This window comes from Pseudomonas marginalis, assembly GCF_001645105.1.
GTDB classification, from domain to species: domain Bacteria; phylum Pseudomonadota; class Gammaproteobacteria; order Pseudomonadales; family Pseudomonadaceae; genus Aquipseudomonas; species Aquipseudomonas petroselini.
In genome coordinates this window covers 74,693-131,781 of sequence record NZ_LKEG01000035.1, presented here as the reverse complement: position 1 = coordinate 131,781, position 57,089 = coordinate 74,693, and the positions used below count along the sequence as shown (strand labels likewise).

General features: G+C 59.3%; 52 protein-coding genes, 1 tRNA gene and 5 pseudogenes (2 of these 58 running past the window's edge). 20 read left to right on the top strand and 38 right to left on the bottom strand.

What is annotated here, in order from left to right; genetic code table 11:
- The 8 genes from AO064_RS11625 to AO064_RS11590 form a co-directional block, all read right to left on the bottom strand.
- Positions 1–385 carry the 5' portion of a hypothetical protein gene (locus AO064_RS11625; RefSeq protein WP_064053363.1) on the bottom strand. 341 nt of this gene lie to the left of the window's left edge, so 385 of the gene's 726 nt are visible here — the first part of the coding sequence; the start codon lies at positions 383–385; the stop codon falls past the left edge of the window.
- Positions 382–1,011, bottom strand: a complete 630-nt coding sequence (locus AO064_RS11620; protein ID WP_064053362.1) for a prepilin-type N-terminal cleavage/methylation domain-containing protein — start codon at positions 1,009–1,011, stop codon at positions 382–384. The genes AO064_RS11625 and AO064_RS11620 overlap by 4 nt, the downstream gene beginning before the upstream one ends.
- Positions 1,008–1,370: a prepilin-type N-terminal cleavage/methylation domain-containing protein gene (locus AO064_RS11615; RefSeq protein WP_015884868.1), complete on the bottom strand. Its 363-nt coding sequence runs from the start codon at positions 1,368–1,370 to the stop codon at positions 1,008–1,010. The genes AO064_RS11620 and AO064_RS11615 overlap by 4 nt, the downstream gene beginning before the upstream one ends.
- Complete coding sequence (locus AO064_RS11610; RefSeq protein WP_015884869.1) at positions 1,367–1,798, bottom strand: type II secretion system protein; 432 nt, start codon at positions 1,796–1,798, stop codon at positions 1,367–1,369. The genes AO064_RS11615 and AO064_RS11610 overlap by 4 nt, the downstream gene beginning before the upstream one ends.
- A gap of 9 nt (positions 1,799–1,807) precedes the next feature.
- The gene (gene gspG / locus AO064_RS11605) at positions 1,808–2,233 is read right to left on the bottom strand and encodes a type II secretion system major pseudopilin GspG (protein ID WP_015884870.1); all 426 of its coding nucleotides are present in this window, start codon (positions 2,231–2,233) and stop codon (positions 1,808–1,810) included.
- 20 nt (positions 2,234–2,253) lie between these two features.
- Positions 2,254–3,456, bottom strand: coding sequence for a type II secretion system inner membrane protein GspF (gene gspF / locus AO064_RS11600; RefSeq protein WP_064053361.1), 1,203 nt, complete (start codon positions 3,454–3,456; stop codon positions 2,254–2,256).
- Complete coding sequence (gene gspE / locus AO064_RS11595; RefSeq protein ID WP_015884872.1) at positions 3,453–5,183, bottom strand: type II secretion system ATPase GspE; 1,731 nt, start codon at positions 5,181–5,183, stop codon at positions 3,453–3,455. The genes gspF and gspE overlap by 4 nt, the downstream gene beginning before the upstream one ends.
- A 155-nt stretch (positions 5,184–5,338) precedes the next feature.
- Entirely contained in the window at positions 5,339–5,563 is a 225-nt protein-coding gene (locus AO064_RS11590) for a hypothetical protein (protein WP_046035367.1), read from the bottom strand.
- A 507-nt stretch (positions 5,564–6,070) separates the two neighbouring features.
- On the opposite strand from AO064_RS11590, the gene AO064_RS11585 reads away from it, so the two are divergent.
- Complete coding sequence (locus AO064_RS11585; RefSeq protein WP_064053360.1) at positions 6,071–8,821, top strand: beta-glucosidase; 2,751 nt, start codon at positions 6,071–6,073, stop codon at positions 8,819–8,821.
- A 71-nt stretch (positions 8,822–8,892) separates the two neighbouring features.
- Here the strand turns inward: AO064_RS11585 and AO064_RS11580 are convergent, their stop codons facing one another.
- A complete protein-coding gene (locus AO064_RS11580; RefSeq protein WP_064053359.1) occupies positions 8,893–9,513 on the bottom strand; it encodes a TetR/AcrR family transcriptional regulator in 621 nt (206 codons plus the stop codon).
- A 62-nt stretch (positions 9,514–9,575) separates the two neighbouring features.
- On the bottom strand, positions 9,576–10,616 hold the full coding sequence (locus AO064_RS11575) for a LacI family DNA-binding transcriptional regulator (RefSeq protein WP_064053358.1): 1,041 nt from the start codon (positions 10,614–10,616) through the stop codon (positions 9,576–9,578).
- 210 nt (positions 10,617–10,826) lie between these two features.
- Here AO064_RS11575 and AO064_RS11570 point away from each other — a divergent pair, with 210 nt between their 5' ends.
- From AO064_RS11570 to AO064_RS11560, 3 genes are read left to right on the top strand one after another with little or no spacing between them, the layout of a single operon-like run.
- A complete protein-coding gene (locus tag AO064_RS11570) occupies positions 10,827–13,019 on the top strand; it encodes a TonB-dependent receptor (protein WP_064053357.1) in 2,193 nt (730 codons plus the stop codon).
- A gap of 2 nt (positions 13,020–13,021) precedes the next feature.
- Positions 13,022–14,353 (top strand): LLM class flavin-dependent oxidoreductase, encoded by a 1,332-nt coding sequence (locus AO064_RS11565; protein ID WP_064053356.1) that lies wholly within the window; start codon positions 13,022–13,024, stop codon positions 14,351–14,353.
- A complete protein-coding gene (locus AO064_RS11560) occupies positions 14,350–15,282 on the top strand; it encodes a sulfonate ABC transporter substrate-binding protein (RefSeq protein WP_064053355.1) in 933 nt (310 codons plus the stop codon). Before AO064_RS11565 ends, AO064_RS11560 begins: the two co-directional genes overlap by 4 nt.
- Positions 15,283–15,393: 111 nt before the next feature.
- On the opposite strand, the gene fecE is transcribed toward AO064_RS11560, so the two are convergent.
- From fecE to AO064_RS11530, 6 genes are all read right to left on the bottom strand, one after another.
- Entirely contained in the window at positions 15,394–16,185 is a 792-nt protein-coding gene (gene fecE / locus AO064_RS11555) for a Fe(3+) dicitrate ABC transporter ATP-binding protein FecE (protein WP_064053354.1), read from the bottom strand.
- A gap of 4 nt (positions 16,186–16,189) precedes the next feature.
- Entirely contained in the window at positions 16,190–17,158 is a 969-nt protein-coding gene (locus AO064_RS11550; RefSeq protein WP_015884881.1) for an iron chelate uptake ABC transporter family permease subunit, read from the bottom strand.
- Entirely contained in the window at positions 17,155–18,144 is a 990-nt protein-coding gene (gene fecC / locus AO064_RS11545; RefSeq protein ID WP_064053353.1) for an iron-dicitrate ABC transporter permease FecC, read from the bottom strand. The genes AO064_RS11550 and fecC overlap by 4 nt, the downstream gene beginning before the upstream one ends.
- Before the next feature lie 2 nt (positions 18,145–18,146).
- Positions 18,147–19,067: a Fe(3+) dicitrate ABC transporter substrate-binding protein FecB gene (locus AO064_RS11540; protein WP_064053352.1), complete on the bottom strand. Its 921-nt coding sequence runs from the start codon at positions 19,065–19,067 to the stop codon at positions 18,147–18,149.
- A 452-nt stretch (positions 19,068–19,519) separates the two neighbouring features.
- The gene (locus AO064_RS11535) at positions 19,520–21,925 is read right to left on the bottom strand and encodes a TonB-dependent receptor (RefSeq protein ID WP_064053351.1); all 2,406 of its coding nucleotides are present in this window, start codon (positions 21,923–21,925) and stop codon (positions 19,520–19,522) included.
- Positions 21,926–22,016: 91 nt separating this feature from the next.
- Positions 22,017–22,499 carry an Lrp/AsnC family transcriptional regulator gene (locus AO064_RS11530; protein ID WP_064053350.1) on the bottom strand — a complete coding sequence of 161 codons (483 nt, stop codon included), beginning with the start codon at positions 22,497–22,499 and terminating at the stop codon, positions 22,017–22,019.
- A 121-nt stretch (positions 22,500–22,620) separates the two neighbouring features.
- Between AO064_RS11530 and AO064_RS11525 the strand changes: the two genes are divergently transcribed.
- Positions 22,621–24,021 carry an L-lactate permease gene (locus tag AO064_RS11525; protein WP_064053349.1) on the top strand — a complete coding sequence of 467 codons (1,401 nt, stop codon included), beginning with the start codon at positions 22,621–22,623 and terminating at the stop codon, positions 24,019–24,021.
- A 6-nt stretch (positions 24,022–24,027) separates the two neighbouring features.
- Here the strand turns inward: AO064_RS11525 and AO064_RS11520 are convergent.
- Positions 24,028–24,252 (bottom strand): annotated as a pseudogene (locus AO064_RS11520) (gamma-glutamyltransferase); the annotation flags it as partial.
- On the opposite strand from AO064_RS11520, the pseudogene AO064_RS30215 reads away from it, so the two are divergent.
- Positions 24,184–24,486, top strand: a pseudogene (locus AO064_RS30215) (BamA/TamA family outer membrane protein); the annotation flags it as partial. The pseudogenes AO064_RS11520 and AO064_RS30215 sit on opposite strands and share 69 nt — an antisense overlap.
- Positions 24,487–24,488: 2 nt before the next feature.
- Here AO064_RS30215 and AO064_RS11515 read toward each other — a convergent pair.
- Entirely contained in the window at positions 24,489–24,971 is a 483-nt protein-coding gene (locus AO064_RS11515) for an Lrp/AsnC family transcriptional regulator (protein WP_064053347.1), read from the bottom strand.
- 185 nt (positions 24,972–25,156) lie between these two features.
- On the opposite strand from AO064_RS11515, the gene AO064_RS11510 reads away from it, so the two are divergent.
- Positions 25,157–26,197, top strand: coding sequence for a zinc-dependent alcohol dehydrogenase family protein (locus AO064_RS11510; RefSeq protein WP_064053346.1), 1,041 nt, complete (start codon positions 25,157–25,159; stop codon positions 26,195–26,197).
- Positions 26,198–26,459: 262 nt separating this feature from the next.
- Complete coding sequence (locus AO064_RS11505) at positions 26,460–27,995, top strand: sensor domain-containing diguanylate cyclase (protein WP_064053345.1); 1,536 nt, start codon at positions 26,460–26,462, stop codon at positions 27,993–27,995.
- Between the two features lie 209 nt (positions 27,996–28,204).
- Here the strand turns inward: AO064_RS11505 and AO064_RS11500 are convergent.
- Positions 28,205–28,552, bottom strand: a pseudogene (locus tag AO064_RS11500) (TolC family protein); the annotation flags it as partial.
- Here AO064_RS11500 and AO064_RS11495 point away from each other — a divergent pair.
- Positions 28,549–28,767 (top strand): annotated as a pseudogene (locus AO064_RS11495) (winged helix-turn-helix domain-containing protein); the annotation flags it as partial. The pseudogenes AO064_RS11500 and AO064_RS11495 overlap by 4 nt on opposite strands.
- A gap of 782 nt (positions 28,768–29,549) precedes the next feature.
- Here AO064_RS11495 and AO064_RS11485 read toward each other — a convergent pair.
- Positions 29,550–29,753, bottom strand: a complete 204-nt coding sequence (locus tag AO064_RS11485) for a hypothetical protein (RefSeq protein WP_064053342.1) — start codon at positions 29,751–29,753, stop codon at positions 29,550–29,552.
- 599 nt (positions 29,754–30,352) lie between these two features.
- On the opposite strand from AO064_RS11485, the gene AO064_RS11480 reads away from it, so the two are divergent.
- Positions 30,353–31,978 carry a methyl-accepting chemotaxis protein gene (locus AO064_RS11480; RefSeq protein WP_064053370.1) on the top strand — a complete coding sequence of 542 codons (1,626 nt, stop codon included), beginning with the start codon at positions 30,353–30,355 and terminating at the stop codon, positions 31,976–31,978.
- A gap of 88 nt (positions 31,979–32,066) precedes the next feature.
- Positions 32,067–32,567, top strand: a complete 501-nt coding sequence (locus AO064_RS11475; RefSeq protein WP_064053341.1) for a GAF domain-containing protein — start codon at positions 32,067–32,069, stop codon at positions 32,565–32,567.
- 332 nt (positions 32,568–32,899) lie between these two features.
- Here the strand turns inward: AO064_RS11475 and AO064_RS11470 are convergent.
- The 9 genes from AO064_RS11470 to thrS all read right to left on the bottom strand — a co-directional run bounded on the left by AO064_RS11470 (position 32,900) and on the right by thrS (position 40,356).
- Positions 32,900–32,976 (bottom strand) — tRNA-Pro (locus AO064_RS11470).
- A gap of 90 nt (positions 32,977–33,066) precedes the next feature.
- A complete protein-coding gene (locus AO064_RS11465; protein WP_003174972.1) occupies positions 33,067–33,423 on the bottom strand; it encodes a MerR family transcriptional regulator in 357 nt (118 codons plus the stop codon).
- A complete protein-coding gene (ihfA, locus tag AO064_RS11460) occupies positions 33,404–33,706 on the bottom strand; it encodes an integration host factor subunit alpha (protein ID WP_002553164.1) in 303 nt (100 codons plus the stop codon). The genes AO064_RS11465 and ihfA overlap by 20 nt, the downstream gene beginning before the upstream one ends.
- 3 nt (positions 33,707–33,709) lie before the next feature.
- Positions 33,710–36,088, bottom strand: coding sequence for a phenylalanine--tRNA ligase subunit beta (pheT, locus tag AO064_RS11455; RefSeq protein ID WP_064053340.1), 2,379 nt, complete (start codon positions 36,086–36,088; stop codon positions 33,710–33,712).
- 26 nt (positions 36,089–36,114) lie between these two features.
- Positions 36,115–37,131 carry a phenylalanine--tRNA ligase subunit alpha gene (gene pheS / locus AO064_RS11450; protein ID WP_003192486.1) on the bottom strand — a complete coding sequence of 339 codons (1,017 nt, stop codon included), beginning with the start codon at positions 37,129–37,131 and terminating at the stop codon, positions 36,115–36,117.
- 109 nt (positions 37,132–37,240) lie between these two features.
- Positions 37,241–37,597 (bottom strand): 50S ribosomal protein L20, encoded by a 357-nt coding sequence (gene rplT, locus AO064_RS11445; protein WP_003174975.1) that lies wholly within the window; start codon positions 37,595–37,597, stop codon positions 37,241–37,243.
- Positions 37,598–37,627: 30 nt separating this feature from the next.
- A complete protein-coding gene (rpmI, locus tag AO064_RS11440) occupies positions 37,628–37,822 on the bottom strand; it encodes a 50S ribosomal protein L35 (protein WP_002553160.1) in 195 nt (64 codons plus the stop codon).
- Between the two features lie 60 nt (positions 37,823–37,882).
- Complete coding sequence (gene infC, locus AO064_RS11435; RefSeq protein ID WP_015884933.1) at positions 37,883–38,434, bottom strand: translation initiation factor IF-3; 552 nt, start codon at positions 38,432–38,434, stop codon at positions 37,883–37,885.
- On the bottom strand, positions 38,434–40,356 hold the full coding sequence (gene thrS, locus AO064_RS11430; protein ID WP_024076468.1) for a threonine--tRNA ligase: 1,923 nt from the start codon (positions 40,354–40,356) through the stop codon (positions 38,434–38,436). Before thrS ends, infC begins: the two co-directional genes overlap by 1 nt.
- 367 nt (positions 40,357–40,723) lie before the next feature.
- Here thrS and AO064_RS11425 point away from each other — a divergent pair, with 367 nt between their 5' ends.
- Both AO064_RS11425 and AO064_RS11420 read left to right on the top strand, forming a co-directional pair.
- Positions 40,724–41,038 (top strand): hypothetical protein, encoded by a 315-nt coding sequence (locus tag AO064_RS11425; protein WP_015884935.1) that lies wholly within the window; start codon positions 40,724–40,726, stop codon positions 41,036–41,038.
- A gap of 289 nt (positions 41,039–41,327) precedes the next feature.
- The gene (locus tag AO064_RS11420) at positions 41,328–41,540 is read left to right on the top strand and encodes a cold-shock protein (protein ID WP_003234260.1); all 213 of its coding nucleotides are present in this window, start codon (positions 41,328–41,330) and stop codon (positions 41,538–41,540) included.
- Between the two features lie 73 nt (positions 41,541–41,613).
- Here the strand turns inward: AO064_RS11420 and AO064_RS11415 are convergent, their stop codons facing one another.
- Both AO064_RS11415 and AO064_RS11410 read right to left on the bottom strand, forming a co-directional pair.
- The gene (locus AO064_RS11415; RefSeq protein ID WP_015884936.1) at positions 41,614–41,934 is read right to left on the bottom strand and encodes an I78 family peptidase inhibitor; all 321 of its coding nucleotides are present in this window, start codon (positions 41,932–41,934) and stop codon (positions 41,614–41,616) included.
- A gap of 144 nt (positions 41,935–42,078) precedes the next feature.
- Entirely contained in the window at positions 42,079–42,387 is a 309-nt protein-coding gene (locus AO064_RS11410; RefSeq protein ID WP_064053339.1) for a hypothetical protein, read from the bottom strand.
- Between the two features lie 171 nt (positions 42,388–42,558).
- On the opposite strand from AO064_RS11410, the gene AO064_RS11405 reads away from it, so the two are divergent.
- Complete coding sequence (locus tag AO064_RS11405; protein WP_015884938.1) at positions 42,559–42,771, top strand: hypothetical protein; 213 nt, start codon at positions 42,559–42,561, stop codon at positions 42,769–42,771.
- Positions 42,772–42,804: 33 nt separating this feature from the next.
- Here the strand turns inward: AO064_RS11405 and AO064_RS11400 are convergent, their stop codons facing one another.
- From AO064_RS11400 to AO064_RS11370, 7 genes are read right to left on the bottom strand one after another with little or no spacing between them, the layout of a single operon-like run.
- Positions 42,805–43,833, bottom strand: a complete 1,029-nt coding sequence (locus AO064_RS11400; protein WP_046035337.1) for a nucleoside hydrolase — start codon at positions 43,831–43,833, stop codon at positions 42,805–42,807.
- A gap of 25 nt (positions 43,834–43,858) precedes the next feature.
- Entirely contained in the window at positions 43,859–44,263 is a 405-nt protein-coding gene (gene rbsD / locus AO064_RS11395) for a D-ribose pyranase (protein ID WP_064053338.1), read from the bottom strand.
- A complete protein-coding gene (gene rbsK, locus AO064_RS11390) occupies positions 44,260–45,177 on the bottom strand; it encodes a ribokinase (RefSeq protein ID WP_064053337.1) in 918 nt (305 codons plus the stop codon). The genes rbsD and rbsK overlap by 4 nt, the downstream gene beginning before the upstream one ends.
- A 23-nt stretch (positions 45,178–45,200) precedes the next feature.
- Positions 45,201–46,223 carry a LacI family DNA-binding transcriptional regulator gene (locus AO064_RS11385; RefSeq protein ID WP_064053336.1) on the bottom strand — a complete coding sequence of 341 codons (1,023 nt, stop codon included), beginning with the start codon at positions 46,221–46,223 and terminating at the stop codon, positions 45,201–45,203.
- 3 nt (positions 46,224–46,226) lie between these two features.
- Positions 46,227–47,204: an ABC transporter permease gene (locus AO064_RS11380; protein WP_015884943.1), complete on the bottom strand. Its 978-nt coding sequence runs from the start codon at positions 47,202–47,204 to the stop codon at positions 46,227–46,229.
- Positions 47,201–48,754 (bottom strand): sugar ABC transporter ATP-binding protein, encoded by a 1,554-nt coding sequence (locus AO064_RS11375; RefSeq protein ID WP_064053335.1) that lies wholly within the window; start codon positions 48,752–48,754, stop codon positions 47,201–47,203. Before AO064_RS11375 ends, AO064_RS11380 begins: the two co-directional genes overlap by 4 nt.
- Before the next feature lie 57 nt (positions 48,755–48,811).
- Positions 48,812–49,771 (bottom strand): sugar ABC transporter substrate-binding protein, encoded by a 960-nt coding sequence (locus AO064_RS11370; RefSeq protein ID WP_015884945.1) that lies wholly within the window; start codon positions 49,769–49,771, stop codon positions 48,812–48,814.
- Positions 49,772–50,332: 561 nt separating this feature from the next.
- Here AO064_RS11370 and AO064_RS11365 point away from each other — a divergent pair.
- From AO064_RS11365 to AO064_RS11335, 6 genes and pseudogenes are all read left to right on the top strand, one after another.
- Complete coding sequence (locus AO064_RS11365; RefSeq protein ID WP_015884946.1) at positions 50,333–51,421, top strand: asparaginase; 1,089 nt, start codon at positions 50,333–50,335, stop codon at positions 51,419–51,421.
- Positions 51,422–51,612: 191 nt separating this feature from the next.
- Positions 51,613–51,864 carry a DUF1654 domain-containing protein gene (locus tag AO064_RS11360; protein WP_080943279.1) on the top strand — a complete coding sequence of 84 codons (252 nt, stop codon included), beginning with the start codon at positions 51,613–51,615 and terminating at the stop codon, positions 51,862–51,864.
- A gap of 4 nt (positions 51,865–51,868) precedes the next feature.
- Positions 51,869–52,258, top strand: a pseudogene (locus AO064_RS11355) (endonuclease); the annotation flags it as partial.
- 107 nt (positions 52,259–52,365) lie between these two features.
- A complete protein-coding gene (locus AO064_RS11350) occupies positions 52,366–53,517 on the top strand; it encodes a tyrosine-type recombinase/integrase (protein WP_167355321.1) in 1,152 nt (383 codons plus the stop codon).
- On the top strand, positions 53,501–55,672 hold the full coding sequence (locus AO064_RS30670) for a hypothetical protein (protein ID WP_147469623.1): 2,172 nt from the start codon (positions 53,501–53,503) through the stop codon (positions 55,670–55,672). Before AO064_RS11350 ends, AO064_RS30670 begins: the two co-directional genes overlap by 17 nt.
- A 6-nt stretch (positions 55,673–55,678) precedes the next feature.
- Positions 55,679–57,089: the 5' portion of a site-specific integrase gene (locus AO064_RS11335; RefSeq protein WP_064053331.1), read on the top strand. The gene runs 560 nt beyond the window's last position; 1,411 of the gene's 1,971 nt are visible here — the first part of the coding sequence; it begins with the start codon at positions 55,679–55,681; the stop codon falls past the right edge of the window.

The following is a 57,089-nucleotide window of genomic DNA, read 5'->3' as shown; positions in this document are numbered from 1 at the left end:
GGGCTTTGGCGAGCTGGTTGGCCTGGCGTTGAGTCGCACCGCAGGCCAAGGCCAGGCGGGCGAAATCGCCAACCTCGGCGCTGTTCAAATACAACTTGCCGCGCTCGCTGCGCAGGCTGACGTGCAGTTGCGCGTCATCAAATACCCGCGAAATTTCACGCCCGTCGGCTATCCATTGCTTGCGCTGCAAGGGGTCGAGCAGACCTTGCATCGCCAGCGCCACGCCCGCCTCGGCAGCCAACACCGCCTGGGTGTGCTGGCGGTGCCAGGCGGCCTGGCGCGTTTCCAGTTGCACCCAACCGGCCAGACCGCCCAGCAACAGGCTGAGCAAAGCCAGCACCCACAGCACCAGCAACAGGGCAACACCACGTTGATGCTTGATCATTCGGGCGCCCCGCCCGACAAGTTCAGGCGCAGGGCAACCACCTGGGTCACCCAGGGCACCGGCCCATTCACTCGCGCGTCGATCCGCACCGCATAAGGCAGGCGCTTGGTCCACGGCCATTCGCTGATCCAGCCGGTGAGTTGGCCTTTGGGCGACAGGCCGCGATAGCTGAATTGCACATCCTCAACGTCTTTCAACAACACCTGCGGCTCACTGCGCGACGCCGGCACGCTCACTTGCGCCTGGGACTCAAACCGTGCGAACGCGACTTGCAGTTCACGCTGCGATTCCGGCCCCACCAATTGCAGCGTAAAGCGCTGAATCCCGCCACCGAGCACGCCGGGCAAGGTCGCGACAAACTGCATGCGCTGCGGGCTGCCGGCGAAAAAACCGTCGACCTGGCTGTCGTCCTCGGTCACATCCAGCGGCAGCGCCTCGCTGATGGCGGTGCGCAAAAACTGCTGCGCGGCGCGCATTTCATCCAGGCTGACCGTATAGCGCTGGGCCTTGAGCACCGCCCGATTGGCCCCCAGCAACGCGCCACCGACCAAGGTCAGCAGCACGCCGAGCAGGCTCAGCACGATCATCACCTCGAGCAAGGTGAAGCCCTGCTGATGCCGCTTCACAAACCAGCCCCGGCAGCGCGCAGTTTCAACGTGCTGAAGTGCGCCTGGCGCGGGCCTTCGCTGACGCTGAGATCAAGACGAAACAGCTGCGGCTGACCGATACGGGTGGGCTGCTGGGCGATGCGCAGCTGCCAGTCGATGCCGTCCAGTTCGCCCTGGCGCACGCCGTTGGCCAAGGGCCCCGCGCCTTCCTGGTCCATCACGCTGACGGCGGCATGGGTGAGCCGGTCGCTATGGGCGACTTGCAACAACGAGCGCGCGCTCTGGCCGAAGGCGACCAGCAACACGCTGCTGCAGATCGCCATAAGCACCAGCGCCGCGAGCATTTCCAGCAGGGTGAAACCGCCTTGATGCTTCATGGCAGCGCCTTGGACTGCACACTGCCGGTGAGCCAGCCGATGTCGATGCGCCAACGCCGGCTGCCATTTGCCAGCAGCAGGTTGCCACCGGTGGAGCTGCCATCGGCGTAGAACGCCACCGCCGAGCCGGCCTGTTCTGCGGTGTGCAGGGTCACGTGCAGGTCGGCCGGCCAGTGTTTCAACGGGCGGCCCGGAGCCTGGAAGCTTTGCTGACGCAAGTCGAACACGGTGCTTTGGGCGGTGCCGCTGACAATCGCCCGCGCGCGCGTGCTGCGCAGCGCCTCGACTATCTGCCCGACAGCCTGGCGCTCTTTCGCGGCACGCAGGCCTTGTTGCAGGCCAAACCCCACCAACCCGGCCGCGATGCTGATCAAGACGATCACCACCAGCATTTCCAGCAGGGTAAAGCCGCGTTGGAGGTTGGGCATGGTCGCGGGTTATTCCCAGTTGCCCAGGTCGGCGCTGTAGCCTTCGCCGCCGGGTTGGCCGTCCTGACCGTAGAAGATCAGGTCGAACGCACCGTGCTCACCGGGGAAGCGGTAGCCGAAGGCATGGCCGAACGGGTCCTTGAGGTCTGAGGGTTTGGCGTACGGCCCGGCCCAGCCGGCGCTGTTGCCGGGCTTTTCGACCAGTTGCTGCAGGGTCTTGGGCGGCGAGCCGACGTCCAGGCCATAGCTTTCGATCTTCATGCTCAGGCTCGCCAGTTGCGCTTTGCCCGCACCGTACTTGCCCTTGTCCACATTGCCGCCGACCTGGCGTACCACGATGGTCGCGACGATGCCCAGCAGCACGATCACGGCGAGCATTTCCAGCAGGGTAAAACCGCCCTGGCGGCGGGCAGGCTTGAATCGGGTAGGACGCATCAGCTTGTTTCCTTAAGGGTTCATATATTGCTGGTCAGGCTCATCAGCGGCAGCATGATCGCCAGCATGATCACCGCCACCAGCACCGCCATGACCACGGTCAGGGACGGCACCAGCGCGGCGAGCAGGCGGTCGATGCCGCGTTTGGCCTCGACGTCGAACACGTCGGCGACCTTGAGCAGCATGCTGTCGAGTTCGCCGGCCTGTTCGCCGACTTCAATCATTTGCAACGCCAGGTCCGGCAGCAGGGGTTCGCTGCCGAAGGCGCTGGCCAACGTGCCGCCGCCTTTGACGGATTCGGCGGCCTGGGCGACTTGCGCCTGCAGCGCCCGGTTGGTGCACACCTGCCGGGCGATCACCAGCGCTTGCAGCAGCGCCACACCGTTGCTGAGCAAGGTGCCAAGGGTGCGCGCCAGGCGTGCGGCTTCGACCCGTTGCAGCAGCGGCCCAAGAATGCGGATGCCCAATACGCGGCGGTCATAGCGCTCACGGCGCTGGGGATCACGCAGGCGTGCGACCAAGGTCCATGCGCCGACAATCAACCCGCCCAACACCGCCAGGCCGTAGGCACCGAGGAATTGGCCGAGGCCCAGAATCACTTCGGTGATCAGCGGAATTGGCACGCCCAGATCCTTGAAGATCGGCACGAACTGCGGCACCACGTAGGCCAGCAACAGCGCGAGCGAACCGAGCACGCCCACCACCAGAAACGCGGGGTAGATCAGCGCATTGATCACTTCACCCCGGAGCAACTGGCTGCGCTCCAGGTAATCGCTGAGCTGGCGCAGCGTGTCTTCCAGGGCACCGCCCGCCTCGCCGGCGCGGACCATGCTCAAGTACAGCGGGGAGAACTGGCCGCCCTCCTCCTCCAGCGCCTTGGATAACGGCTGGCCGGCCTTGACCTGTTCGCGGATGCGCTCGATCAACGCGCGGGTCTGCGGCTGGCCGGGCTGCTTGAGCAGGATGCCCAGGGAGCGTTCCAGCGGTTGACCGGCGCCCAATAGCGTGGCCAGTTGCTGAGTGAAACTGACCAGCGCCGCGCCGTTCAGTTGGCCACGGCCGAAGGCCTTGCGCAGGCCCTGGGCGCCCGCCACCTCGATCTGCAACAGCAGCAGGCCGCGTTTGTGCAGCGCGGCGACGGCAGCGTCCTGGTCCTTGGCTTCCAGGGTGCCGTTTTGCGCTTGGCCCTGGCTGTCGAGGGCGCGGTATTTGAACAGGCTCACGCGCCCTCTCCACGGGTGACGCGCAGCACTTCTTCAAGGGAGGTAACACCCGCCACGGCCTGGCGCAGGCCCTCTTCATGCAAGGTGCGCAGGCCACCTCGGCGGGCGGCCTGTTCGAGGGTGGCGGCGTCGGCCTGGCGCATCAGCAGGCTGCGCAGTTCGTCGTTCATCACCAGCAGTTCGGTGATCGCGCTGCGGCCATGATAGCCACCACCCGGCGCATCGGCGCGCGGGCGATAAAGCAGGATCGGGCGCTGCTCGGTAAACCGATCCAGGCCATGTTCGGCGATCAACTCGGCGGGGGCTTCGAAGGCTTCGCGGGTGGCCGGGTCGAGGCGCCGCACCAGGCGTTGGGCGAGGATGCCATTGACGGTCGAGGCGATCAGGTAGCTTTCCACGCCCATGTCCAGCAGACGGGTGATACTCGCCGCCGCGCTGTTGGTGTGCAGGGTCGAGAGCACCAGGTGGCCGGTGAGGGAAGACTGGATGGCGATACGGCAGGTTTCCAGGTCGCGGATTTCACCGATCATGATCACGTCCGGGTCCTGGCGCACGATGGAGCGCAGCGCGCCGGCAAAGTCCAGGCCGATGGCCGGCTTGACCTGGATCTGGTTGATGCCTTCGAGCTGGTATTCCACCGGGTCTTCGACGGTGATGATCTTGCGCTCGGCGGTGTTGAGCCGCGACAGCGCCGTGTAGAGCGTGGTGGTCTTGCCCGAGCCGGTGGGCCCGGTGACGAGCAGGATGCCGTGGGGCCGTTCAAGCACTTCCAGGAAAGTTTCCAGGCGCTGGCCGTCGAACCCCAGGCTCTGGAAATCGAACTGCACGGTCTGGCGGTCGAGCAAACGCATGACCACCGACTCGCCAAAACTGGTGGGCACCGTAGACACCCGCAAGTCCAGCTCCTTGCCCTGGATGCGCAGCATGATGCGCCCGTCCTGGGGCAGGCGCCGCTCGGCGATGTCCAGGCGCGCCATGATCTTCACTCGCGAAATCACCGCCGCCGACGAACTGGACGGCGGCGCTTCGGCCTCGTGCAGCACGCCGTCGATGCGGTAGCGCACCTTGAGCTGGTTTTCGAACGGTTCGATATGAATGTCCGAGGCGCGATGTTCCACCGCACGCTGCAGGATCAGGTTGACCAAGCGAATCACCGGCGCTTCGGAGGCCATGTCCTTGAGGTGTTCGATGTCTTCCAGCGCACCGCCCTGCTCGTCGAGGTTTTCGATCAGCGTGCCCATGGCCGAACGGCCCTGGCCGTAGTAGCGCTCGATCAGGGTTTCGACTTCATTGCGCGGGCCCACGGCCAGCCACACCGGCACGCCGCAGGCATAGGCCAGGGCCTGGAACGGGTACACCAGCGATGGGTTGGCGGCCAGCACCCGCAGACCGCCCTGGCTCCAGCCCACGGGCACCACTTGGTAGTGACGCATGAAGCGCTCGGTCAGCGAGGGCAAGGGGTCCAGCAAGGGTGGCGCGGCATCGGCCAGCAGCAGCGGCGCGCCAAGCAGGTCGGCCCAGGCGCGGGCCAGTTCCACTTCGGAGACCAGTCCCAGGCGGGTCAGCAGGCCGAGCAGTTCGGGGTCATCCGACTCTTGGGACAGGCGTCGGGCGCGCTCCAGGTCAACGGTTTTCAAGCCAGCATGCTGCATCAGCCACGCGCAGACCTGTTCGGTGTGCGGGATGTGCAGTTGGCAGGCATCGAGGGGCGTTGAGGCGCTGGGCATGGGTAAAAATCTGAGGGGCGATGTTCTAAAGGGCTATGGGAAACCCTTGTGGGAGGGGGCTTGCTCCCGATAGCGGTGGACCAGCTGCCGCATGCGCCGGCTGATACACCGCTATCGGGAGCAAGCCCCCTCCCACAGGGGACCGCGTTTCCCCGTTAGTTCGAGGTCTTCGGCGCGGCCTGGCTGCTGTTCAGCGGCCGCCCGCCTTTGGTGGTTTCGGTCTTCTGCTTCTTGGCAGCCTTGGCATCGTGGCTCTGGGTCAGCACGGTGGAATCAGCGGCGCCTGACTTGGCATCCGCGTCGGTGGCATCAGCCGCCATCGCCGCGCCACTTAGCGCAACGCCCAGTACAACACCGGCACCCAACAGGGAAATCTTCATCAACTTTCTCCAGATCAAAAACAGCAGATAGCCCAAGTGGCGCCTTGAACTCAATCAAGACCCTACACCAAAGCGTTGTGTATGACAGCTTGTGTAAACATGGCACTTTAGAACTACCGAGCAATGCCACTAGTTCGCCATGCACGATGATTTTTCTTAAACCAATCGACTGGTAGGTTTAGCCTTAGTTCCTGAACGTAAGAAATTATTTCTTATTTCACGCAAAAATTAGCTTTCGTTTGACTTATAACCGCAAGAATTGCCTTAATTATGCCGTTTTCGCGGTTCAAAATGCCATCTCGTGATATCGCTTAGACACTACTTACAATAACAACTCATATAATTATTACACTTATAAAACTGCGAATTTCGCCAAATAGTTGCAATTAGCCATCGGTTAAAAATTGCGCTCACGGGCAACTATTGCCCAGAAAAAAGTGACGAGCGTGCATTGCAACACGCACTTCTCGGCGCGCCATGTTTACTGAACAGTTGTCGGAGAGACCCATGAATAAACGCAAAATGATCGGTGCGCAGTCGGCATTCGCCCTGCTGGCACTGGCCGTGTCCCAGGTGCACGCGGCCACGAGCCCGGCCCTGGATGAAGGCCGGGTAAGCCGTGCAGAAAAGGCCGCGGATAAGACCCTGGCGAAGATGACCATGGAAGAAAAACTCGCCTACATCGGCGGCACCGGTGGCTGGGACGTCAAGCCACTGACTCAGTACGGCATCCCGCAGATTCACGGCGCCGATGGCGGGGTGGGCGTGCGTTACACCAGCGAGGGCAACGCGCAGGGCGTGGTGTACCCGTCCGGGCCGAACCTGGCCGCCAGTTGGAACCCGCGCCGCGCCATCGACCTCGGCCGTGCCCTGGGCTATGACACCGCCAGCGGTGGTTATCAGTTCGTCACCGGGCCAGGCGTGAACCTGTACCGCATGCCGTACAGCGGCCGTGCGTTCGAGTATTTGTCCGGCGAAGACCCGTTCCTCGGCGCCAGCCTCGGGCCGGCGGTAATCAACGGCATTCAATCGCGCGGTGTGTGGGCCAACGCCAAGCATTTCGCCGCCAACGACCAGGAAAGCAACCGCTTCCATCTCGATGAAATCATCAGCGAACGCGTCCTGCGCGAGATGACCCTGCCGCCGTTCGAGTCCGCGTCGAAGAACAGCAAAGTCGCGATGATGATGTGCGCGTTCCAGAAGGTGAACGGCGAGTTCGCCTGCCAGAACAAACACCTCATGCGCGACATCCTCAAGACCGAATGGGGCTACCCAGGCTTCGTGCAGAGCGACTACAACGCGGTGGTCAACGGGTTGCCGGCGGCGCAGGCCGGTACCGACCTGGACATGATGGGCTACCAGATGAACAGCACCATCCTCAAGCCTTACCTGGACAGCGGCGAGCTGAGCAGCGCGACCATCGATGACAAGGTGCGGCGCATCCTCAAGCAGATCTACCTGTACAAATTCGACAGCAAGGCGCCGTTGACCAGCCATAACATGAACAGCGCCACCAGCAACCGTGTGGCCCTGAACGCCGCCCGTGAAGGCATCGTGCTGCTGAAGAACCAGAACAGCCTGCTGCCGCTGGACGCGAAGAAGGTCAAGCGCATCGCCGTGGTCGGCACCCTGGCCAAGTACGCGCCGCCTACCGGTTTCGGTAGCGCCAACGTGATGGCCGCCAACTACATCAGTGAGCTGAGCGGTCTGCAGCAACTGGCGCCGGGCGCCAAGGTTGAGTTTATCGACGGGCTGTCCCTGGACCCGGCCACTTCGACCTGGACCCATGCCGACAGCAATGGCAACAGCGCCAAAGGCTTGAAGACCGAGTTCTTCAACAACACCAACTGGTCCGGTGACCCGGCGGCCAGCCGTACCGACACACATGTCGACCTCGACTGGTCCACCGACAGCCTGCCGGTGAACGGCGATACCGCCGCCACCTCGATCCGCTACAGCGGCCAGATCACCCCGACCGTCAGCGGCGAGCAGGTGTTCAAGATCCGCGCCGACGGCGCCGTGCGTCTCTACGTCAACGGTAAGAAAGTCCTCGACAACGGCGACGGCAAACCGCTGCCGAACAACAGCATTCCGCCGACCATCCCGGTGTTTGCCAAGGTCAACCTGGAAGCCGGCAAACCCGTCGATATCAAGCTGGAATACTCGCGTCGTAACGGCTACCTCTCGACCATGGGCGGCCTGGTCGGCGTGCAGATGAGCTGGGCTTCGCTGGTGGCACCGCAAGACCTGGCGCAGTACGACGCGGTCCTGGTGGCAGCCGGTAACAGCAATGAATACGAAGGCGAAGGTTTCGACCACAGCTTCGACCTGCCGGAATACCAGAACCTGCTGATCCAGAGCATCGCCAAGGTCAACCCGAACACCGTGGTCACGCTGCACGGCGGTACCGGGCTGAAGATGAGCGACTGGATCGACCAGGTACCGGCCGCGCTGCATGCGTTCTACCCTGGGCAAAACGGCGGCCAGGCCCTGGCGGAGATCCTGCTGGGCAAGGTCAACCCGTCGGCCAAGCTGCCGATCAGTATCGAACGCAACATCGAAGACAACCCGATCTACGCGACCTTCCCGAAATTCGACAACCAGGAAACCCTGGCCGAGATGAGCTACAAGGACGACCTGTTCCTGGGCTATCGCGGCTACGAGAAGAAAGGCATCAAGCCGCTCTATCCGTTCGGTTATGGCTTGTCGTACACCACCTTCGGCTACAGCAACATCAGCGTGACCCCTGGGGTGGCGGTGGCGGGTGCGCCGATCAAGGTGTCGTTCGACCTGTCCAACACCGGCAAGGTCGCGGGCGCCGAAGTGGCCGAGTTGTACGTGGGCCAGAACAACCCGAAAGTCGAGCGCGCCATCAAGGAGCTCAAGGGCTACAAGAAGGTGTTCCTGAAGCCGGGCGAAAGCAAGCGCGTGACCATCGAACTCAACGATCGCTCGCTGGCCTACTACGACGTGGCGAGCAAGCAGTGGGTGGTGGATGCGGACAGCTTCAACCTGTCGGTGGGCGCGTCGTCCCAGGATATTCGCCTGAACGCCAAGCTGGTCAACCCGTTCCGCCAGGAACTGTCGACCACCACCAGCAACCCGCTGCCGCGCTCGGCGCTCAACTCGACGCTGCGTGAATCGACGGTGAAGACTGGCGGCGTGCTGCATCAAAATGAAGGGGATAGCGGCACCAGCGACGGTGATGGCTATGACATGAGCGATGACAGCGGCCAGGGCAGTGCTGCCGGCAACTGATCCCGACTCAGTCTAGTGTGGGAGGGGCGGTGCGACGATTCGACTGGCTCCCTCCCACATTTTGGGCCGCGTTATTTTTGGATTCTGATGGCCGTTTCGACCCGTGCGATGTAGCTGTCGAACCGCGCCACCAGGTCCACTTGCGCGGGAAAGCGCAACCACTGGATCTGCAGGCCATCCATCATGGCCAGGATTTCTTCCACCAGCCCGGCGATGTCCACATCGCTGCGCACCTCCCCCGCCGCCACCAGGTCGGCAAACTGCCCCTGCAAGCGCCGCTGGATGCCCGCGTAACGTTCCTGGAACCACGCCCAGGCCGGCTGGGTGTCGAGCAGACTTTCGGCATTCAAGATGGTAAACGCCCGTACCACCCCAGGCGCGGTCGCGTTCGAACGGTTGATCGCACGCAGGCTTCCCAGCAACCCGGTCAGGGTTTTTTCAGCGCGCACTTCATCGGCAATCCGTTGATTGACCTCGTCGCGGCGTTGCAGCACGCCCATCAATAATGAAATTTTGCTGGGGAAGTGGTGCAGCACACCGGCAACGGAAATACCGACGATGGCCGCCACTTTTGCCACCGAGGCGCCGCTGTAGCCCTCCAGGGAAAACACCTGCAAGGCTGCATCCAGCAGCTCTTCACGGCGCTTTTCACCTTTTGGGGCGCGACGGGTCTTGGGGACGGGTTCGGTCATAGGAACATCCTTGTGGGCAGGCTTTCACCGTATCCAAATTGCCCCCGAGCCGCAAATAAAGCTCAGGCGCTTTCCCGTTCGATCAGGCGGCACTCCAGCAAGTTCAAGCGCTGTACCTCATCATTCACCGCCAGCACGCCCAGGCTTTCCAGCACCCGCGTCGCGGCCAGCACACCCATCTCCAGCGCAGGCGGCTTGATAGTGCTGAGGCTCGGCAGCAGCATTTCGGCAAACGGATAATCACCAAACCCGAGCACGGCGCAGTCCTGCGGGATCTTCAACCCGGCGCGCTGGCCGGCCAGCAAACCACCGGCGGCCAGGTTGTCATTGGCGAAGAAGATCGCATCGGGCGGGGTGGCGTGGCTCATCAGGGTTTCCATCGCTTGCTTGCCCGCTTCGAACGGGGCGCGGTCGGCGTCCGGGGCGAAGACCCAGGGTTGTACACCCAGTTCGGTCAGGGTCGCGGCGAAGCCGTCACGTCGCTCCAGTGCACTGAAGTCGCCCGCCGCGCTGTTCTGCACGAAGGCAATGCGTCGGTAGCCCTTGCCGTGCAGGTAGTGCGCGGCACTGACGCCGACGTCGTAGTGGGAAAAACCGATCTGCAGCGGCGCGCGTTCGGGCACGTAGTCCCAGGTTTCGACCACCGGGATATCCACGTCCGCGATCATCTTTTCAGTGCCTGCGCTGTGGAAGCGGCTGGTCAGCACCAGCGCTGCCGGCGACCAGCCGAGGAACGCGCGCACCGCGCTTTCTTCCTGTTCGGCGCTGAAGTAACTGGACGCCAGCAGCAATTGATAGCCATGGCGACTGAGGGTGTCGCTGAACCCCTGGATAGTATTGGCAAAGATCGGCCCCGAGATGTTCGGGATCACCATCGCCACGATCCGCCCGCGCGCCGAGGCCAAGCCGCCGGCCACCAGGTTGGGCACATACCCCAGCTCGGCGACCACCTGGGCAATGCGCTCGCGACGCTCGGGCGAGACGTGCTCCGGCTGGTTGAAATAGCGCGACACGGTGATCGCCGACACCCCGGCCTGCCGGGCCACGGTGTTCAAGGTGACGCGCCCGGCGCCACGGCGCTTGCGCGGTTTATCTTCGCTCACGGGACAATCCTGCTAACAACCAAAAAGAATATAGGAATAATTTTTAAGTCTTTGACGCTCTAAACCCGAGCTACCAATAATGCCGATGTTAGCGCTAACAACGCGCGCTGTCTGCTACTCGCTCAAGCGAATGCCCACGACAGTTTTCACAGGCGCTGACGGTCGCAAGAACCGCAGCGGACCCGGGCATTCTTTTCGAGCACACACAGCATGCACAACGTCACAAAACACACTCATTTGTTACTGCTCGCGGGTTTGACCGCCCTCCCCGTGCCCGGCGCCTTTGCCGCTGACGAGCAGGAACCCACGCTCAAATCGGTAACCGTCACCGCCACCCGCCGCGAAGAATCCCTGCAGAAAGTCCCGGTAGCGGTGTCCGTGCTCGACGGCGAACAACTGGAGCGGGACAACCGCAACGGCGTGGCGAGCATCGCCCAGCAGGTGCCGTCACTGAACTTCCGCACCGGCGCGTCGAACAAGGACACCTCGCTGTTTGTGCGCGGCGTGGGCACCATTTCCACCTCCCCCGGCGTCGAGCCGACGGTGGCCACGGTGATCGACGGCGTGGTCTACGCCCGCCCCGGCCAGGCCACCCTCGACCTGCTGGACCTGGAGCGCATCGAAGTGCTGCGCGGCCCGCAAGGCACGTTGTTCGGCAAGAACGCCTCGGCCGGTGTGCTGAATATCACCAGCAAAGCACCCACCGCCGAGACCCACGGCTATATCGATCAGTCGTACTACAGCGGCAATGAAAGCCGCACCCGCTTCGGCATCGGCGGCAGCCTGGTACCTGACGTGCTCAAGGGCTCGATCAGTACGTTGTTTGGCAGCTACGACGGCAACGTGGACAACCCGCACAACGGCCAGGAGGTCAACGGCTACAACCACAAAGGCATTCGCGGCAAGCTGGAGTTCACCCCCAACGATGACGTGAAGCTGACCCTGATCGCCGACTACATGCAGTCCCACGACGACGCGCCGAATGGCGTGGTCAGCAAGTCCCTGAGCCCGGCGTTCAGCAACGCCCTGAGCCCGGTGCGGGCATCCAGCGACAACCGCGACATCAACACCGATACCCGCAGCCATGTGGAAGACACCAACAAGGGTGTATCCGCCCAGCTGGACTGGAACCTCGGCGACTACACCCTGACCTCGATCACCGCCTGGCGCGGCTGGGACAACACCCAATACCAGGACGGCGACCGCCTCGGTACCGTGACCGCTGCCTTCCCCGGCACCGCCGACAAGGGCGAACTGGACTTCAACCAGTACTCCCAGGAACTGCGCCTGGCCTCGCCCAAGGGCGAATTCCTGGAGTACGTCGGCGGCCTGTTCTACATGCACGGCAAGGACGAAGAAACCTACCAGCGCACACTGACCACCACGACACGCACCGACCGTGGCATCGCCGACTACAGCACCACCAACGACAGCTACGCGGTCTTCGGCGAAACCACACTCAACTTCACCTCGCGTTTTCGGGGTATCGCCGGCCTGCGTTACACCCACGATGACCTGAAATACGCTCACCGCCGCGCCTCCACCTCGGCCACGACGGTCAGCGGGATTCAACCGGCCACCTCCAGTTCCGGCTCGGTGGACGAAGACGGCTGGTCCGGCCGCCTTGGCGTGCAGTACGACCTGACTGACAGCGTCACCAGCTACCTCACCTACTCGCGCGGCTACAAAGGCCCGGCCTACAACGTGTTCTTCAACATGCAGCCGCGTGACACCGACGCGCTCAAGCCGGAGACCTCCAACACCTGGGAAGCCGGGATCAAGGCCACCGCCTGGAACAACCGCCTGACCACCAACCTGGCGGTGTTCCACAGCGACTACGACAACTACCAGGCCAACTTCTTCGACACCGTCGCCGGCCAAGTGGTGACCCGCTTGATCAACGCCGGCAGCGTCAGCACCGAAGGCGTCGAGCTGGATTACGCCTTGCAGGCCACCCAGCAACTCAAGCTCTCCGGCGCCCTGGCCTACACCCGTGCGCGCATCTACGAATTCGCCTGCCCCGCGGGTGCCGCCGCGACCTGCAACGTAAATGGCAAGCCGCTGCCCTTCAGCCCGGACTGGAAAAGCTACGTGCGCGCCGACTACACGATCCCGCTGGATAACGGCCTGGACATCGAACTGGGCACCGACTACAGCTGGCAGAGTGAAGTGCAGTACGACATCAGCCAGAATGTCGACACCCGACAAGGCGCCTATGGCATCTGGAACGCCAGCGTGGCCCTGGCCGACTACAGCAAGGGCTGGCGCGTCGCATTCCTGGCCAAGAACCTCGCGGACAAGTCCTACTCGCCGCTGCTGGCCAGCGGCGGCAATTATATCTACCGCGCCGTACCCCGTGACGATGAGCGTTACTTCGGCGTGCAACTGCGCAAGGATTTCTAAGCATGAGCCGTCAACTGAAACTCGGCGCCTTTCTCATGGCCACCGGGCACCACGTCGCCGCCTGGCGCCACCCGGACGTGCCGGCACATGCCGGGCTGGATTTCGCCCAGTACAAACACCTGGCACGCGTGGCCGAAGCGGCGAAGTTCGATGCGCTGTTCGTGGCCGACAGCGTTGCCGCGCCTACGGGTGAGGTCGCCAGCCAGATGGCGCGCTCGGACCATTTCGAACCGCTGACCTTACTGTCGGCGCTCAGCGCAGTGACCGATCACATCGGCCTGATTGCCACGGCGACCACCACTTACAACGAGCCCTACCATGTGGCACGCAAGTTCGCCTCGCTGGATCACCTGTCCGGCGGGCGCGCGGGCTGGAACCTGGTGACCTCGGATGCCGCCGCCGAAGCGCAGAATTTCGGCCGCGATGAACACCTCGGCCATGCCGAGCGCTACAGCCGCGCGCGGGAATTTCATCAGGTGGTGACGGGGTTGTGGGACAGCTGGGAGGACGATGCCTTCACGCGGGACAAGGCCAGCGGCACCTACTACGACCCGGCGAAGCTGCACGTGCTGGATCACGTCGGCGAACACTTCCGCGTCAAAGGCCCGCTGAACGTGGCACGCTCGCCCCAGGGCCAGCCGGTGATCGTGCAGGCGGGTTCGTCGGAAACCGGCCGTGAACTGGCGGCGCAAACCGCCGAGGTGGTGTTTACCGCGCAGACGTCGTTGGCGAGTGCCCAGGCGTTTTATGCCGATCTCAAGGCGCGTCTGAGCCGGTATGGGCGCGAGCCGGATTCGTTGAAAATCATGCCGGGGGTGTTTGTGGTGGTCGGTCAGACCGAGGCTGAAGCCCAGGCGAAATTCGAGGCGTTCCAGGCGTTGGTTGAGCCGGAAGTCGGCGTGGCTTTGCTGGGGCGCATGCTGGGTAATTTCGACTTGTCGGGCTACCCGCTGGACGGTCCCTTGCCCGCGTTACCGCTGACCGACAGCGGGCAACGCAGCCGCCAGCAACTGCTGAGTGATTTGGCCAACCGTGAGCAACTGACGCTCGCACAATTGGGTCGGCGGATTGCCGGTGGGCGCGGGCATTACAGCCTGATCGGCACGCCCGCACAGATTGCGGATGCGCTGCAAAACTGGTTCGAAAATGGCGCGGCCGATGGTTTCAATATCCTGGTGCCGCACCTGCCGGGCGGGCTGGAAGATGTCGCCCAGTGGGTGGTGCCCGAGCTGCAACGGCGCGGCCTGTTCCGGACTGAATACACCGGTTCCACCTTGCGTGAAAACCTCGGTTTGGCGCGCCCCGAAAACCGCTTTAAAAAGGACGACGCATGAAGATTCCGGCCCTGTTACTGGCCCTGCTGGCCGTCACTCAAACCGCCTTGGCGGCCGACCCCGCCGCACTGCGCATCGGCTACCAGAAAGGCTCTATCGCCCTGGTGCTCGCCAAGGAACATGGCCTGCTGGAAAAGCGCTTCCCGCAGACGCAAGTGAAGTGGATCGAATTCCCCGCCGGCCCACAGATGCTCGAAGCGCTGAATGTGGGTGCGCTGGATGTCGGCGCCACCGGTGACATCCCTCCCCTGTTCGCCCAGGCTGCCGGGGCCGACCTGGTCTACATCGGCGCCGAACCGCCCAAGCCCAGCGCCGAAACCATCCTGGTGCGCAACGACAGCCCGCTGCATTCGGTGGCGGACCTCAAGGGCAAGAAAGTCGCCTTCCAGAAAGGCTCCAGTTCCCACAACCTGATCCTGCGCGCCCTGAACAAAGCCGGCCTGAGCTACACGGACATCCAGCCGGTGTACCTGCCGCCGGCCGATGCGCGTGCGGCGTTCGAACAAGGCAGTGTGGATGCCTGGGCCATCTGGGAACCCTATTCGTCCCTGGCCCTGAGCCAGAGCCCCAGCCAGGTGCTGGCCAATGGTGAAGGCCTCGGTTTATCCGGGCCGGTGTATACCGCGCGGCGTGAGTATGCGAAGGCCAACGGTGCGTTCATCCACGACCTTCTCGGAGCACTCACCGCCGCCGAAGCGCTCACGCGCAGCCAGCGTGAAGACAGCTTGAAAGTCCTGACCGACTTCATGGGCCTGCCCGCCGCCGTGGTTGCGCGCTATATGGACAACCGCCCGCCTTCGCCGATTTTGCCGATTGACGACAAGATCATCCAGGCGCAGCAGGCGACGGCGGACCTGTTCTACCAGAACCGGTTGTTACCCAAGGCCATCGATGTGAAGCAGGCCGTATGGAAATCTGAAGCCCACTGAGCTCCAAATGTGGGAGGGGGCTTGCTCCCGATAGCGGAGTGTCAGTCACCTCCTGTATTGACTGCCCCCCTGCTATCGGCAGCAAGCCCCCTCCCACACTTTTTGATCGCGTCAGGCGTGATGACGGGTGCTTTTCTCTACTACGCACATCGGCGTGCCGGACACCGGCTCATTGATGATCTGCACCTGCACCTCAAACACCCGCCGCATCAACTCGGCGCTGATCACCTCCCCCGGCGCACCGTCAGCCACCAGCTCGCCGCCGTGCATCACCGCCAGGTGGTCGGCATAACGGCACGCCTGGTTGATGTCGTGCAGCACAGTGATGACGGTCTTGCCTTCAGCCGCCAGTTCGCCCATCAGGTCGAGCAGTTCGACCTGGTGGCTGATGTCGAGGTAAGTGGTGGGTTCATCGAGCAACACCACCGACGCGTTCTGCGCCAGCACCATCGCCAGCCAGGCGCGTTGGCGCTGGCCGCCGGACAAATCTGCCAGGGCGCGGTCGGCCAGGGTGTCCAGTTCCAGGCGTTGCATGGCCTGGGTGACATGGGATTGGTCGTTGCCGCTCAGGCGCCCCCACAATGAGTTGTGCGGGCTGCGACCATAGGCGACCAGTTGGCGCACGCTGACACCTTCCGGCACCGGCAATACCTGAGGCAAAAACGCGATCTGCCGCGCCAATTGGCGGGCGGACAGGCCGGCGTAGGCCTGGCCATCCAGGGTCAATTCGCCCTGGGTCGGCGTAAGGATGCGCGCGAACGCCTTGAGCAAGGTGGATTTGCCGCAGCCATTGGGGCCGATCAAGGCAGTGACCTTCCCGGCGGGCGGCGCAAAGGACAACCCCTGCACGATGCGCGTGGCACCGTAGCCGATATCAAGCTGTTGCGCGTGGAGAATACTCATGTCATCAGCCCTTGAACCGTGCCAGCAACCAAAGAAAATACGGCGCGCCAATCACCGCCGTGAGCACCCCGGCGGGGATTTCGCTGGGCGCGATCAACGTACGCCCCAGAGTGTCGGCCAGCACCAGCAGCAGCGCACCGATCAGCATCGCCGCCGGCAGCAGGTACTGGTGATGCCCGCCTACCAGGCGCCGCGCCATGTGCGGTGCGACCAGGCCGATAAAGCCAATGGGCCCGATCACGCCCACGCCCAGGCTGGTCAGCAGCACCGCGCAGGCCATCGCCAGCCAGCGTGTGCGGCTCAGTGCGGTGCCGAGGCTGTGGGCGGCTTCATCGCCCAGCGCAATCAGGTTCAGCGGCTTGGCCAGGCACAGGCCCACAGGGATCAACACCAGGAACGGCAGCACCAGCGCCACGTGGTGCCAATTGCGGCTCCACAGGCTACCGGTCAACGCGAGCAAAGCGGTGTTGATATCCAGCGGGTGGGACAGGATCAGAAACTCGGTGACGCTGGACAACGTCACCGCAATCGCCACCCCGGACAGCGCAAAACGCACGCCGGAGAAACTCACCCCGGTGTTGTACAGCGCCAGCAGCAACGCGCCACCGGCACCGCCCAGGCAGGCCACCAGCGGCAGCCAGGCAATCGGCAAATGCGGCCAACTGATGATCGCCACGGTCAGCGCCAAACCGGCGCCCTGGGTCACACCGAGGATTTCCGGCGAGGCCAGCGGGTTGCGGATCACGCCCTGCACAATCGCCCCGGCCAGGCCGAAGGCCGCACCGGCGAGGATCGCAATCAGGCTGCGCGGCAGGCGGTGGTTCCACACTTCGAAGTCGAGGGCGTCGTGGGCCAGCAGGCGCTCCACCACGGTGCCCGGCGCGAGCCACTGGGTGCCGGCGCTGAGGCTGACCAACGTCGCCAGCAGCAATAGGCCGAGCAGCAGCCAGAGGCGCGAACGTGGACGGATCATAGGGCGCGCCTGGCAAGAAAGAGGAAGAACGGTGCCCCGATCAGCGCGGTGACCACACCGGCCGGGGTCTCCACCGGAAACGCCACGGCGCGGCTGAGCAGGTCGGCCCCCAGCACAATCACAGCGCCTAATGCCGCGCTCAGCGGGATCAGCCAGCGGTAGTCATTGCCGAGGAACTGGCGAAGGATATTCGGTGCAATCAGCCCGACAAAGCCGATCGGCCCTACCGCGCAGACGCTCGCGCCCACCAGCAGCAAACAGGCGACAAACACCTGCAGGCGCAGGCTGGCAATGCCCACGCCCAGCGAGCGTGCGGCGTCTTCGCCGAGGTTGATCAGGTTCAGGCGCGGCGCACACCAGAGGGCCCAAAGGCCGCCGATCAAGGTGCACGGCCAGAGCAATTGCACTTGCGCGGCGCCGACATTCGCCAGGGAACCGGCCAGCCAGTTGAGCACGCTTTGCGCCTGGGCTTCGACCAGGATCACCGTAAGCCGGGTCAAGGCCGCGCACAGCGCCGCCACGGCTACGCCGGCCAATACCAGGCGCCCCTGGGCGGTGGTCGGCGACCAGGCGCCACCCAGGCTGAACACCGTGACCCAGGCGAGCGCGCCGCCCAGGCAAGTCATCAACAACGCACCGCCGGCGAAAGGCAGCGCGACCAACCCGGTGGAAAACAACGCCAACCCCAACGCCGCCCCCGCCGTCACGCCAAACAGGGACGGCGAAGCCAGGCGGTTGCGCGTAATGCCTTGCATCAACGCGCCGGCCAAGCCCAGGCAGGCACCGACCAACGCCGCGCACACGGCACGTGGCACGCGCAATTGGGCGACGATGTAGGCCATATTGCCGCCCACGCTGCCTTGATGGACCAGGCCATTCCACGCATCCGTCGCCGTCAGCGTGAACGGTGACCAGCTGTACAGCGAAAACCAGAACAACCCGGCGCCCAACAGCAGGATGCCCACGGCGGCGAAACTGCGTTGCACGGTTATTGGCTCAATACGGCTTTGCCGCCTTTAAGGATCGCCAACGTGTCTTCGGCGATCTGCTCCGACGCCAGCACGCCCCGGTTGCGCGCCCAGCTGTCGCCATCCACTTCGGCGACATGCTGGTTACGCACGGCGCCGAGCACTTGCCACAGCGGCTGCTTGCTCCAGCTGTCGACGATGCTCGGGCGACGGTAATGGCCGACCAGCAACCAGCCCGGGTCGAGGGCGAGCAGTTGCTCCAGGCTGACGAACTCGGTGGGCGCGGCGTTGGCGCGTACCGACGGGACTTTCAGGCCAATGGCTTGCAGCACGCTGCCGGCGTAGGAGTCCGGGCCGTGTACGGAGAAGCTGTCTTCCCGCGCCACACCGAACAGCACGCTGGCGCCGGCGGGGATCTGTTGGGCGATGTTTTTCAGGTGTTCACGGTTTTGCGCGATGCGCGCGGTCATCTGCGGGCTTTTGCCCAGGGCCTTGCCGATCAGCTCGGCGGACTTGAGGCTGCCTTCATAATCCTCGCCACGCGACGGCAGCAACAGGGTCGGTGCAATGCTCGACAGGTCGCTGTACAGCGCCTGATGGCGATTGAGGTCGGCGACGATCAGGTCCGGCTTGAGACGCGCGATTTCCTCGATGCTCGGCTGCGAGCGCAGGCCCATGGACGTCCACTGGCCGATGGCCTGGCGCACACAGGGCAATACACGATTGGCGTCGCCATCATCGGCGGCGCCGACGGGGGTCACGTCAACGGCGGCGAGGCTGTCGAGAAACGAGAACTCCAACACCACCACGCGCTTGGGCGCATCCGGCAGATGCACGGCGTGCTGGCCGTCGTTGAGATCGATGGGGGCGGCGCTCAGCAGGCCTGAAGAGAACGCCAGGACGCAGGCGGCAAGGGTGGGGATGGAGCGCAGCAATCGCATGACAAGAACCTCGGCGTTAAAACACCCCGGCTAGACAGGCTGGGGAAAACGGCGGGTACTATTCCATATCAGCGCGGCGTGATCAAAAAACATTCTCATTTATACCCGCTCTACCCTGTGGACGCGGCGTTGTTGGGGTGAGTGGCCTGCGTGGTGAGCAGGCTTGTTGGAGTGACTGGCCTGCATGGTGAACGGGCTTGTTGTGGTGAGCGGGCTTGCCCCGCGCTGGGTGGCGAAGCCGCCCCAAAACCTGGCGCCGCGTTCTACCTGACACGAAGTGGTGTTCTTGTTGGGGCTGCTGCGCAGCCCAGCGCGGGGCAAGCCCGCTCACCACAACAGCTTGCTCACCCCAGCAACTCTGCTCACCTCAAGAAGCCTGCTCACCACAACAAGCTTGCTCACCCCAGCAACCACCTTGACCACAGAAGCCAGTCCGCGCAGCAAGCCTCATGCTAGAAGTCGACGGTGGCCGAGAGCAGGTAGGTACGCGGCGTCGACAAGGTCAACCCCGGCTCGCTGTCATCCGAGGCGCCGGCCGAACTCCAGTAGCGTTTATCGGCGACGTTCTCCACGTTCGCCCGCAGGGTGATGTGTTTGTCGTCCACCTTGAACGCATAGCGCGCGCCTACGTCGATACGGTTCCAGGCGTCGATTTCCTTGTCGTTGGACTGATCCAGGTACTGCGAGCTGGAGTAGAGGCCACGGCTGGTCAGGGTCAGCCCTTCCAGGGTCGGTACGTCCCACTCGGCGCCCAGGTTGACGTTGTACTTGGGCGTCGCCGGTGCACGGTTGCCGTCATAGGTACCGTTGGTGGTTTTCTGCAGTTCGCTGTCGATGTACATCACGCCGCCGAGCAGGCGCACGCCCTTGAGCGGTTCGCCGAACACACTCAGCTCCGCCCCGGTGTTCTGGCGCTTGCCGTTGGGGCCGAACAGGTTCGTGGTGCTATTGGTTTCATAGGCGGGCTGCTTGATGCGGAACACCGCAGCGGTGACGGCGAAGGCGCCGGCGTCGTATTTGGCGCCCACTTCCACCTGGCGGCTGATAAATGGCGGGAAAATCTCATCGTCATTATTCGACGTCGACGGCGCGACCTTGCCCTGGCTCAGGCCTTCCATGTAGTTGGCATACAACGACAGCTTGTCGGTGGCCTTGAACAGCAAGCCGCCGGACGGCGAAATCTTTTCTTCGTCGTACCCGGTCTTGCCTTTGACCCCATTGTTCCAGTCATCCACCTTGACTCGCTGCCAGCGCGCGCCGAGGGTCAGCAACAGGCGGTCGTCGAAGAAGCCCAGGGTGTCGGACAGTGCTACGCCGCTGAATTTATTTTCGGTGTAGACCTTCGCATCCTGGCGCGTTGCCGTGGAGGGCGTCAGCGTTTGCACCGGGTTATAGAGATTGCTGCGCCCGTTCGCATAGCGTGCGCCGCCGTTTTCAAAGTCCATATAGAAGTAGCTGGCGGCCAGGTTGACCTCATGGCTCACCGACCCGGTCTGGAACCAGTTGCGCACGCCGGCGGTGTAGGTGCGCACATTTTCATCGCGGGTGAAATCCCGTGGCGACACAATGAAATCACCCGCCGCGTTGGTCACGGACACCGCATGGCGCAGGAAGTCGTGGTTACTTTTGCGCGCGCCCACACCGCCGTAGAGCATCACGTTATCACTGAGGTCGTACTCAGCATTGACGGTGCCGAAGGTGTCGTTGGTGCTGGCCTTGCTCCAGGACTGCGCATAGTTGCGGCGCACATCGTTGGCACTGGGGACCGGCGCGGCGGCCGCGACCTGCACACGCTCCTGCGGGGCATCGGTGTCACGCTCGGTGTGGCCGATATCGGTGGAAAGGCGCAGGCGCTCGCCACGAAAATCCAGGCCCAGCACGGCCATTTCACGGTCGACGCTCTGGTGGTCCCATTCGGTGTCGCCGGACTGCTTAACGCCGTTGAAGCGGATGCCGAACTTGTTGTCTTCGCCAAAGCGCCGCCCTATATCCACCGCACCGCCCGCCTGGCTATCAGAGGCCCAGTTGCCGGTAAACGAGTTGATGTCTTTGTCGGTGGCGCGCTTGGGCACCACGTTGATCCCGCCGCCCACGCTGCCGCGCGGCGAGATGCCATTGATCAGTTGGGTGGGGCCTTTGAAGATGTCGACACGGTCGGCCATTTCCATATCGATGGTGTAGGTCGGCAACACGCCATAGAGCCCGTTGTAAGCCACATCACTGTTGAACAGGCTGAAGCCGCGAATGGTGAACTGCTCATAGCGCCCGCCCGCCGGGTTGGTGGCGCGTACCGACGGGTCGCTGGCGATCAGGTCGCCAAGGGTGCGCGCTTGCTGGTTCTTCACCGCGTCCTGGGTGTAGGTGGTCATGCTGAACGGGGTTTCCATGAAATCCCGCGTGCCCAGCAGGCCCTGCGAGCCACGCCGCGCCACCTGGCCACCGGCGTAGGTGTCGCCGTCGTACAGGCCGGTGGTGCCGAGAATCGAGGTCGGCGCCAGTTCCAGGCTGCTGCCATCCGGTGCCGGTACCAGCATGTAGGCCTGCTCACCCATGGGTTGCAGTTGCAGCCCTGAGCCTTGCAGCAAGCGGGCAAAGCCCTCCTCCACACCGAACTCGCCGGACAAACCGCCGCTGCTGCGACCGCTGACCAGGGCGGGGTCCACCGACAGGTTAACCCCCGACAACCCGGCAAAACGCGTCAGTGCCGCACTCAGGCTACCGGCCGGCACTTGGTAACTGCGGCGGCTGGCGGTGTCTTCGGCATAGCTGACGGCGGCGAATAACGGGCTGGCACTGAGGCTCAGCATCAGGCTCAGTTTCAGCAACGGGCGCAAGCGCAAGGGTCGGACTGCGGGCATTGGAGGAAGCTCTCGATAATGTTCACTTACCTGGAATGACAGGCGAAGTGAAAAAAAGGGACAGCTGCCGCCAAACTTTTTCAAAAAAACTTCAACTGATCGGTACTTCCAATCCCACCTTGACCCGATCCAACGCCACCAGCGTCTTGAACCACTTCACGTTGGGGTTCTCGGCAAACAAACGCGCGGCGAGTACCTGGTACTCCTGCATGCTGGCGACATTGAGCACCAGCACGAAATCCACCTCGCCGGTGACGTAGTAGCACTGCTGCACCTGGGGCACGGAGAAACTGGCTTTGGTTGCCGTCAGCGCGTCGATGCTGGTGCGCTCGACGGAGACCTCGGCCAGGATGGTGATCGGTTTGCCGGCCTTGACCGGATCGATCACCGCTACGTTCGCGCTGATCACTCCGCCCTCCTCCATGCGCTTGATACGGCGTTGCACGGCGGCGGTGGAGAGGTTGACCTTCTCGGCCAGGGCGCGCAGGGGCAAGCCATTGTCACGTTGCACAAGCGCCAGGATCGACCAGTCGAAACCGTCCAGGTCCAGCAGGGAAGCAGCAGGTTTGGCCATCGGGGGCGCGCGCTCGTCAGGGTGAGAAATTTTATCGAAAACAGCCTCGAATCAGAGACCAATGACGACCGGGACCTCAATACTATCGCAACTCCTCTGGCATGCAGAAAGGGAGTGTCTCATGGCGTTGTTGATCCACCTGTCACCGGTGTTGCTGGTGATGTCGATGCTGATGGTGTTGCGTCGCCCACCGGTTCAGGCAGCGATTGCCGGTGCCGCACTGGTGGCGGTGTTATGGCTGTTCGAGGGGTTGCTGCCGAGTGCCGCGATGGCGGCCTTCAAGGACACGGCGGTGTTGTTCGCCAGCACCGCGTTGGTGATTGTGCCGGGGCTGGCGTTCGTGATTCTGATCGAGCGCATGGGGGTCAACCAGGCGCTGAGCGAATGGGTACAGGCATTGGGCTTGAAGCGCGCCGAGTTGGTGGTATTCATCGTGCTGGGGCTGGCGCCGTTACTGGAGGCAATGACTGGATTCGGCGTTTCATTGATCGCCACGGTGCCGTTGTTGCTGAGTCTGTTCGAACGCCGCATCGCGCTGCGCGTGGCGTTGACCGGCATGGCGATCATGCCGTGGGGCACCCTGGGCCTGGCGACGGTGATCGGCGCGTCACTGGCACATGTGGATGCAGCCGCGCTGGCGTCGACCTCAGCGCTGACAAGTGCGCCGGTCTTCATCGTGCTGGCGGCCCTGGCGTCGTACTGTTGTGGGGTGGGTATCAGCCGCGCCTTGGTGGGATTGGGCCTGCTGTTTCTGGGCGTGCTCTACGCGTCGAGCCGTTGGCTGGGCCCGGAAGTGGCCGGCGTGAGCGCGGGATTGAGCGTGGCCGCTACGACCTTGCTGCTGGCGTTGCATCGACGCCAGGGCGCGACGGCGCTGGCCTGGCCGCGAAAAGCCTGGCCCTACCTGGCGCTGATCATTTGCATCGTGCTGCTCAAGGGCCTCAATGCCCTCACCCACCTGGAAGACGCCTGGGTGGTGCGCGGCCAGCACGTCGCCTGGAAACCGCTGGCGTCTCCCGGCATTGCTTTGTTGCTCGTGCTGGTGTGGGTGCACAGGCGGGGCGGCGGGGCCTTGCTCGGCACGCTCGGCGCACGTGCACGGCGGCCATTGCTGACGATTTTATTCTTCCTGGCCATGTCGCAGATGATGGTCAAGGCCGGCTTTCTCGACGGCCTTGTCCAGGTGCTGATTGGGCTGCCGGATAGCGCCGCAGCGCCGTTGGTGGCGTTACTCGGCGGATTGTCGGGCTACATGACCGGCTCCAACGTCGGCGGCAACGCGATCTTCATGCCGGCCGTGGCGCTGCTGCCCGAGTCGTCACGCGGGCTGTTGGCGGCCGTGCAAAACAGCGCGGCCGGGCATGCCGCGCTGGGTTCGCTGTCGATCGTGATGCTGGTGCTCGGGCTGGCCAAGACCAGCGCCGAGGAAGAAGGCCAGTTGGTGCGCTTCGGCTTCGCCCTGGCCTGCGTGAACACCGCGCTGGTAGCGCTGGCGGGCTGGGTGTTGCTTAACGTGTACTGACGCGCCTTACCATACCGCAATATGCGAATCCGCCCTTGGCTCGGTGCCGCCGCACAGCACCCCGCTGACCGGGTCGCGCAGGATGATCTGCCCGCGCCCGTAGTCGGTGAGGTCGCTGGCGATCTGCACCTGGTGCCCGCGCCGCACCAGGGCATTCGCCAGGTCGCGGGAGGCGCCCTGTTCGATGCCGACCTTCATGTCGCCCAGCCATTGCCAGCGCGGTGCGTCCAGGACAACAAATCCGTGCGCACTTCGCTGTTCTGGGATGTGGGCTCGGTGTATTCGGACAAGTGCTACCTGAGCACTACCCAAGGCTGCGGCGGTGTGGACCTGAGCCAGATGGCCAGTTCGGTGGGGGTGGGAGTGACCTGGTACAGCCCGCGGGGGCCATTGAGCGTCAACCTGGCTTATCCGATTCGCACACCTGAGAATGCCGACAAGCAGGCCGCCGCCCTGATTCAAGGTCCTCAGATACTCAGGAGCTCGGCCACTGGAAAACGATGGGTGGTCTTCATTTCTCGCAGTGACAGGTTCGAGCGGATACTCAATACGCCCGGGAGCTTTCTCAGCACCTTTTCAACGAATCTGCTGTAGCTGTCCAAATCGCTTGCGACGACTTGAAGTAAAAAATCCGCCTCGCCGGTTGTATTGTGACAACTGAGCACCTGCGGCGCCGACGCTATGATTTTCTCAAACTTTTCCGTGGCTTCTTCACTGTGATCACTGCAGGAGATCTGCACGAAAGCCATCACCCCCAGGCCCAGTTTTCTGCGATTCAGGATGGCTTGATACCCCTCGATCACGCCGCACTCCTCCAGGCGTTTCTGTTTACGCCAACACGATGCTTCGCTGAGGGAAAGTTGCTCCGCCAACTTGACGTTCGAGAGTCGCCCATCTCGCTGCAGTCGCTCCGAGATTGCAATATCCACCTTATCCAGACGCTCAAGCATGGTTGATCCTTTCAATTATGTGCCGGCTCACGAAGATTAATTTCATTCAGCGCCCACTATCAACTGCAATCTGAAAAGCAATTTCAAGGCATTCGCACATAATGGATCAGCACTGATTCGAGCCGCCCGGCACTGGAAACCCATCGAATACAGCGTCGTGTCTATCCCAAGCAGAGGTGACTTTCATGAAAGCAGTTGTCTATGAAGCCTTTTCCCAACCGCCACGCCTGATGAACGTCGAAGACCCGACGCCGGAGCGTCACGGTGTGGTCGTACAGGTGCGGGGCACGGGCGTCTGCCGCAGCGACTGGCACGGTTGGAAGGGGCATGATCCGGACATCCAACTGCCGCATGTTCCCGGGCATGAGCTTGCCGGCATCGTGACGGAGGTTGGCAGGGACATCACCCGGTGGAAGGTCGGCGACCGTGTAACGGTGCCCTTTGTCGGCGGGTGTGGCGCGTGTCCCGAGTGCAACAGCGGTAACCAGCAAGTCTGCACTACGCAGTTTCAACCGGGCTTCACTCATTGGGGGTCGTTTGCGGAGTACGTCGGTATACACCAGGCCGACTTGAACCTCGTCGCGCTTCCGGAGAGCATGGACTTCGCTACCGCTGCGAGCCTGGGCTGCCGCTTCGCGACTTCATTTCGCGCCGTCGTTGACCAAGGCAACGTCAGCGCCGGACAGTGGGTGGCGGTGCATGGCTGCGGAGGCGTGGGCCTGTCCGCCGTGATGATCGCCCAGGCCCTCGGCGCGAATGTCATCGCCATCGATATTTCGCCGGAAAAACTCGAACTGGCACGCGCGCTCGGCGCCGTTGCAACCGTGAACGCACACAGCGTTGCGGACGTCACCGAAGCCGTGCTGGACATCACACAGGGGGGCGCCCACGTATCGCTGGATGCATTGGGCCATCCCACCACGTGCTTCAACTCCATCAACAACCTGCGCCGTCGAGGCAAGCACGTCCAGGTGGGCCTGATGCTCGCCGACCACGCCACGCCGGCGATCCCCATGGGCAAGGTCATCGCGCACGAGCTTGAGATCTATGGCAGCCATGGCATGCAAGCACATCGTTATGACGCCATGATCCAGATGATCACCTCCGGAAAACTGGCGCCGGAAAAACTCGTGGGTAAAACCATCAGCCTGGAGCAGTCCATCGACGCGTTGATGAACATGGATCGCTTCGAGACCGCCGGCGTAACCGTCGTGACCGAGTTCTAGCTCATGCAGGAGGCAACCGCACAACCGGCAGGGTTGGAGTAGGCGCATCGACCAGGCCAGGCGGTTCCTCACGGTGCGGATCAGCCGTTGGCGGAGAAGCAACGTGCTCGGCAAAAACCGGCTGGCCGGGTAACCCTATCACTTGCGGTGACAGTGAATATTTCATCGCCTAATCTTTAAAGATGTTGGCTGGCGTGCCGATAATCGAAAAAGCGTACCAAGTGGCTGCAGGTTGTTTTTGGCGATGAGTAAGGAACACGAAATGATGTCCTTTCGTATGAGCGCCCTCAAAGCATCCGACGTATCCCTTTGTGTTCTCGTGTGCCTGGCTGGGGTGGCCATCACGACCTTGGTACTGATACTTTTCGTCGGGTCGGAGCAGCGCACCGTCAGCGTTGCGTTCCAACTGGAGGTTGACGAGCGATTCAGTCGCCTGCAGCGACGCTTTACTTTCCAGGACTTGAAATTGGACACCGTCAGGCGTTTCTTCATCAACGCCGACGATGTCACGGAAAAGGAGTTCATGGGGTTTGTCACGCCTCTCGTCGAAGAGGGTGAAACGTACGGCTGGGTACCGAGGATTCTCGAGCAGGATCTAGAAACGTTTCGCGAAAAAGCGCTACTCAATGGTACGAGTGACTTTTCGTATCATGAGATTGATCCCACGACCCAGACCGAAGCCCCCCTCACCAGCCGTCCGGAGCACATGATCTTGCTCTACTTGTGCAAGCGCAATGACGTGAAGATAACACCGGGCATGGATGTGCTCGCCAGCCCGGATCGCGAGGCCTTGTTGAGAAAGGCACGAGAAACACACCGGCTGGTCGTGTCGGCGCCGTTGAAAATGACCAGTGGCCATACCGGGTTTTTCTTTGTCGCGCCTGTTTTCAAGGAGTCCTCGGCGGCCTCACTGAACGATGATGGTTTGCAGGGGTTCATCGTCTCGACGATACGCTTGGCGTCCTTGATGGAACATGGCATTCCGTTACCCAGTCTGCAACGACTGAACGTGACCCTGTCATTGATCGACACGCCGCAGCCGAACGCCATTTTTTATCAGAGCTTATCGCCAGCCGCCCCTTCGGCGCTTTACGCTCAACGCGTGTTGAAAGTAGCCGACCAGCACTACTCGATGCAGTTTCGGCCAAGCTCGATATTTTTGAGCTCTAACAGTCACGCAGCGCTTGTCAGTCTGATCGTCGCGTTTGGAGCAGGATTGACGCTGCTGATGACGCTCATGGTGTACATGCTGATCACACAGCGTGCGCGCGCGCTCTCTCTGGTTGATGAGCGCACGCAAGACTTGCGCTTGTTGAACATTACCGACCACCTGACGGACGTGTATAACCGCCGGCACTTCGAAGCGTTGATGGAACGCCTGCTCGTTGAGGCTGACGCGCAACACAGCCCCTTATCGCTGATCATGTTCGACGTCGATCACTTCAAACGCATCAACGACCTCAAGGGGCATCAGTGCGGTGATAGCGTACTGAAGTCATTGTGTGTGCGACTACGTTCGGCAATACGCAAAACCGATCTTCTGTGCAGAACAGGTGGGGAGGAGTTTGCATTGATCTGCCCTGGAAGCGACCTCAACGATACGAAGCTGTTGGCGGAAAAGCTTCGAGCCCTCGTCAGCGCCCTCCCCTTTGAGGAGGCCGGTCAAGTAACGTGTAGCTTCGGCGTTGCGACTTGGATTCCATCGGAATCATTTGACGCTTTCGTTCGGCGTGCGGACAGCGCCATGTACAGTGCTAAATCAAGTGGTCGTGATCAAGTCCAGCTCGCCAATAGGTAACAAACCGAACGCAGGGGCGCCGGTCAACCGTCATCCTTTTCGTTTGCGCCGTTGCTCCTGAACGCTCGGCTTTGCGGATAGGCACTTCGAATAAACGTGTCTTTATCGCCCGTCATGAGCCTTGTTGATTCCCCATTGAATGAACTGGCCCGACGTGATCCGCGCAAGCCGTTCCATCGCTGCGGTGATATGTGCGTGTGCCAGCGCCGTTAATTCGAACCGCCCCCCAGCACTTTGTATAACGTGATGCGGTTACTCTGCTCGGTCAGGCGCAGAGTGATCAGGTCCTGTTGTGCGCTGTAGAGCGAGCGTTGCNGGGAGCCGCTCCGATACAAGGCATCCGAGAGTTCGAAGCTTTTACGGCTGGCGTCGGTCAGCGCCTGTTGCGCGGCGATTCGGCGATCCAGGGTGCTGCGCACCGCCAGCGCGTCGGCCACTTCGCGGAATGCGGTCTGCAGGGTTTGCTGATAGGTCTGCACCTGGATCTCGCGTACGACCTTGGCCGAATCCAGGGCCGCGCGGTTACTCCCCCCGTTAAAAATCGGCACGCTGATTGCGACTTCTGAGCACTTTTGCACGTTCCGCCGGCCGGGTATTTTCCCGCGACCAACTGCTCGACAAACTCTACTCCGACCACCGCGTGGTCACCGACCGTACGGTGGACAGTCATATGCGCAACCTGCGGCGCAAGCTGGAGCTGGCGTGTCCAGGGGAAACGCCCATCGAGTCCTTGTATGGGGTGGGCTATCGGTTTCAGTTGTCCGGCGCCTGACGACCCGCTGGGCGCCGGTCGCCGAACAAAACGACATGAGTCTATTGAGCGGCCCTAGGTAGAACGGCCCTCGTTACGATTTTGTTGTTTTTTAACGCCTTTCCGGTTCCTTCGCTCATGTTGGTGGTGAATGAACCAGGCGACAAAAAGTAGACCTGCCACAACAAAAACGAACAAAAACAGCTCTATTGCGGGACCTTCGTGTGAAAACATGTTTCGTTCCTCGTCCTGAAGTATCGCGCCTCAAAAACCAGCGCCTCCGAAATTATTCGTAACAATCCATACATTTTCAGAGTAATCGCCAAAACCAGAGGTGACAACCCTAAAAGCCTCATAACCCTTGATCTAGACACGTCACTCGTCGAAAAACCGCGAACGCTCAACATAGGCTGACGTCGTAGACAACCACTCACCGCTCCACACTGAGCAATGACGGCCAGAGATTGCGCCAGCCTTGAACCGCCGGCACCTTTTCAACTGCAGCATGTCAACTTCACATCAATGCCGAGTGATAGCTCATCATGCACAGCTGGAAGAAAATGTCGTTGACTGAGGGTTTAGAGCGGAGCTTGCCAGGGCATCAGGTAGATTGCATCCTGGTGAATGGCTGGACTGCGACCATACTGGTGCGACAGCCCGACCATGACGCTATGTTCTGCACGACAGGTATCAATCTTGCCACGCTTGCAGATGCCCCAAGCATTCAGAAGCTTGCTGATGAACTTGTGTTTGAGATCGATATGTCGAAGGGAGGGAGAGCGGGCTAGCTCTCCCCTACACGTTTATTCTGCGGTACTTGCGAGAAATTCGCCCGCTCTGCGAACAAGCCTCCTCCACTCCTTCTCATTGATGAGGCCGGTGCTCTCCATATCGTCGGCCCTCCTCAGCAATTTGAAATATTTATCCTCAATATCCTGTTCGTCTACCGCATGGGCGTAGATATCTGCCCAGGCTTTTACCGCAGAACGCCGCGCTGATGGTTGCATTTGAGCACCTGATTATGTCCGCGGAAATAGAGCGGTGCCCAGCAAAAATCGTTCATCCGTGCGGCAGTCGATCCGACCAGTGGTGGCATGTAGCCATGGTTGATTCTTATTCCCTGGAGTGCCGGGACAGGAAACCCTTCCCGATATCACCACGCCCCAGGCAACGAGCACCTGCAAGCGCGCCGCTTGATGATCAGCATGCGCCAGGCGGTATCCCGTCCTTGTTGAAGTCCTTCAGGCGCTCGCGCTCTTTCTCAGTCGAATGCGCCGGGGTTTCTTGCTCGGGCTCGTTGTTCTTTTCTTCAGTCATCAGGATGTCCTCTGGGTGGTAGTTATTTCGGCAGCTGCCGGAATCAGCAGTTCAAACCAATACCACTCCACCTTACACAGTGCTCGAAAAGCGCCGCCTCAATTGATTAGCGCGCAATCATTTGGCGCACCTATTACCTCAATACATTTTTTTGCATTCTTCGTTTCAAGCACAGCCCGCAAGCTGCAACTGGAAATCACTGTGCTGCATGTAAAGGCCGCCTTTGTTCGTGATCAACGAAATGACGTGGGAATGCCACGCCACTAAAACCCGGCCCTCGGAGGCCTATATGAAATTAAGATCCTTGAGTATCGCGCGAAGAGCTTTTGTCTGCTTTGGCCTAATTACATGCCTGCTCGTCAGCTTGGCAGGCTTCTCTTATCTACAAATTGATCGGCTACGCGCTGCAGAACAGAACATCGAGCTAAACTCCCTCCCCAGTATCCAGGTCATTGACGATATCCAAATCGCCCTCCTTCACGCCCGCCTTGAAAGTATTCGCATGCTCTCAAGCACCACCCGCGATGTGCATGATTTCTCGCTGGCAAAGGTCCAAGAAGCAATACAGACACTTCAGTCGAAGACTGATTATTATCGCGCGCACCTGATGTCTGGGGAGCAAGACGAAATCCAGTTCGCAAAAGCCAACGAGGCTATGACTGCCTATATCGACGGCCTCAGAAAAGTCATTGCAATGGATTCATCCGACCATGATCAAGCGGTTATTTTTGCCAATACTGACCAAGCGCAAAGAGCCACCGTCTATCAAGAGCAACTGACACTTCTGCGCGAGCAAAATGCACGCCAGGCCGTGGCGTCTGGTGTGGACGCTACCAACGTATACAACCATAGCGTCCAAGTGTTGGTAGCGGTGCTGATCGTGGCGTTTATCTTAACCATCGTACTGGCTGTTTTGTTCACTAACAGCATCGTCAGCCCCATCAGCTCATCCCTTAAGTTGGCGGAGGATATCGCTGCGGGCGACCTTACCCATGATCTTGAAGTAACAGGTTCAGATGAAGCTTCGCGCTTGATGCATGCACTCAATCTGATGCAGAAAAACTTACGACACACCATTTTAGAAATCTCAGGAGCGTCGTCCCAGCTGAGTACCGCTGCCGTTGAAATGACCTCGATTACTGAAAGTGCTGATCGCACACTTCAGCAGCAGAACAGCGAAATAGAGCAAGCCGCCACCGCGGTCACTGAAATGAGTGCCGCGGTCGAAGAGGTTGCCCGGAACGCCAACTCCACCTCTGAAGCCGCAATGCAGTCGAGCATCGCCGCAGACCTCGGCAATCAAAAAGTCACTGAAACATTAACGGCGATGCGCGGGTTGACGGGCTTGGTTGAAGTGTCATCGGATCAGGTGAAAGAACTGGCAGCCCAAGCTCAAGACATTAGCAAAGTCCTAAGTGTGATAAGGGCAATTGCTGAGCAAACCAACCTGCTTGCCTTGAATGCCGCCATTGAAGCGGCTCGTGCAGGAGAACAGGGTCGCGGTTTTGCAGTAGTCGCAGATGAAGTTCGAGCGCTGGCACACCGAACACAAACATCGACGCAAGAAATTGAACAGATGATATCCACGATTCAAGCAGGCTCTTCTGCCGCGGTCGAATCAATGCAAAAGAGCACGTCCGAGGTCTATAGCACGCGAGACACTGCAGAACATGCAGGCCAGTCACTGCGCCAAATTATCGATTCGGTGCTTGAAATTAACGACCGTAATATCCAGATTGCAACCGCCTCAGAGGAACAAGCTCACGTGGCGCGGGATGTTGATCGCAGCCTGATAAGCATCCGCGACCTTGCAGTACAGAGCAGTGAAGGCACTCGCCAAACACTGACCGCGAGCAACGAACTTTCTCGCCTGGCCGTCAACTTAAACGATTTGGTTCTTAGATTCAGAACCTAGGAAATCGCTGGAACGCAATTTTAGGTGTGTGGCAGGTTCTCTCTCACGCCAATGCGACGCGCCCCGCTAAACACAGCATAGGTGAAATATGGACAAGCCCGAAATCACCTTGCACGCTGTGCTTAATTCAGATGAGCGATCAGCGTTGGCTGAGATTGAGGCTACCACTAGCATTTTAAAGCTCGTTACACGGATTACGGGCATGCGGTTTGCCGGGATTGCGAAATTCACCGAAGCAAACTGGGTCGTCTGCTCAGCTTACGACCCGCTGCATATGGGGATAGAGACGGGTGATACGCTAGCGCTAGAAATCACGCTTTGCAGCGAGCTCCGGAGAGACCCTAAGGCACTGTTTATTCCTAAAGTCAGCGAAGACGGCAGGTACTCAAGTCGTGCGGTAGTTAAACGGTATGCGATCGAAAGCTATGCCGGCGTCCCTATCTTCCTTCCCGATGGACGGCTATTTGGTGCTCTATGCGCCCTGGATTCACGCTCAATATTATTTGAAGATCCAGATCTGGAGGAGACTTTGGTTTTATTTGCCAGGTTGATCGGATGCGTTTTTTTCACTAATCCGCTGCTGAATTAGACACGTTGCTGCCACTGGCTGAATCCGTGGCATCGATCGGCGTTTCCGCTTCCCCTATCGAGCAGCTTGACCCGCTCATCGGCGATCTGCCGATCACGCACCTGTTGCTGACCGAACTGCCAGACCCTCTGCTGAGGACTCGGCGGGCGGAGTGAAAAAGCAGGCATGAAGAGCGGCGATGAACGCTTGGTGATCCTGAACAATGTGGCGATGTGCATCATCGATGGCCAGCGCTGCCCCTCTTGAAGAGGAAGTCGGGATGATCCCCCGCAAAAGTCCCCACGCATGAAAAAGCCGAACGGGTAAGCGTTCGGCTAAGTCATTGAATAATATGGTCGGGACGGAGTGATTCGAACACTCGACCCCTAGCACCCCATGCTAGTGCGCTACCGGACTGCGCTACGCCCCGACTAGGCGTGTTACTGGGTTCGCTTCTTGACGAAGCGATCCGGAATATACCGCAAGCTTTTGAAATGTGGAAGTATTTTAAAAGCCGGAATTACTTTTTCAGAACCACCAGCACATCTTCGAGCTCGGAGATCATCTGGCGGATCAGTTGCTTGTATTGGGTGGTGTCGTCTTTGGCTTCATCACCGGACATGCGCTGGCGCGCGCCGCTGATGGTGAACCCCTGGTCGTACAGCAACGCGCGGATCTGTCGGATCATCAGCACATCCTGGCGCTGATAATACCGACGGTTCCCGGTGCGTTTGACGGGGTTGAGTTGAGGAAACTCCTGCTCCCAATAGCGCAGCACGTGCGGTTTTACCGCACAGAGCTCGCTGACTTCACCAATGGTGAAGTAGCGTTTGCCTGGGATGACGGGTAGCTCGTCGTTATGACTTGGTTCCAGCATAAGCCTCAACTCGGGCCTTCAACTTCTGCCCTGGACGAAAGGTGACCACACGGCGAGCCGTGATCGGGATTTCTTCTCCCGTTTTTGGATTGCGGCCAGGCCGCTGGCGTTTGTCCCGCAGGTCAAAATTGCCGAAACCGGACAATTTGACCTGTTCGTTGTCTTCCAGAGCGTGTCTGATCTCTTCAAAAAACAGCTCGACCAATTCCTTGGCTTCGCGTTTGTTCAGACCCAACTCTTCGTACAGACGTTCCGCCATCTCAGCTTTCGTCAAAGCCCCCATACGTCACTTCCTTAACGTGGCGTTCAACCTTTGTTCGAGCGAGGTGAGGATATTTTGTGTCGTGGTATTCACCTCATCGTCATTAAGAGTGCGCGATGGATGCTGCCAGGTCAAGCCAACTGCGAGGCTTTTTCTATGCGGATCAATACCTTTACCCTGATAGACGTCAAATAGCCTGAGGTCTGTCAGCCATTCCCCTGCATTTTCACGGATTACGTCCAGAACGGCAGTGGCGGCCACTTCGCGGTCAGCGATCAGCGCCAAATCGCGGCGCACTTCAGGGAAGCGCGACAGCTCGCTGAATTTAGGCATTTTGCCCGAGGCGACTTCAGCCAGGACCAGCTCAAAGACGAAGACCGGACGGTCGAGACCGAGGGTTTTCGACAGTTCAGGGTGAATGGCACCGACGAAGCCCACCAGGCGCCCTTCGCGCTCGATACGTGCCGTCTGGCCCGGGTGCAATGCCGGATGGCTGCCAGGAACGAAGGTGAAGGCATCCAGAGCACCGGCAAAGCCCAGCACCGCTTCTACGTCAGCCTTGACGTCGAAGAAGTCCACGGCATCGCGGCCCTGCGCCCAGCCTTCCGGGAGGCGGCTACCGCACACCACGCCAGCGAGCATTGGCTCTTGTTTCAGGCCGTCGAGTTGGCCGACAAAACGCAGGCCGCTTTCGAACATACGCACGCGATCTTGCTGACGGTTCAGGTTATGGGAAAGTGCTTTCACCAGGCCTGGCCACAGGGACGAACGCATGGCCGCCATGTCGTTGGAGATCGGGTTCGCCAGCAGCAGCGGCTCGACGCCAGGGTTGAACAGCTCGAACTGTTTAGGATCGATGAAGCTGTAGGTCACCGCTTCCTGATAGCCACGGGCAACCAACAGACGACGCAGCTCAGGCAGGTGCGCACGCGCCTCGGCCTTGGGTTGCGGCGCCAGGCGCGCTTGCGGGTAACGAACCGGCAGGCGGTTGTAGCCGTAGAGGCGAGCCAGTTCTTCGATCAGGTCGACTTCCAGGCTGATATCGAAGCGATGGCTTGGCACTTCAACGGTCCACTGCCCTTCCCCGCCTGCGGAAATACCCAGGCCGAGAGCGGATAACAGTTGCTCGATTTCAGCCGGCGCGATGACCAGGCCGAGCATCTGCTCGACACTTTTGGCGCGCAGGGTGATCGGCGCAACGGACGGCAAGTACTGCTCGCTGACGGTTTCGGTGATCGGACCCGCTTCGCCGCCGGTGATTTCCAGCAGCAGGCCAGTGGCGCGCTCCATGGCTTCACGCGCCAGCTTCCAGTCCACGCCGCGCTCGTAGCGGTGCGACGCATCGGTGTGCAGGCCATAGGAACGGGCCTTGCCGGCGATGGCGATCTGGTCGAAGAAGGCACTCTCAAGGAACACGTCGCGGGTGGTCTCGGACACACCGCTGTGCTCGCCACCCATCACGCCGGCAATCGCCAGGGCGCGGGAGTGGTCGGCGATGACCAGGGTGTCGGCACGCAGGCTGACTTCCTGGCCGTCGAGCAGCACCAGCTTCTCGCCTTCTTCCGCCATGCGTACGCGGATGCCGCCGTTGATTTCGGCGAGGTCGAACGCATGCAGCGGTTGGCCCAGCTCCAGCATCACGTAGTTGGTAATGTCGACGGCCGCGTCGATGCTGCGCACGTCAGCACGGCGCAGGCGCTCAACCATCCACAGCGGGGTTGGCTTGGACAGATCGACGTTACGGATCACACGACCCAGGTAACGCGGGCAGGCGTTTGGCGCCAGTACGTCGATCGGGCGTACTTCATCGTGTACCGCAGGCACGGCGGCAACCACAGGGCGGGTGACCGGAGCGTTGTACAACGCGCCCACTTCACGCGCCAGGCCGGCCAGGGACAGGCAGTCGCCACGGTTCGGGGTCAGGTCGACCTCGATGCTGGCGTCTTCCAGTTCCAGGTAAACGCGGATGTCCTGGCCCGCCGGCGCATCGCCCGGCAGTTCCATCAGGCCATCATTGCCCTCGCCGACCTGCAGCTCCGCCTGGGAGCACAGCATGCCGTTGGACTCGACGCCACGCAGCTTGGCTTTCTTGATCTTGAAATCGCCTGGCAGCTCGGCACCGATCATGGCGAAAGGGATCTTCAGGCCCGGGCGCACGTTAGGCGCTCCGCACACGACCTGGAAGGTTTCCGCGCCATTGCTGACCTGGCACACACGCAACTTGTCGGCATCGGGATGCTGCTCGGTGCTCAGCACCTCGCCCACTACGACGCCGCTGAAAACACCGGCGGCCGGAGTGACGCTATCGACCTCAAGACCGGCCATCGACAGACGAGCAACCAGCTCGTCGCGATCTACCTGCGGGCTTACCCAGCCACGCAGCCATTGTTCACTGAATTTCATCCTGCTCTCCTAAAGATTCGTTACGACTAGCGAAATTGCGCGAGGAACCGCAAGTCGTTGTCGAAGAACAGACGCAAGTCGTTCACGCCGTAACGCAGCATGGCCAGACGCTCAACGCCCATGCCGAAGGCAAAACCCGAGAACTCTTCCGGATCAATGCCGGACATGCGCAGCACGTTGGGGTGAACCATGCCGCAGCCCATCACTTCCAGCCAGCCGGTCTGCTTGCAGACGCGACAGCCTTTACCGCTGCACATCACGCATTCCATGTCGACTTCAGCGGAGGGTTCGGTGAACGGGAAGAACGATGGACGGAATCGCACCGCCAGCTCTTTCTCGAAGAACACCCGCAGGAATTCTTCGATGGTGCCTTTGAGGTCGGCGAAGTTGATATCGCGATCAACCAGCAGGCCTTCGACCTGGTGGAACATCGGCGAGTGGGTGATATCGGAGTCGCTGCGGTACACACGGCCTGGGCAGACAATGCGAATCGGCGGCTTGTTCGCTTCCATGGTGCGGACCTGTACCGGCGAGGTATGGGTGCGCAACAACATGTTCGCGTTGAAATAGAAGGTGTCGTGCATCGACCGGGCCGGGTGATGACCTGGGATGTTGAGCGCCTCGAAGTTGTGATAGTCGTCTTCGACCTCAGGGCCTTCGGCGATGCCGTAGCCAATGTGGGTGAAAAACTGCTCGATACGTTCCAGAGTCCGGGTGATCGGGTGCAGACCGCCCGAGGCCTGGCCACGGCCAGGCAGGGTTACGTCAATGGACTCGGCGGCGAGCTTGGCCGCAAGATCGGCCTCCTCGAGCGACGCCTTGCGCGCATTGAGAACCTCTGTGACACGCTCCTTGGCGACGTTGATCAGCGCACCGACTTGCGGACGCTCTTCAGCCGGCAAATTCCCCAGGGTCTTCATCACCTGAGTCAATTCACCTTTTTTTCCAAGGTAGTGAACCCGGATTTGCTCCAGGGCATTTACATCTTCAGCGCTTTGCACTGCCTCAAGGGCTTGAGCAACGAGCGCGTCCAGGTTTTCCATGTACAGACTCCAGATACAAAATAGGGGAAGAGCTTGAAGGCTCTTCCCCTATTTATGACGTTTACCACCGTGGACTACAGGAGTAGCCCAGGGTGACTGTCGGGGGTACTTAAGCCAAGGTGGCTTTAGCTTTCTCGACAATCGCAGCAAACACCGCTTTTTCGTTCACGGCCAGTTCAGCCAGAACCTTACGGTCGATTTCGATGGACGCTTTTTTCAGGCCAGCGATGAAACGGCTGTAGGACAGACCGTTAACACGTGCACCGGCGTTGATACGAGCGATCCACAGAGCGCGGAACTGACGTTTTTTCTGACGACGGTCGCGGTAGGCGTATTGGCCTGCCTTGATTACCGCTTGCTTGGCAACACGGAATACGCGTGAACGCGCGCCGTAGTAGCCTTTAGCAAGTTTCAGAATTTTTTTGTGACGTTTACGGGCAATGACGCCACGCTTTACACGAGCCATGAGTTACTTCCTCTATTCTTGATCCAAAAATTAACGAAGGCGCAGCATGCGCTCGACTTTTGCCACGTCAGACGGATGCAGCAAGCTGCTACCGCGCAGTTGACGCTTACGCTTGGTCGACATTTTGGTCAGGATGTGGCTCTTGAAAGCGTGCTTGTGCTTGATACCGTTAGCAGTTTTCAGAAACCGCTTAGCAGCACCACTTTTAGTCTTCATCTTTGGCATGTTCGGATACTCCGCATTCAGTTGATAAACATAATCAGAAGGCCTGCCGTGCCCTGTTGATTACTTCTTCTTTTTCGGGGCGATGACCATGATCAGCTGGCGTCCTTCCATCTTAGGATGCTGCTCGACGGAACCGTACTCCAGCAGGTCAGCTTCAACCCGCTTGAGGAGTTCCATCCCCAGCTCCTGGTGGGCCATCTCACGGCCGCGGAATCGCAAGGATACCTTGGCCCTGTCCCCATCACTCAGGAAACGTACCAGGTTGCGCAGTTTTACCTGGTAATCCCCTTCCTCCGTCCCTGGACGAAACTTGATTTCTTTTACTTGAATCTGCTTCTGGTTCTTCTTCGCTGCGGCAACCTGCTTCTTCTTTTCGAAGATCGACTTGCCGTAGTCCATCACCCGGCAAACGGGTGGGATTGCATCGGCGGAAATTTCCACCAAGTCCAATTTGGACTCTTCAGCAATACGAAGCGCTTCATCAATCGAGACGATGCCAATCTGCTCGCCGTCAGCGCCAATTAACCGAACCTCGCGTGCCGAGATATTCTCGTTGATCGGGGCTTTCGGTGCAGCTCGTTTATCTTGTCTCATTTCACGCTTAATAATAATTACTCCGAATCTGGGCGACCACGCCGGGAAACCGCTTGCGCGAGGAACTCAGCGAACTGGGCGACGGGCATCGAGCCCAGGTCAGCACCTTCACGAGTACGCACAGCGACAGTCTGCATCTCGACTTCCCGATCTCCGATAACCAAGAGATAGGGAACCTTGAGCAAAGTATGCTCGCGGATTTTAAAGCCGATCTTTTCATTTCTCAAGTCGGACTTGGCACGAAATCCGCTTTCGTTGAGTGTTTTTTCAACTTCAGCGGCAAAATCTGCCTGTTTATCAGTGATATTCATGATCACTGCCTGAGTCGGCGCCAGCCACGCAGGGAATGCACCCTCGTAGTGCTCGATCAGGATCCCGACGAACCGTTCGAACGAGCCGAGGATCGCCCGGTGCAGCATAACCGGGTGTTTACGGCTGTTGTCTTCGGAGACGTATTCGGCTCCCAGACGGATCGGCAGGTTAAAATCGAGCTGCAGGGTACCACACTGCCAGACGCGGCCAAGGCAATCTTTCAGCGAGAACTCGATCTTCGGACCGTAGAACGCGCCCTCACCCGGCTGCAGGTCGTACGCAAGCCCCGCACTGTCCAGCGCTGCGGCCAATGCCGCTTCGGCGCGATCCCACAGCTCGTCGGAGCCGACGCGCTTTTCCGGACGAGTGGACAGTTTCATCTCAACTTCGGTGAAGCCGAAATCGCGATAAACGTCCATGGTCAGTTTGATGAACGCTGCGGATTCGGCCTGCATCTGCTCTTCAGTGCAGAAGATGTGGGCGTCGTCCTGGGTGAAGCCACGCACACGCATGATGCCGTGCAGCGCACCCGACGGCTCGTTACGGTGACAGGCACCAAACTCGGCCAGGCGCATCGGCAACTCGCGGTAGCTCTTCAGGCCCTGGTTGAACACCTGCACGTGGCATGGGCAGTTCATTGGCTTGATGGCGTAATCGCGGTTTTCCGACTGGGTGGTGAACATGTTGTCGGCGTAGTTGGCCCAGTGCCCGGATTTCTCCCACAGGCTGCGGTCAACGACCTGGGGAGTCTTGATCTCCAGGTAGCCGTTTTCGCGCTGAACCTTGCGCATGTACTGCTCGAGTACCTGGTACAGGGTCCAGCCGTTGGGGTGCCAGAACACCATGCCCGGCGCTTCTTCCTGGAGGTGGAACAGGTTCAGGCGCTTGCCGATCTTGCGATGGTCGCGTTTTTCGGCTTCTTCGATGCGCTGGATGTAGGCTGCCAGCTGCTTCTTGTCAGCCCAGGCAGTGCCGTAGATCCGCTGCAGTTGCTCGTTCTTCGCGTCGCCACGCCAGTAGGCGCCGGACAGCTTGGTCAGCTTGAAGGACTTGAGGAAGCGTGTGTTCGGCACGTGCGGGCCACGGCACATGTCGACGTATTCTTCGTGGTAGTACAGGCCCATGGCCTGCTCGTCCGGCATGTCTTCCACCAGGCGCAGCTTGTAGTCTTCGCCACGGGCGGTGAACACGTCGATCACTTCGGCGCGCGGCGTGACTTTCTTGATCACGTCGTAATCTTTTTCGATCAGCGCGTGCATGCGTTGTTCGATGGCGGCCAGATCGTCCGGGGTGAAAGGACGCTCGTAGGCGATGTCGTAATAGAAGCCTTCGTCGATGACCGGGCCGATTACCATCTTCGCGGTTGGATACAGCTGCTTGACCGCGTGGCCAATCAAGTGAGCGCAAGAGTGGCGAATGATCTCCAGGCCCTCTTGGTCCTTGGGCGTGATGATTTGCAGGCTGGCGTCGCTGGTGATCAGGTCGCTGGCGTCAACCAGCTTGCCGTCAACCTTGCCGGCAACGGTGGCCTTGGCCAGGCCTGCACCAATGGATGCGGCGACCTCGGCTACGGAAACCGAATGATCGAATGAACGTTGACTGCCGTCGGGAAGAGTAATAGTTGGCATGGCGCCTCCTCTCCTAGTGGTGACCCCTACCAAAGGTCACGTGGGTTGGGATGAGCCAGTACAAGATCCAACACCAGGCCGTTCAGTGATGAACGCCTGCCTTACAGCGGCAGGAGCCTTTCGGCCAACCGATAATCGAACCAGAGTGACTGGAGTGAGCTAAAAAGAACATGGCAAGGCGGCAATTGGCGCGCCTGGAAATAGCCAAGCGCAAGATCCTAGCACAGATGAACGGTCATCGCGGGGCTGCTATCTTGCGTAAAGACAAATTCCAGCCTTTATAGCTGCAAAAGTGAACTTGAGCTGTACGCAATGCCTCAAACCCACTGAGAATCGCCGTTCGTCCTCGACCCAAAGGAGCATCCTCATGATGCGTTTTACCTCCACCCTCGCTCTCGCCGCTTCCCTGACCCTCCTTTCCCTCGGCGCGCAGGCAGCAGCCCCGTCGAACTGGCCAGCCGGTGCCCGTGACAGCTTCGTCAGCGATTGCAGCGCAGCCGCCAGCCAGAACGTGGACGCCAAAACTGCCAAAGCCCACTGCGAATGTGGCGCTGACAAGATCAACGCCGAATTGAGCACTGCGGAAATCAAAGAGCTCATGACCAACCAGAACGCCAGCCCGGAGCTGAAAAACAAGGCAGTCGCGGCTATTTCGTCCTGCAAAGTCGTGAAGAAAAAGTAAGATTTGCCGCTGATCTCACGGCTTTTTTGGCGGTAAAACGGGCTTAAAACTGCCGTTTCTCACAAATTACGCAGCTTTTACGGCTTTTTTTACCAGTTGATATTTCGAGCCAAAGCCCCGTAGATCGGGGCTTTCAGCCGGATCAGGCACTAAACGCAACGCTATTGATTAGCAAACAATGCCTTGGGGGGGCTCCCAAGCCGAACATTTCGACTATGATAGCCCGGTGTGCCCAGTTGGCCTGAGCAGCACAGCACTACTGAAAATATATGTTTCTTGGAGATACACCATGTCTAATCGCCAAACCGGCACCGTTAAATGGTTCAACGATGAAAAAGGCTTCGGCTTCATCACTCCTCAAGGTGGCGGTGACGACCTGTTCGTACACTTCAAAGCTATCGAAAGCGACGGTTTCAAAAGCCTGAAAGAAGGCCAAACCGTTTCCTTCGTGGCTGAGAAAGGCCAAAAGGGTATGCAAGCTGCACAGGTTCGCGGCGAGTAATTCTCCGCTGAGCTAAAAAAACCCCGTCCATGTGACGGGGTTTTTTATGGGCGCTGCAAAAGCCTTGAAAGACCTAGCCGCAATTGACTCGCGTGATCACCAGGTTGTCATCGGTGTTCAGGTTCAGGCGGTCGGAACGGTATTCCAGCGTGATCATGTCGTTAGGCTTGAGGATCCGTGCGTTCTGCGCACCGGCGCGGGTACGCGCCTGCTCCAGCAATTGGGGCGAAGCTTTCTGGCCGATGGTGAATTCGGCGGCCTTCGACTCACAGCGGCTATGACCGGTATCGGCCACGGCGGCGTCTTTGGCTGGCTCAGAGGCACCCGGGGTGCTGCAACCCGCCAACGCGAGTGCTGCCAACAAAGTACCGAATGATGCGAGCTTCCAAGGCATGAAGCCTCCTATGATAAAAAATGGACAGAGATCGTGCGACAGCGATTGGGCGGATTGGTTTCAAGACGTAAACCGCCGCAGGGCAAGTCTGCCTGACTCTCGGCAGGCATTCGCCCGGTCAATCGTGACCAGATATGAACGAAATCAGTAGATGTCGATGTAGTCAGACGCCGGCTTCGGCCAGTTTTCCTTCAGTGCATTGAAGATCTGCGTCACCCAGACTTCGTCGCTGGCGGCCACATTCCCTACGTATCCGGAGCCCTTGGCCCAGGTCTCCAGGCGAAACAGCAGCCCGTCGATGCCCACACCGCCCACCACCTTCCCTGAGGAGATATAGGCGATTCCGGCCTGGGTCACCCGCAGTTGGGCATGTTCGTCGTCATTAGCACTGGCGAGAAGCTGGCGCACATTCGCCAGCGTCAGGTTCTCGGGGGTGTTCAAGTCGATCTGCACGCGGTGTTCCCCGGCAATTAAACAGGCGGCCAGTGTCGCACAGGGCGACCGTCATTCCGAATCGCCTCATGCCTAAGTATCAGTGCCAAATACGATGCAAAATGGTTAACTGGGCCGGTAAGAACCGCGTTCCAGCGCACTGCCCAGTACTTTCAGCCCCGCGAGACAGTCATGACCACCGTAACGCTCCAAGCCGACATCAAAGCCAAGTGGCCCCAAGGACAGAGCTCCTACAGCCCCGGAAGCCCGGAGGAATTGGCGATCATTGGTATCGACCTGCTGGTCAAGGAGCTGGGTACACAAGCGGCGCAAGCGTTCATCGGCCAGATATTCGAGAAATACCCGGCCGACCACATGGGGGCACACAACCCCGAGCGCGAATAAGAACCGGCCGGCGAACGCCGACCGGTCAACACCTTACTTCAGACGCGCCAGGCGCTCGGTCAACAGATCGAAGAAGCCTTGGGCATCACCGTTCTCCACCCAGAACGCGTTCTTCGGTTGCTTCAGGCCGTCGTACCAGTCGACGATGGTTTGGCCGAAGGTCGGACCTTCCCGGCTGTCCACTACCACGTTGACTTCACGGCCGGTGAACAGTGAAGGCTTGAGCAGGTAAGCGACAACGGTCGCGTCATGCACCGGGCCGCCTGGAATACCGTAGTGCTCCATGTCGCCCTTGACGTATTCATTGAGAATATCGCTAACAACCTTGCTTGCGTTGTTCTTGAGGTCGGCGATCCCTTTCAGGCGGGCTTCGCTGGTCAGTACCTTGTGGGTCACGTCCAACGGCAGGTAGGTCAGCTTGACGCCGCTCTTGAGCACGATCTCGGCCGCCACGGGGTCGGCAAACAGGTTGAACTCCGCCACCGGCGTAATATTGCCGCCGTTGAAGTGCGCGCCCCCCATCACCACCACTTCCTTGATGCCCTGGGTGATTTCCGGTGCCTGGGTCAGCGCCAGCGCCAGGTTGGTCTGCGGGCCGAGCATGGCGATGGTGATGCTGTGAGGCTTGGCGGTGCTCAGGGTCTTGATCAGGTAGTCGACGGCATTGCCTTCAGCCAAGCCCTTTTTAGGCTCATGCACGGTGACACCGGAAATACCTTCCTTGCCATGGATGTTCTCGGCGTAGATCGGCGTGCGCAGCAGCGGCGCTGGCGCACCGGCGTACACCGGGATGTCCTCGCGCCCTGCCCATTCGCGGGCCAGGCGGGCGTTGCGGGAGGTCTTGTCCAGGCGCACGTTACCGGCGACGGTGGTCAACGCACGGATGCTCAGTTCATCCGGCGAAGCCATCGCGAACAGCAGCGCCACCACATCATCAGCACCGGGATCGGTGTCGATGATCAGGTCGATTTTTTCCGCCGCATGGGCGCTTGCAGCAGTGAGTGCGGACAAAAGCAGAACACTCCGAAACAGGTTTTTCAGGGTTGGGAGACCACGTTGCATAAAACACTCCTTGTCGTTGAGAACGTTAGAACGTTACGCCGGACACCAGCGCGATATTGCAGTAAGGCTGGCATTCGCCGGTGCGCACCACGGCGCGCGCCTTGCGGCTGAGCTGTTTGAATTCTTCATGGCTGACCAGGCGCCGCTCACCCAGGGCCGCTTCGTCGCTGAGCGTATTAAGCTCGTTCAGCGCCGGCGGCTGCTTGAGCAGGATTTCTTCGGCCAGCACATGGCTTTCCACTTGCATCTCGCTGAGCACGATGCGCAAGGTGCTGATGAAATCCGGGATGCCCTGGGTCAACGCCAGGTCAATCAACTCGACGCCCGGCGGCACTGGCAGGCCAGCGTCGCCGATCACTAGGATGTCACCGTGTCCGAGTGAGGCGATGACACGCGACAGGGCGATATTGAGCAGAGGTGTCTTTTTCATGAGGGCACAAAACCTTGTACGTCGTGCAGCGTTGGAATAGAGGGTTGCGCGCCGGCGCGGGTGACCGACAGTGCCGCAGCGACCTGGCCAAAACGAATGGCCTCGGCCTCGCTTTTGCCATTGGCAAGTGCCGCAGCAAAGCCACCGACGAAGGTATCGCCCGCTGCGGTGGTGTCGACCGCCTTGACCTTCGGCGCCAGCAGGTGCTCAAAGCCCTGGCCGTCAGTAAACAGCGCGCCCTGAGCCCCCAGGGTGATGATGACTTTGCCGGCGCCCGCCTGGATCAGGTGGTTTGCCGCTGCCTTGGCGCTGTCAATGGAGTCGACCGTCACACCGCTCAGTGCGGTGGCTTCGCTTTCATTCGGGATCAGGTAGTCGATCGAGGCATACCATTCAGCGGGCAACGGAGCGCTGGCCGGAGCCGGGTTAAGGATCACCGTCTTGCCCAGTTCACGACCGCGCTTGAGGGCATAACCCACCGTATTCATCGGCACTTCCAGTTGGCAGACGATCACGTCAGCCGCTTGCAGCACCGCATCGAACGCCTGCAACGAGGCTGGCGTCAGTTCGCCGTTACTGCCCGCCACGATCACAATCGCATTCTGGCTGCTGTCATCGACCACGATGAGGGCCACGCCACTGGAGCCGTCTACGGTACTGACGGCTTGGCAATCGATGCCCTCCACCTGCAACGCATCACGCAATTGCGTGCCATAGGCATCGGTACCGACACAGCCAATCATCGACACATCGGCCCCCAGGCGTGCCGACGCTACCGCCTGGTTCGCGCCCTTGCCGCCTGGCACGGTGGAGAACGTCTGGCCGATCAAGGTCTCACCGGCACGCGGCAACCGGCTGGCGCGGGTCACCAGGTCCATGTTCAAGCTGCCTACTACCACTACTTTTGCTGGCATACATCAGTACTCATCAATTCGGTTCAGCGGTATTGGGCGAACGTACCGGCGACGGGCGCCGTCGACTCACGCAACACGATGCTCGGCGTCACGATGCGTTGATCGATCGGCAGTTGGGGTGTCGCAATTCTACGCAGTAACAGCTCGGCCGCCGTCTCGCCCAGTTGCACGATCGACTGCCCGACCGTGGTCAACGCCGGGTAGACGTAACGGCCCATTTGAATGTCATCGAAACCGATCACCGACAGCTCACCCGGCACCCGGATATTGCGCTCGGCTGCCGCGCGCAATACGCCGAAACCTATCATGTCGTTGCTGGCAAAAATCGCGCTGGGCGGGTTGTTCGCCAGTAACTGCACGGCGGCGGCATAACCGCCCGTACTGGTGAAATCGCTTTCCTGGGTGCGATTGGCCGCCACTGCCACGCCCGCCTCTTGCAGCGCACGGTGATACCCCGCCAGACGCATTTGCGCGACACGGGTATGGGCAGGACCGCCGATGCAAGCGATGTCACGGTGGCCCAGTTCGAGCAAGTGCCGGGTCGCCAGGTAGGCGCCCTCCTCGTGATCGATACGTACCAAGTCCACGTCTATGCCATCCAGCGCCCGGTCGACAATGACCATGGGCGTGCGCACCGCGCTCAAGCCGGCGGCCAGGCCACTGTCGTCGCCGCCAACCGAGGTCACGATCAAGCCGTCGATGCGCTTCTCCAGCAACACGCGCAAATAGCTGCGTTGCTTTTCCGCGTTATCGTCGGAGTTGCAGAGGATCACACAGTAACCGTTACGCTCGCAGTAATCCTCGATACCACGCGCCAACTCCGCAAAATACGGGTTGAGGCTGTTGGGCACCAGCAAGCCGATGGTGGCCGTGGTCTTCGCCTTGAGCGAACGTGCGACGGCACTGGGCACGTAGTCGAGCTGCTTGATCGCGGCTTCGACCTTGATGCGTACCGGCTCGCTGACCGGCCGTGTCTTGTTCACCACATGCGACACCGTCGTGTAGGAAATACCTGCAAGCGCTGCCACATCCTTGATCGTTGCCATGGCTCAGCCTCGCCGACTGGCGCGTTGGCTGCGGTAGGTATCGAGGACCACGGCAATCACGATCACGGCACCCGTGATGATGCGTTTCGTAGGTTCCGTGGCACCGATCTGCGCCAGGCCAGCGGCCAATACCGAAATAATCAACACACCAAAAAAGGTACTGATCACCGAACCGCGCCCGCCCATCAGGCTGGTACCGCCGATCACCACGGCCGCAATCACTTGCAGCTCCAGGCCTGAACCGGCGTTCGGGTCCGCCGCTTCCAGGCGCGAAATCTGGAACAACGCCGCCACACCGGCCAGCAGGCCCATGAGGCTGAACACCAGGATCTTGTACGGTTTGGGGTTGATGCCCGCCAGGCGCACGGCCTCTTCATTGGTGCCGATACCGATCAGGTAACGACCAAACACCGTACGCGTCAGTACAAGCTGCGCGGCGATGATCACCAGCAAGGCAATGATGAATGACGGCGAGATACCAAAGGCAATCGGGTTGGACAGCCAGGCAAACGAATCACCGATATAAGCGGTGCGCGAGCCGGTCATCTGGTACGCCACGCCACGGGCCATTTCCAGCACGCCGAGGGATACGATAAACGACGGGATGCGCCAGGCCACGGTGATCGAGCCGGTGATGGTTCCGGCCAATGCGGCACAGCCCATGCCCAGCACCGCAGCCGGTAGCACGCTCCACCCCCAGCTGAGAATCGCCACGCTGACCGCTGATGCCGCCAGTGCCAGCACCGAGCCCACCGACAGGTCAATACCGCCGATGATCAGGATGAAGGTCATGCCCACCGCCAACACCATCAGGTCCGGAATCTGGTTGGCCAGGGTGCTGAAGGTGTCATAGGACAGGAAGTGATCGCTGAGCACCGAGAACAGCGCAATCATCGCCAGCAAGGCGCCGGCCAGGCCCAGGTAAGTGCCCAGGCCGTAGAAGTTGCCGCCCGTTTTACCGGGGGAAGTTGTGGTTTTCATGGGGTATCCCTAAGCACTGCGTCGTTGAGCAGCGCATCACGTTTCTGATAGCCGGCGAAGGCGGCGGCGAGCAATTCGTCCTGGGTCCAGCTGTCGCGCTCGAACGCCTCGATCAAGCGCCCGGCGGACAACACACCGATGCGGTCGCAGATCAGCATGAGCTCACGCAGATCGCTGGACACCACCACCAGTGCTTTGCCTTGACGGGTCAATTCGCCCAGCAAGGCATAAATATCGAATTTGGCACCGACGTCGATGCCGCGGGTGGGTTCGTCGAACAGCATCACCGAGCAGTCGCGCTCCAGCCAGCGGCCAATCACCACCTTTTGCTGGTTGCCGCCGGACAGTTCCGACACCAACTGCGCCGGACTGGAACTGCGGATGCGCATGGCATCGATCTGACGCTTGGCCAACGCCGTTTCGTCGCGGCTGTTGACCACGCCGCCGCCGGAGATTTCCGGCATGTTGCCCAGGGCAATGTTGGCGCTGATGGACTGAGTCAGCAACAGGCCCTCACCCTTGCGGTCCTCGGTGATCAGGGCAATGCCATGACCCACCGCGTCCACGGGCGAGCGAATGCTCACCACCTGGGCGGGCGAGCCGAGCGCCACAGTACCGCTATCGGCCAGGTCGGCGCCGAAGATCAGACGCAGCAATTCAGTGCGCCCGGCGCCGATCAGGCCGGAGATACCGTAGATCTCGCCCGCGCGCACTTCAAAGGACACGTCGCGGACCTTGTCCGAGCGCGTCAGGCCTTTCACCGTCAGGGCTGGCCCACCGATGGTGCGCGGGCCCAGGTCAATGTGCTCGCCCAGCTCACGACCGACCATCAAGGTGACCAGTTGCTCGCTGTTGTAGTTGGCCATCGGCTCGACGCAGACCAGCTTGCCGTCGCGCAATACCGCAATGCGTTGGGCGACACGGGCCAGCTCTTCCAGCCGGTGCGAAATATAAATAATCGCCACGCCCCGGGCCTGCAGGCGGGTGATTTGTTCAAACAGCATCTCGACTTCACGCGCCGTGAGCATGGCCGTGGGCTCATCGAGGATGAGTACGTGGCAATCGCCGATCAGGTTGCGGGCGATCTCGACCATCTGCTGATGGCCAATCCCCAGGCTGCCAACCAAGGTATCGGGGTCGATGGCGTCCAGGCCAACCTGGGCCATGGCCTCGATCGCAGCCTTGCGCAATTGTTTGCGGCTGATCCAGCCACAATGGCTGGGCAGGTTATCCAGGAAAAGGTTTTCGGCGACGGTCAGCGTCGGCAGCAGGTTGAGCTCCTGCATGACCATGCGCACGCCCAGCTCTTCGGCCTGGGTACGGCTGCCCGGCGTGTAGGCCTGGCCATTGAACTGCATGTGCCCGGTGGTCGGGGTGACCAGGCCGCCGATGATCTTCGACAAGGTACTTTTGCCTGCGCCGTTCTCACCGGTCAGCGCCAGCACTTCCCCGCGGTTGAGCGTCAGGGTGATGTCGGACAGAACCGGTTGGGCATAGGTCTTGCCGATACCGCTGACCGAGAGGACAGCGTTCGGGGCGGAAGATGACATAGGAAAATCTCCAGGCGCCCGCTCAGGACGAGCGGACGCTGTTGGGTGCTGCCAGGATTACTTCTTGAGGACGAGTTCGACCGGGGTTTCGATCACGCCATCCTTGGAGTCGACTTTCTCACCCTTGACCAACTTGAGCGCGTTCTGGATACCGAACACGGCTTGCTGGGCAGCAGCCTGGTCAGCGGTTGCCAGTACACGGCCGTCCTGCAGCATCGGCTTGATGGCTTCGATATTGTCGTAACCCACGACCAACACCTTGCCGGCCTTGCCTGCCGCACGTACGGCGGAGACAGCGCCCAGGGCCATGTTGTCGTTACCGGCCAACAGGGCCTTGAGGTCCGGGTACTCGCTCAGCATGGCGGACGCCACTTTCTGGCCCTGGTCGATTTCCCAGTTGCCGGATTGGGTGGAGACAATCTTCATGCCGGCAGCATCCATCGCATCCTTGAAGCCTGCGGTACGTTGCTGGGCGTTGGTGGTGGTCGGTACACCTTCAATGATGCCGACCTTGTCACCCGAGGCCAGTTGCTTGGCCAGGTAGTCGCCCACCAGCCTGGAGCCTTTGCGGTTGTCCGGGCCTACGAACGGAATATTGAGGTTTTTGCTTTTGAGCACGTCCGGGTCCAGGCGGTTGTCGATGTTGACGACCTTGATACCGGCATCCGAAGCCTTCTTCAGCACGGTCACCAACGCCTTGGAGTCGGCGGGCGCGATGACGATAGCGTTGACCTTGGAGAGGATCATCTGGTTGACGATGTCGATCTGCGCGCTGGTGTCGGTTTCGTTCTTGATCCCGTTGGTGATCATGTCGAAATCGGCGGCGTGATCTTTCTGATAGGCCTTGGCGCCATCTTGCATGGTCACGAAAAATTCGTTGGCGAGGGACTTCATCACCAGGCCGACCTTGGGTTTGGCGGCGGCGTCATCAGCAAATGCAGAGGAAAGAGGTAAAGCGGCGGATGCGGCAGCAAGCACAGCGACAGCGAGAAGACGTCCAGCAAATGGCAGCTTCATGGGTTCACTCCGATCTTATGATTATTGTGAGCAACGCTTGCACCGAAGAGCGCTTCGGCAGCCGTCCCACCTGGGCGGCTGATACGAGCTGTCACGATACTCCAGGAGTGTTCCGTGAAACATCTCGCAAACGTTTGCGTTATTCAAACTATGAGAACCTTGTCGAGATTTGTCAACGGTTGAAAACAGCCTTTCATCCAAGCCATCGAGCCCCGCCCTCTCGCCCTGCAAAGGCAGCCGCTAAACATCGCGCGCGCCCGGTCGTTCTCTAAAACGACAGGCTGTACGTGGCACTCACGCCTTAGCCGAGTGCGCACCGTCCACTTTTTCGGACAACCGAACGCGAGGCAGTCCGATGTTCGGAAAGCCGGACGCCTACTGGCGCTGTCGCCACAAAACATCAATATAATCTGTTTTAAATCAATAAGTTGTTTTATATCCGCGAACACAATCAGCCTGGTACAGATCCTGCTCTACCCCATCACCTCGTGGCATTCAGAACCGCCCGGGTGTTCTAGATGAACCTGCTACAGCACTCATCAAAAACCAGAGAGAAAAATAATGAAATCTGCACTGAAGACTTTTGTTCCGGGCGCGTTAGCCCTGCTGCTGCTGTTCCCCGTTGCCGCCCAGGCAAAGGAAGCTGAAACCAAGACCAAACTGTCCAACGTGGTGATCCTCGCCACCGGCGGCACCATTGCCGGCGCCGGCGCCAGCGCGGCCAACAGTGCCACCTACCAAGCGGCCAAAGTCGGCATCGAGCAATTGATTGCCGGTGTTCCTGAGCTTAGCCAGATCGCCAACGTGCGTGGCGAGCAAGTGATGCAAATTGCATCCGAAAGCATCAACAATGAAAACCTGCTGCAACTGGGTCGCCGCGTCGCCGAACTGGCCGACAGCAAGGATGTGGACGGCATCGTGATCACCCACGGTACCGACACCCTGGAAGAAACCGCCTACTTCCTGAACCTGGTGGAGAAGACCGACAAGCCAATCGTGGTGGTCGGCTCCATGCGCCCAGGCACTGCCATGTCGGCGGACGGCATGCTCAACCTGTACAACGCCGTGGCTGTGGCCGGTAGCAAAGATGCGCGCGGCAAGGGCGTGCTGGTCACCATGAATGACGAGATCCAGTCGGGTCGCGACGTCAGCAAGATGATCAATATCAAGACCGAAGCGTTCAAGAGCCCATGGGGTCCGCTGGGCATGGTGGTTGAGGGCAAATCCTACTGGTTCCGCCTGCCGGCCAAGCGTCACACCATGGATTCGGAGTTCGACATCAAGAACATCAAGAGCCTGCCTGATGTTGAGATCGCCTATGGCTACGGCAACGTGAGCGACACGGCCTATAAGGCCCTGGCTCAAGCGGGCGCCAAAGCCATCATCCACGCCGGTACCGGCAACGGCTCCGTTTCTTCCAAAGTCGTACCCGCCCTGGTGGAACTGCGTAAGCAAGGTGTACAAATCATTCGTTCTTCCCACGTCAATGCCGGCGGCATGGTATTGCGCAATGCCGAGCAGCCTGACGACAAATACGATTGGGTGGCTGCCCTCGACCTGAACCCACAGAAAGCCCGCATCCTGGCAATGGTCGCCCTGACCAAGACCCAGGACAGCAAAGAGTTGCAACGGATGTTCTGGGAATATTGATTCCCGGTGACACCTTGGCAGGGGCGGTTTACCCGCCCCTGCTTCCTCGCAAAAAACCCTCGATACATACACTTTCGCCCTACATAAAATTGCCTGATCTGCTGTCAGACGAACTCCTTGAAGTTTAAGCAGTTGCGAAATCGCCTACAGTTAAATACTGTATGTGCGTACAGCAAACTAAGGAACACTCCGTGGCAAAGTCCTCTTCCGCAGTGCCAACCCCGCCCGATGCCTACCAACGCCTGGCAATCCGTGTGCAAAAGATCATCAATTCGACCAACGCCCAGAAAGCCAAGGCGGCGTTGATCTTCCGCTTGCCGGATGAGCCAGAGGATGAGTGGGCGCGTTTGCTGGAGGAAATCGCGGAGAACGACAACGTCACCCTCGCCTATCGGGACGACGGTGGTGTGCAAATTTTCTGGGTTGTACCGAAGGAAGATTGATTCAATGAGTGTCCGTTTTATCGCGGTGTGCTGCCTGTTTTTCGCCGTCACCGCCCACGCCCAGGCCCCCCGAACGTTCAGCGAAGCCAAGAAAGTCGCCTGGAAGCTTTACGCCCCACAATCCACCGAGTTCTATTGCGGCTGTAAATACACCGGCAACCGCGTGGACTTGAAAGCCTGTGGCTACGTCCCGCGCAAAAACGCCAGCCGCGCCGCGCGCATCGAATGGGAGCATATCGTTCCAGCCTGGCAGATCGGGCATCAGCGCCAGTGCTGGCAGGACGGTGGGCGCAAAAACTGCACGCGCCACGATGACGTGTTCAAGCGTGCCGAAGCCGACCTGCACAACCTGGTGCCAAGCATCGGCGAAGTTTATCCGAGAGAGAACCGTTTTTAAGGAAACGTTGACACGCTCTTCTAGGCACGTTGACAGCACCATAACCTGCTGATTAGCCTAGCTTTATGAAGCAACTCATGCTTCGGGGCTATGGGTGCGATGCGATGAAGATAAAATTTGTGAAAGACATCGCTTGGTCAGGCGGCCCCCTCAATACCTATGCCGTTCTCGAGGATGGGCCGATCACAGAAGAGAGCATCGTCCCAGCCCCAAGTCTTTATCTAATACACCTAGCCCAAGATGGGCAGCTACCCAACTCCATCCGCTCCTGTGCATATGACCTTCGAAGCTTCTTCGAAGCCCTGCGCGTTCATGAGCAAGATTGGAGACGCCTCACAGATCTCGACATGTCAGGCTATCTGTACGGCCACTTGAAAACGACCAAATCGTGCACTGACAAGACAATCGAGCGCCACATTTCCACCATCAAAGCATTCTATGCATACGCCTGGCAGATTGGGATGCTCGATGCTCCGGCATCCTTCACCTACCTGTACCTTTCGACGGAGCAGAAGGTTCAAGGGGACGGCAAGAAAAAAGTCAACTTTGACCTCTACAGTAAGTACATCCAGAAAGACATCCTCAGCAGCCTGCTGGGCAACATCAAAGCCAAATCCCCTTTCGAAAAGGAGCGGGACGAACTGGTTCTTCACCTCGGATACTATTGTGGACTTCGCTGTGCCGAAGTCACCGATCCTCGAAATCTGCAAACGGCTGATTTGAGGAGACGCATTGCTCTGGCTGAGCAGAGCGGTGATAAGACCATAACACTGCCTATCATCGGGAAGGGAGATAAGCTCCGGCAGGTTGACTGCCCTCCTAAAGCTCTCAAAAAGATCAAGGCCTTCCTGGAAGGTCGACGCAGGACGGAAAAAATTGCGGATGGATCGTTGATTTGCAGTAGGAATGGCGCTTCATTATTCGAAGGACACGCCTCTAATATTTTCAAGTCAGCAAGAGTCTTAGCTAGCACAAAAATCGAGAGCGTGATATCCGAACTTCACGCCAAAGACCCGCATCTGCACTTTGTGACCAAACCAAACTTTCTCAAGTTGACCTTCCATGCGCTGAGACACACATACGCGACCAATCTCGTTGACTTCTGCTACAAACACGGGTACGACCCTTGGCAGTATGTTCCAGAACAAATGGGACACGAAGATGAGGCAACTACTAAAGACTATGTGGTTTTCGATGGTAAACTTCACCGTCGTGAAAAAATAAGGCAAGCGCTAAACGATGACCTCGCTGACTGATACTTCTGAAGCCGCAACCGAAACTCCTGCGACTTTGTCTTCGCTAGCCCCTACCCCAATTTTCAACTTCAGTCCATCGGACACTTTCGCCATCGTTGCGATGCAAGTGGCAAAGGGTAAAAAAATTGAGCACCGCCGCGTAGAAATACCAGAACAGTTCCACGCCTGTCCAATCTTTCGCGCCCTATTGCAATATTTCAACAGCGGCGAATGCAAAAACAATTCGCACACAGACGCATATCATAGAATACTGAGATTCAATAGCCTTGCGGAATGGGCTGCAATCGAGTATCCGGATGCGAAAGTATTACCGCCTGCAGTTATGCAGGATTTTGCGCATCATTTGCGTACGGTAAAAAACTCTAAGCTGAATACCATTTGCGTTTACATGTCGGTATACCGTACAGCCTTCGATAATTTTCTAGACAACGCTTATGGCAATCCAGCTTTAGCCGAAGCGGCTGCAGCTGTGCGTGAAGCTATTGTTTACATTCCGTCTGTTTCAAACCGCGCAGGTCAAGCAACTCCAAGCTTAGGTCAAATTACTAATCAGCCTGAGAAAGACGAATTGAAGATCGTGAGGTCGACGATCCATTTTTGCTGCCGCTTTCTCCACGAGATGAATGAGCAGCGTCTGGAATTGCTCGGCGATGAAAATGTCATGCGCCAACTTGCCATTATGCTTAATGAATGTGATGGCGATTACGAAAAACTCAGATACAGCACCACCAAGACAACCCGCAGCACTGTCTATAAAGCTATTGCTGGTGCAATTTTGGAAAGCGGCAACCTCCGCCTGAAGGAGCGACTTCTCCATAATCGTACGGAATTCAGCTACGATCAAATCGAATACAACTCGGGCCTGACAATTGAGGAGGCGAATCGTCTGATCAAATCGGGCCTTCGTGTAACCGGGGCATTGGACATATACCCCGAGAATAACGCTCACAAGTTGCATTTTAATAACATCGACTACCTGTATCTTATAAAACATACGCCCTGCGAAGAGGTTGCATTCGCATGGCTCCTAGCCACGGATAGGGTGCAACTATCTGGCATCACGGATATGCGACAAGGTGATTTGAGAATTACCCCAAGCGTCGCCTCGCCTATTTACACTAAGAATCGGAGCGAACAGTCAATTCGCGATGTACCGATGCATTACTCAAAGTCTATGCAATATCACGCTTATGCTGTATTTGATGAATTGAAGGCCAGCTTCTATAGGCGCTTCCCTGAAACTGGCGATTTTATGTTCAATCTGCCAGTAACAGGCAACCTTCAGGGCGTCGACAGCGTTCTGTATAGACCCTTGGTAATGGCCGCTTTCCCACAGACACTACAATATCAGTGCTTATACAAAGAAGATTCTGAGATAGAGACTTTCGCGGATATCGTGCGCCGTGTTGCCATGAACAACCGCCCTATCTGGGACAATAAAAAGCGGCGACATGAAAATGCTGCGCTGGGTATCACCGGCGAGAATCCTACCCCTGCTAAGCGACAGACAATCAGCATCACTGCAATCGCGCAATCGCGCGCAATCCTAGACACTGATGGTGGCAATCCGGAAAACGAGGCGTTTGAAAAGTATTCCCAAGAGGTTGTCGGCGCTGATGCGACCGCCCACTCCCCTGGAGTAAAACAGGTTGTATATTTGAATTCCAGCGAGACTAAATATCGCCTGAATAAGAGAGCATTGTTCGCAACGAACGTCGGACACCTTATGGTAGAAGATGCGCGCAAGGTACAAGCAGCTATTCGCGACGAAGCCCTGATTAGCATCACAGATCTAAAGGTAATGCTTGGTTGGGCGCAAGAAAAAGACGATACCAGCGAAATGGAAGAGTTTGACGCATTGTTGCTTTCTGCTCAACGTGCCGGCTATACGATTTCGCCTTTTGGACAACTTGAAAAAGATAGCAAGACTTTCATCATTACGAATGCCATTACTGCTGCATTGCTTATGGGTTACCGAGATGAATGCATCAACCAGATGAAGAATCTCTCCGTTGAGGATGAGTTAAAAGCTTTCTCAATCGCGATGCAGGCTGCATATACGGAAGAGGCGCTTGAAAAATTTGACATCAAAACCATTGCCGAAGGAACGGAGATGCTGAAAAAATATACCTTCCCTACTCCGGTCATCAGGTAAATAGCTATGGACACTATTGAGACTAACGCGCTCATGTCACCTCTAGTCACGATGGCGGCAGAAGACCCTGAAAAACAAAATAAATATGGTGATGAATTATTTCAAATTCAGGATCCCATATCTGGATTGTTTTACACGGCCAGCTTTGCGTGGAATTGTTCCATGGCGAAAAGGCTATATGCACAGATGTTCTTCATGGCGGGTGAAATTTCGCGGGGTTACGCAGACGACAAAGGGCGTATTGTTGTAAGTAGCCTTTCAAGCGCGCGACAAGAACTTGCCTACCTGCGTGGGATTTGTGAGTATTGGGAAGTTCATTTTCCAGATCGGCCTCTCCAGTCACTTTCCAGACTCGAGATACAAATGATGCTCCGATCTTTCATGGTAAGAAAGGAAAACAATGAAATCGGAGATCAGATTCTAGGCGTTTCGATGCTTACGATGATTTGTCGGATCTTGGACAAAACAAATAACCTCCTGCATTCAGGGAACCTTGTTGACGGTGTAGTGCACCGAATGACCGGCCCGTTCAAAAAAAGCACAATGGAGCCTTTGCTCCAAGAGCTCGAAGTCGATTACGCGACGTGGAGTAAGGGAGGGAGTTACGGTTCTATTCCCATGACCTGCGCTTCGTTGATGCTTGCTGAAGCCATTACCCAAATAGAATCAGATGAAGCGAAAATCGCTTCGATCTTTTTCACACAATGGCGCGAAGGAAAAACCACAATTGCAACTTGGTTTGGCGAGAAAGATCGGCTTGCGCTGTATAGACGAATGCAGTCTCCGGACTATGTCTTATCTAGGTTTGAAAGGGGTTGGGCAGCATCTGCGGTAAAGTTTGGAACCGCCATAGATGCGGCAACCAAATCCCATCACACTGCTCTGCCCTGGAAAAATCAATGGGAACTTAGTGAGTTTTGCGCCGAAATTACAAAGGCCGCGCTTGTTGTCATCATTCTGCTGAGCGGATTTCGGATCGTTGAAATCAATGGTATGCGGCTAAAAGACTACAAACAAGAACCAGATGGATCTTGGTGGTTCGTATCTGAAAATCCTAAAACAGAATCAGGATTTGCACATCCCAGGTCTCTGCATGGGCTTGCTGCAGATGCAGCAACGCTTATGAAAAATATTTCAGCCGTTGATACCAATAAGTTTAACCTGCCCTTGCTACACAGAGCTTATAGATCCGAGGCCTTCCAAGTTGCACGGGGCTGGAGTAAATTTAGCGATGAACGTTGGCTAGCGGATGCTGGTTTTACAACCAACGGCTTGAGGAAGTGGTTCAAGGCGTTCTACCAGATCCATGTGGTAGAGAAATATCCTGAAGCCGGCGCAATTCACAGTGAAGTGTCCCCTCACCAAGCGCGTCACACATTCGCCGAATTTGCACTGCGCAGATTCGATGGCAATGTCA

Coding starts and splice junctions, on each gene's coding strand:
- AO064_RS11530 (WP_064053350.1), bottom strand. CDS start 22,499: ATGGCCAAACCTGCTGCTTCCCTGCTGGACCTGGACGGTTTCGACTGG.
- AO064_RS11510 (WP_064053346.1), top strand. CDS start 25,157: ATGAAAGCAGTTGTCTATGAAGCCTTTTCCCAACCGCCACGCCTGATG.
- AO064_RS11580 (WP_064053359.1), bottom strand. CDS start 9,513: ATGACCGAACCCGTCCCCAAGACCCGTCGCGCCCCAAAAGGTGAAAAG.
- AO064_RS11400 (WP_046035337.1), bottom strand. CDS start 43,833: ATGCAACGTGGTCTCCCAACCCTGAAAAACCTGTTTCGGAGTGTTCTG.
- AO064_RS11350 (WP_167355321.1), top strand. CDS start 52,366: ATGAAGATAAAATTTGTGAAAGACATCGCTTGGTCAGGCGGCCCCCTC.
- pheT (WP_064053340.1), bottom strand. CDS start 36,088: ATGAAATTCAGTGAACAATGGCTGCGTGGCTGGGTAAGCCCGCAGGTA.
- AO064_RS11405 (WP_015884938.1), top strand. CDS start 42,559: ATGACCACCGTAACGCTCCAAGCCGACATCAAAGCCAAGTGGCCCCAA.
- AO064_RS11380 (WP_015884943.1), bottom strand. CDS start 47,204: ATGAAAACCACAACTTCCCCCGGTAAAACGGGCGGCAACTTCTACGGC.
- AO064_RS11570 (WP_064053357.1), top strand. CDS start 10,827: ATGCACAACGTCACAAAACACACTCATTTGTTACTGCTCGCGGGTTTG.
- pheS (WP_003192486.1), bottom strand. CDS start 37,131: ATGGAAAACCTGGACGCGCTCGTTGCTCAAGCCCTTGAGGCAGTGCAA.
- AO064_RS11615 (WP_015884868.1), bottom strand. CDS start 1,370: ATGAAGCATCAAGGCGGTTTCACCCTGCTGGAAATGCTCGCGGCGCTG.
- rpmI (WP_002553160.1), bottom strand. CDS start 37,822: ATGCCAAAGATGAAGACTAAAAGTGGTGCTGCTAAGCGGTTTCTGAAA.
- rbsK (WP_064053337.1), bottom strand. CDS start 45,177: ATGCCAGCAAAAGTAGTGGTAGTAGGCAGCTTGAACATGGACCTGGTG.
- AO064_RS11425 (WP_015884935.1), top strand. CDS start 40,724: ATGATGCGTTTTACCTCCACCCTCGCTCTCGCCGCTTCCCTGACCCTC.
- AO064_RS11465 (WP_003174972.1), bottom strand. CDS start 33,423: ATGCTGGAACCAAGTCATAACGACGAGCTACCCGTCATCCCAGGCAAA.
- AO064_RS11370 (WP_015884945.1), bottom strand. CDS start 49,771: ATGAAGCTGCCATTTGCTGGACGTCTTCTCGCTGTCGCTGTGCTTGCT.
- gspE (WP_015884872.1), bottom strand. CDS start 5,183: ATGCCCAGCGCCTCAACGCCCCTCGATGCCTGCCAACTGCACATCCCG.
- AO064_RS11475 (WP_064053341.1), top strand. CDS start 32,067: ATGGACAAGCCCGAAATCACCTTGCACGCTGTGCTTAATTCAGATGAG.
- AO064_RS11590 (WP_046035367.1), bottom strand. CDS start 5,563: ATGAAGATTTCCCTGTTGGGTGCCGGTGTTGTACTGGGCGTTGCGCTA.
- gspG (WP_015884870.1), bottom strand. CDS start 2,233: ATGCGTCCTACCCGATTCAAGCCTGCCCGCCGCCAGGGCGGTTTTACC.
- AO064_RS11525 (WP_064053349.1), top strand. CDS start 22,621: ATGGCGTTGTTGATCCACCTGTCACCGGTGTTGCTGGTGATGTCGATG.
- thrS (WP_024076468.1), bottom strand. CDS start 40,356: ATGCCAACTATTACTCTTCCCGACGGCAGTCAACGTTCATTCGATCAT.
- AO064_RS11420 (WP_003234260.1), top strand. CDS start 41,328: ATGTCTAATCGCCAAACCGGCACCGTTAAATGGTTCAACGATGAAAAA.
- AO064_RS11550 (WP_015884881.1), bottom strand. CDS start 17,158: ATGATCCGTCCACGTTCGCGCCTCTGGCTGCTGCTCGGCCTATTGCTG.
- rbsD (WP_064053338.1), bottom strand. CDS start 44,263: ATGAAAAAGACACCTCTGCTCAATATCGCCCTGTCGCGTGTCATCGCC.
- AO064_RS11535 (WP_064053351.1), bottom strand. CDS start 21,925: ATGCCCGCAGTCCGACCCTTGCGCTTGCGCCCGTTGCTGAAACTGAGC.
- AO064_RS11565 (WP_064053356.1), top strand. CDS start 13,022: ATGAGCCGTCAACTGAAACTCGGCGCCTTTCTCATGGCCACCGGGCAC.
- fecE (WP_064053354.1), bottom strand. CDS start 16,185: ATGAGTATTCTCCACGCGCAACAGCTTGATATCGGCTACGGTGCCACG.
- ihfA (WP_002553164.1), bottom strand. CDS start 33,706: ATGGGGGCTTTGACGAAAGCTGAGATGGCGGAACGTCTGTACGAAGAG.
- AO064_RS11415 (WP_015884936.1), bottom strand. CDS start 41,934: ATGCCTTGGAAGCTCGCATCATTCGGTACTTTGTTGGCAGCACTCGCG.
- AO064_RS11610 (WP_015884869.1), bottom strand. CDS start 1,798: ATGCCCAACCTCCAACGCGGCTTTACCCTGCTGGAAATGCTGGTGGTG.
- AO064_RS11375 (WP_064053335.1), bottom strand. CDS start 48,754: ATGTCATCTTCCGCCCCGAACGCTGTCCTCTCGGTCAGCGGTATCGGC.
- AO064_RS11560 (WP_064053355.1), top strand. CDS start 14,350: ATGAAGATTCCGGCCCTGTTACTGGCCCTGCTGGCCGTCACTCAAACC.
- AO064_RS11585 (WP_064053360.1), top strand. CDS start 6,071: ATGAATAAACGCAAAATGATCGGTGCGCAGTCGGCATTCGCCCTGCTG.
- AO064_RS11505 (WP_064053345.1), top strand. CDS start 26,460: ATGATGTCCTTTCGTATGAGCGCCCTCAAAGCATCCGACGTATCCCTT.
- AO064_RS11515 (WP_064053347.1), bottom strand. CDS start 24,971: ATGCTTGAGCGTCTGGATAAGGTGGATATTGCAATCTCGGAGCGACTG.
- rplT (WP_003174975.1), bottom strand. CDS start 37,597: ATGGCTCGTGTAAAGCGTGGCGTCATTGCCCGTAAACGTCACAAAAAA.
- AO064_RS11480 (WP_064053370.1), top strand. CDS start 30,353: ATGAAATTAAGATCCTTGAGTATCGCGCGAAGAGCTTTTGTCTGCTTT.
- AO064_RS11385 (WP_064053336.1), bottom strand. CDS start 46,223: ATGGCAACGATCAAGGATGTGGCAGCGCTTGCAGGTATTTCCTACACG.
- AO064_RS11365 (WP_015884946.1), top strand. CDS start 50,333: ATGAAATCTGCACTGAAGACTTTTGTTCCGGGCGCGTTAGCCCTGCTG.
- AO064_RS11540 (WP_064053352.1), bottom strand. CDS start 19,067: ATGCGATTGCTGCGCTCCATCCCCACCCTTGCCGCCTGCGTCCTGGCG.
- AO064_RS30670 (WP_147469623.1), top strand. CDS start 53,501: ATGACCTCGCTGACTGATACTTCTGAAGCCGCAACCGAAACTCCTGCG.
- AO064_RS11485 (WP_064053342.1), bottom strand. CDS start 29,753: ATGCAACCATCAGCGCGGCGTTCTGCGGTAAAAGCCTGGGCAGATATC.